Annotated in this window: 52 protein-coding genes and 2 pseudogenes (2 of these 54 cut by a window edge); 40 read left to right on the top strand and 14 right to left on the bottom strand. The window is 63.7% G+C overall.

The genetic code is table 11. The features are described from left to right. Window positions 1-152, bottom strand: the beginning of a protein-coding gene (locus LMTR21_RS02640) for a sigma-70 family RNA polymerase sigma factor (protein ID WP_246175029.1). The gene continues 274 nt to the left of window position 1, outside the view; 152 of the gene's 426 nt are visible here — the first part of the coding sequence; the start codon lies at window positions 150-152; its stop codon lies beyond the left edge, outside the window. Window positions 153-522: 370 nt separating this feature from the next. Between LMTR21_RS02640 and LMTR21_RS02635 the strand changes: the two genes are divergently transcribed. Beyond that, on the top strand, window positions 523-1,131 hold the full coding sequence (locus LMTR21_RS02635; protein WP_210250551.1) for an RNA polymerase sigma factor: 609 nt from the start codon (window positions 523-525) through the stop codon (window positions 1,129-1,131). A gap of 55 nt (window positions 1,132-1,186) precedes the next feature. Here LMTR21_RS02635 and LMTR21_RS02630 read toward each other — a convergent pair whose 3' ends face one another. From LMTR21_RS02630 to LMTR21_RS02620, 3 genes are all read right to left on the bottom strand, one after another. Next, on the bottom strand, window positions 1,187-2,803 hold the full coding sequence (locus tag LMTR21_RS02630; protein ID WP_065751763.1) for a phosphoenolpyruvate carboxykinase: 1,617 nt from the start codon (window positions 2,801-2,803) through the stop codon (window positions 1,187-1,189). A gap of 291 nt (window positions 2,804-3,094) precedes the next feature. Then, complete coding sequence (locus LMTR21_RS02625; protein WP_065751762.1) at window positions 3,095-5,689, bottom strand: CHAT domain-containing tetratricopeptide repeat protein; 2,595 nt, start codon at window positions 5,687-5,689, stop codon at window positions 3,095-3,097. Window positions 5,690-5,801: 112 nt separating this feature from the next. Continuing rightward, window positions 5,802-6,536: a HugZ family pyridoxamine 5'-phosphate oxidase gene (locus LMTR21_RS02620; protein WP_065751761.1), complete on the bottom strand. Its 735-nt coding sequence runs from the start codon at window positions 6,534-6,536 to the stop codon at window positions 5,802-5,804. Window positions 6,537-6,752: 216 nt separating this feature from the next. On the opposite strand from LMTR21_RS02620, the gene LMTR21_RS02615 reads away from it, so the two are divergent. From LMTR21_RS02615 to LMTR21_RS02595, 5 genes are all read left to right on the top strand, one after another. Next, a complete protein-coding gene (locus LMTR21_RS02615; RefSeq protein ID WP_027541437.1) occupies window positions 6,753-7,454 on the top strand; it encodes a response regulator transcription factor in 702 nt (233 codons plus the stop codon). Between the two features lie 99 nt (window positions 7,455-7,553). After that, window positions 7,554-9,374 (top strand): sensor histidine kinase, encoded by a 1,821-nt coding sequence (locus LMTR21_RS02610; protein ID WP_065751760.1) that lies wholly within the window; start codon window positions 7,554-7,556, stop codon window positions 9,372-9,374. After that, window positions 9,371-9,892 (top strand): HPr kinase/phosphorylase, encoded by a 522-nt coding sequence (locus LMTR21_RS02605; RefSeq protein ID WP_065751759.1) that lies wholly within the window; start codon window positions 9,371-9,373, stop codon window positions 9,890-9,892. The genes LMTR21_RS02610 and LMTR21_RS02605 overlap by 4 nt, the downstream gene beginning before the upstream one ends. 132 nt (window positions 9,893-10,024) lie before the next feature. After that, on the top strand, window positions 10,025-10,426 hold the full coding sequence (locus LMTR21_RS02600; RefSeq protein ID WP_024339151.1) for a PTS sugar transporter subunit IIA: 402 nt from the start codon (window positions 10,025-10,027) through the stop codon (window positions 10,424-10,426). Beyond that, window positions 10,423-10,749, top strand: a complete 327-nt coding sequence (locus LMTR21_RS02595; RefSeq protein WP_057839662.1) for an HPr family phosphocarrier protein — start codon at window positions 10,423-10,425, stop codon at window positions 10,747-10,749. The genes LMTR21_RS02600 and LMTR21_RS02595 overlap by 4 nt, the downstream gene beginning before the upstream one ends. Window positions 10,750-10,911: 162 nt before the next feature. Here the strand turns inward: LMTR21_RS02595 and LMTR21_RS02590 are convergent, their stop codons facing one another. Both LMTR21_RS02590 and LMTR21_RS02585 read right to left on the bottom strand, forming a co-directional pair. Further along, window positions 10,912-11,709, bottom strand: a complete 798-nt coding sequence (locus tag LMTR21_RS02590) for an SDR family NAD(P)-dependent oxidoreductase (protein ID WP_148635927.1) — start codon at window positions 11,707-11,709, stop codon at window positions 10,912-10,914. A gap of 28 nt (window positions 11,710-11,737) precedes the next feature. Continuing rightward, the gene (locus LMTR21_RS02585; RefSeq protein ID WP_065751757.1) at window positions 11,738-13,336 is read right to left on the bottom strand and encodes a glycosyltransferase family 39 protein; all 1,599 of its coding nucleotides are present in this window, start codon (window positions 13,334-13,336) and stop codon (window positions 11,738-11,740) included. A 115-nt stretch (window positions 13,337-13,451) separates the two neighbouring features. Here LMTR21_RS02585 and lepA point away from each other — a divergent pair, with 115 nt between their 5' ends. The 6 genes from lepA (at window position 13,452) to LMTR21_RS02555 (ending at window position 21,065) form a co-directional block, all read left to right on the top strand. Next, window positions 13,452-15,263: a translation elongation factor 4 gene (gene lepA / locus LMTR21_RS02580; protein ID WP_065751756.1), complete on the top strand. Its 1,812-nt coding sequence runs from the start codon at window positions 13,452-13,454 to the stop codon at window positions 15,261-15,263. Between the two features lie 225 nt (window positions 15,264-15,488). Next, window positions 15,489-16,724, top strand: coding sequence for an MFS transporter (locus LMTR21_RS02575; RefSeq protein ID WP_065751755.1), 1,236 nt, complete (start codon window positions 15,489-15,491; stop codon window positions 16,722-16,724). A gap of 43 nt (window positions 16,725-16,767) precedes the next feature. Next, window positions 16,768-17,940, top strand: coding sequence for an acyl-CoA dehydrogenase family protein (locus tag LMTR21_RS02570; RefSeq protein ID WP_065751754.1), 1,173 nt, complete (start codon window positions 16,768-16,770; stop codon window positions 17,938-17,940). A 104-nt stretch (window positions 17,941-18,044) separates the two neighbouring features. Beyond that, window positions 18,045-20,012: a methyl-accepting chemotaxis protein gene (locus tag LMTR21_RS02565; protein ID WP_065751753.1), complete on the top strand. Its 1,968-nt coding sequence runs from the start codon at window positions 18,045-18,047 to the stop codon at window positions 20,010-20,012. Window positions 20,013-20,104: 92 nt separating this feature from the next. Beyond that, a complete protein-coding gene (locus tag LMTR21_RS02560) occupies window positions 20,105-20,503 on the top strand; it encodes a hypothetical protein (protein ID WP_065751752.1) in 399 nt (132 codons plus the stop codon). A gap of 94 nt (window positions 20,504-20,597) precedes the next feature. After that, window positions 20,598-21,065, top strand: a complete 468-nt coding sequence (locus LMTR21_RS02555) for a DUF1801 domain-containing protein (protein WP_084030496.1) — start codon at window positions 20,598-20,600, stop codon at window positions 21,063-21,065. Window positions 21,066-21,169: 104 nt separating this feature from the next. Here LMTR21_RS02555 and LMTR21_RS02550 read toward each other — a convergent pair whose 3' ends face one another. Both LMTR21_RS02550 and LMTR21_RS02545 read right to left on the bottom strand, forming a co-directional pair. Beyond that, complete coding sequence (locus tag LMTR21_RS02550) at window positions 21,170-22,996, bottom strand: putative bifunctional diguanylate cyclase/phosphodiesterase (protein ID WP_084030495.1); 1,827 nt, start codon at window positions 22,994-22,996, stop codon at window positions 21,170-21,172. 314 nt (window positions 22,997-23,310) lie between these two features. Then, a complete protein-coding gene (locus tag LMTR21_RS02545) occupies window positions 23,311-24,489 on the bottom strand; it encodes an FAD-dependent monooxygenase (protein ID WP_065751751.1) in 1,179 nt (392 codons plus the stop codon). Window positions 24,490-24,610: 121 nt separating this feature from the next. Between LMTR21_RS02545 and LMTR21_RS02540 the strand changes: the two genes are divergently transcribed. The 7 genes from LMTR21_RS02540 to modC all read left to right on the top strand — a co-directional run bounded on the left by LMTR21_RS02540 (window position 24,611) and on the right by modC (window position 30,571). Continuing rightward, window positions 24,611-25,612 carry a Bug family tripartite tricarboxylate transporter substrate binding protein gene (locus LMTR21_RS02540; protein ID WP_187399298.1) on the top strand — a complete coding sequence of 334 codons (1,002 nt, stop codon included), beginning with the start codon at window positions 24,611-24,613 and terminating at the stop codon, window positions 25,610-25,612. A gap of 203 nt (window positions 25,613-25,815) precedes the next feature. Continuing rightward, window positions 25,816-26,619 carry a phytanoyl-CoA dioxygenase family protein gene (locus LMTR21_RS02535; RefSeq protein ID WP_065751750.1) on the top strand — a complete coding sequence of 268 codons (804 nt, stop codon included), beginning with the start codon at window positions 25,816-25,818 and terminating at the stop codon, window positions 26,617-26,619. A 95-nt stretch (window positions 26,620-26,714) separates the two neighbouring features. Next, complete coding sequence (mepA, locus tag LMTR21_RS02530) at window positions 26,715-27,662, top strand: penicillin-insensitive murein endopeptidase (RefSeq protein WP_065751749.1); 948 nt, start codon at window positions 26,715-26,717, stop codon at window positions 27,660-27,662. 28 nt (window positions 27,663-27,690) lie between these two features. Next, window positions 27,691-28,215 (top strand): Spy/CpxP family protein refolding chaperone, encoded by a 525-nt coding sequence (locus LMTR21_RS02525; RefSeq protein WP_065751748.1) that lies wholly within the window; start codon window positions 27,691-27,693, stop codon window positions 28,213-28,215. 213 nt (window positions 28,216-28,428) lie between these two features. Continuing rightward, window positions 28,429-29,214 (top strand): molybdate ABC transporter substrate-binding protein, encoded by a 786-nt coding sequence (modA, locus tag LMTR21_RS02520; protein WP_065751817.1) that lies wholly within the window; start codon window positions 28,429-28,431, stop codon window positions 29,212-29,214. After that, window positions 29,214-29,909 (top strand): molybdate ABC transporter permease subunit, encoded by a 696-nt coding sequence (gene modB / locus LMTR21_RS02515; protein ID WP_065751747.1) that lies wholly within the window; start codon window positions 29,214-29,216, stop codon window positions 29,907-29,909. Before modA ends, modB begins: the two co-directional genes overlap by 1 nt. 2 nt (window positions 29,910-29,911) lie before the next feature. Continuing rightward, window positions 29,912-30,571: a molybdenum ABC transporter ATP-binding protein gene (gene modC, locus LMTR21_RS02510; protein WP_065751746.1), complete on the top strand. Its 660-nt coding sequence runs from the start codon at window positions 29,912-29,914 to the stop codon at window positions 30,569-30,571. Window positions 30,572-30,652: 81 nt separating this feature from the next. Here the strand turns inward: modC and LMTR21_RS02505 are convergent, their stop codons facing one another. Further along, on the bottom strand, window positions 30,653-31,654 hold the full coding sequence (locus LMTR21_RS02505) for a helix-turn-helix domain-containing protein (protein WP_084030494.1): 1,002 nt from the start codon (window positions 31,652-31,654) through the stop codon (window positions 30,653-30,655). A gap of 261 nt (window positions 31,655-31,915) precedes the next feature. Here LMTR21_RS02505 and LMTR21_RS02500 point away from each other — a divergent pair, with 261 nt between their 5' ends. From LMTR21_RS02500 to LMTR21_RS02480, 5 genes are all read left to right on the top strand, one after another. Beyond that, window positions 31,916-32,422: a helix-turn-helix domain-containing protein gene (locus tag LMTR21_RS02500; protein WP_246175016.1), complete on the top strand. Its 507-nt coding sequence runs from the start codon at window positions 31,916-31,918 to the stop codon at window positions 32,420-32,422. A gap of 174 nt (window positions 32,423-32,596) precedes the next feature. Beyond that, entirely contained in the window at window positions 32,597-33,265 is a 669-nt protein-coding gene (locus tag LMTR21_RS02495) for a hypothetical protein (protein ID WP_246175011.1), read from the top strand. Window positions 33,266-33,412: 147 nt separating this feature from the next. Further along, window positions 33,413-34,843: a DUF1254 domain-containing protein gene (locus tag LMTR21_RS02490; protein WP_065751743.1), complete on the top strand. Its 1,431-nt coding sequence runs from the start codon at window positions 33,413-33,415 to the stop codon at window positions 34,841-34,843. A 168-nt stretch (window positions 34,844-35,011) separates the two neighbouring features. After that, entirely contained in the window at window positions 35,012-35,557 is a 546-nt protein-coding gene (locus LMTR21_RS02485) for a hypothetical protein (protein WP_065751742.1), read from the top strand. A gap of 455 nt (window positions 35,558-36,012) precedes the next feature. Then, window positions 36,013-36,618: a DUF2865 domain-containing protein gene (locus tag LMTR21_RS02480; RefSeq protein ID WP_347339164.1), complete on the top strand. Its 606-nt coding sequence runs from the start codon at window positions 36,013-36,015 to the stop codon at window positions 36,616-36,618. A gap of 31 nt (window positions 36,619-36,649) precedes the next feature. On the opposite strand, the gene ilvD is transcribed toward LMTR21_RS02480, so the two are convergent. The 3 genes from ilvD to LMTR21_RS02465 all read right to left on the bottom strand — a co-directional run bounded on the left by ilvD (window position 36,650) and on the right by LMTR21_RS02465 (window position 40,907). Further along, a complete protein-coding gene (ilvD, locus tag LMTR21_RS02475; protein ID WP_065751741.1) occupies window positions 36,650-38,494 on the bottom strand; it encodes a dihydroxy-acid dehydratase in 1,845 nt (614 codons plus the stop codon). Window positions 38,495-38,631: 137 nt separating this feature from the next. Next, window positions 38,632-39,825 (bottom strand): CaiB/BaiF CoA transferase family protein, encoded by a 1,194-nt coding sequence (locus LMTR21_RS02470; protein WP_065751740.1) that lies wholly within the window; start codon window positions 39,823-39,825, stop codon window positions 38,632-38,634. Window positions 39,826-39,977: 152 nt separating this feature from the next. Next, a complete protein-coding gene (locus LMTR21_RS02465; RefSeq protein WP_065751739.1) occupies window positions 39,978-40,907 on the bottom strand; it encodes a glycine reductase in 930 nt (309 codons plus the stop codon). Between the two features lie 279 nt (window positions 40,908-41,186). Between LMTR21_RS02465 and LMTR21_RS02460 the strand changes: the two genes are divergently transcribed. Next, a complete protein-coding gene (locus LMTR21_RS02460) occupies window positions 41,187-41,396 on the top strand; it encodes a dodecin (protein ID WP_141688195.1) in 210 nt (69 codons plus the stop codon). Window positions 41,397-41,412: 16 nt separating this feature from the next. Here LMTR21_RS02460 and LMTR21_RS02455 read toward each other — a convergent pair whose 3' ends face one another. After that, window positions 41,413-43,206 (bottom strand): potassium/proton antiporter, encoded by a 1,794-nt coding sequence (locus LMTR21_RS02455; protein WP_065751737.1) that lies wholly within the window; start codon window positions 43,204-43,206, stop codon window positions 41,413-41,415. A gap of 218 nt (window positions 43,207-43,424) precedes the next feature. Between LMTR21_RS02455 and LMTR21_RS02450 the strand changes: the two genes are divergently transcribed. The 11 genes and pseudogenes from LMTR21_RS02450 to LMTR21_RS02405 all read left to right on the top strand — a co-directional run bounded on the left by LMTR21_RS02450 (window position 43,425) and on the right by LMTR21_RS02405 (window position 52,822). Next, window positions 43,425-44,741: a mechanosensitive ion channel family protein gene (locus tag LMTR21_RS02450; protein ID WP_065751736.1), complete on the top strand. Its 1,317-nt coding sequence runs from the start codon at window positions 43,425-43,427 to the stop codon at window positions 44,739-44,741. 114 nt (window positions 44,742-44,855) lie between these two features. Beyond that, window positions 44,856-45,680: a type I methionyl aminopeptidase gene (gene map / locus LMTR21_RS02445; protein ID WP_065751735.1), complete on the top strand. Its 825-nt coding sequence runs from the start codon at window positions 44,856-44,858 to the stop codon at window positions 45,678-45,680. 80 nt (window positions 45,681-45,760) lie between these two features. Continuing rightward, window positions 45,761-46,718: pseudogene (locus LMTR21_RS41715) on the top strand (SMP-30/gluconolactonase/LRE family protein). Window positions 46,719-46,867: 149 nt separating this feature from the next. Continuing rightward, window positions 46,868-47,827, top strand: a complete 960-nt coding sequence (locus LMTR21_RS02435; RefSeq protein WP_065751734.1) for an MBL fold metallo-hydrolase — start codon at window positions 46,868-46,870, stop codon at window positions 47,825-47,827. A gap of 116 nt (window positions 47,828-47,943) precedes the next feature. Next, a complete protein-coding gene (radC, locus tag LMTR21_RS02430) occupies window positions 47,944-48,657 on the top strand; it encodes a RadC family protein (RefSeq protein WP_065751733.1) in 714 nt (237 codons plus the stop codon). 117 nt (window positions 48,658-48,774) lie between these two features. Next, window positions 48,775-48,942 (top strand): hypothetical protein, encoded by a 168-nt coding sequence (locus LMTR21_RS39875; protein ID WP_187399297.1) that lies wholly within the window; start codon window positions 48,775-48,777, stop codon window positions 48,940-48,942. A gap of 125 nt (window positions 48,943-49,067) precedes the next feature. Beyond that, a pseudogene (locus LMTR21_RS02425) lies at window positions 49,068-49,214 on the top strand (JAB domain-containing protein); the annotation flags it as partial. Window positions 49,215-49,428: 214 nt separating this feature from the next. Next, window positions 49,429-49,998 carry an HdeD family acid-resistance protein gene (locus LMTR21_RS02420; protein ID WP_065751732.1) on the top strand — a complete coding sequence of 190 codons (570 nt, stop codon included), beginning with the start codon at window positions 49,429-49,431 and terminating at the stop codon, window positions 49,996-49,998. A gap of 57 nt (window positions 49,999-50,055) precedes the next feature. Beyond that, a complete protein-coding gene (locus LMTR21_RS02415; protein WP_065751731.1) occupies window positions 50,056-50,286 on the top strand; it encodes a LapA family protein in 231 nt (76 codons plus the stop codon). 38 nt (window positions 50,287-50,324) lie between these two features. Then, the gene (locus LMTR21_RS02410; RefSeq protein WP_065751730.1) at window positions 50,325-51,353 is read left to right on the top strand and encodes a patatin-like phospholipase family protein; all 1,029 of its coding nucleotides are present in this window, start codon (window positions 50,325-50,327) and stop codon (window positions 51,351-51,353) included. Window positions 51,354-51,367: 14 nt separating this feature from the next. After that, complete coding sequence (locus LMTR21_RS02405) at window positions 51,368-52,822, top strand: GntP family permease (RefSeq protein ID WP_065751814.1); 1,455 nt, start codon at window positions 51,368-51,370, stop codon at window positions 52,820-52,822. 22 nt (window positions 52,823-52,844) lie between these two features. On the opposite strand, the gene LMTR21_RS02400 is transcribed toward LMTR21_RS02405, so the two are convergent. Continuing rightward, a complete protein-coding gene (locus tag LMTR21_RS02400) occupies window positions 52,845-53,525 on the bottom strand; it encodes a DUF1326 domain-containing protein (protein ID WP_246175010.1) in 681 nt (226 codons plus the stop codon). Between the two features lie 410 nt (window positions 53,526-53,935). Here LMTR21_RS02400 and LMTR21_RS02395 point away from each other — a divergent pair, with 410 nt between their 5' ends. The 4 genes from LMTR21_RS02395 to LMTR21_RS02380 all read left to right on the top strand — a co-directional run. Further along, on the top strand, window positions 53,936-55,105 hold the full coding sequence (locus tag LMTR21_RS02395; protein ID WP_065751729.1) for a saccharopine dehydrogenase family protein: 1,170 nt from the start codon (window positions 53,936-53,938) through the stop codon (window positions 55,103-55,105). Window positions 55,106-55,139: 34 nt separating this feature from the next. Then, entirely contained in the window at window positions 55,140-55,322 is a 183-nt protein-coding gene (locus tag LMTR21_RS02390; RefSeq protein WP_065751728.1) for a hypothetical protein, read from the top strand. 208 nt (window positions 55,323-55,530) lie between these two features. Beyond that, window positions 55,531-56,451, top strand: coding sequence for an aldo/keto reductase (locus LMTR21_RS02385; protein ID WP_141688185.1), 921 nt, complete (start codon window positions 55,531-55,533; stop codon window positions 56,449-56,451). Continuing rightward, window positions 56,451-56,901, top strand: the 5' portion of a protein-coding gene (locus tag LMTR21_RS02380) for a DUF6064 family protein (RefSeq protein ID WP_065751726.1). It continues 233 nt past the right edge of the window; the window shows 451 of its 684 coding nt (coding positions 1-451); the start codon lies at window positions 56,451-56,453; the stop codon falls past the right edge of the window. The genes LMTR21_RS02385 and LMTR21_RS02380 overlap by 1 nt, the downstream gene beginning before the upstream one ends.

Below are 56,901 nucleotides of genomic sequence, written 5' to 3'. Positions count from 1 at the left end.
GCCGGCAGCCGGTCGAGCGCCACCCGACGCACAACCGTCACCATCCAGCTCATGGCACCGCCTCTGGCGGGATCGAACAGATAGGATTTTTGCCAGATCCGCAGCATCGCCTCCTGAAAGGCGTCCTCGGCGGCGTTGCGGTCGCGCAGCATCCGACTGCAAATCCCGAATAGCGTCGGGCCTGTCTGCTCGTAGAGCCGACGAAACGCCGCCCGGTCGCCTTGGGCGACAGACCTGAGCACCTGCCCCAAATCGTCCTCGGAAATCTGTCGCATTCTGAGCGGGATAGGCCGGATGCACAATCAAGGGTGGCTGTTCCTCGCGAACTATAGGGCTCAGGAAGCTACGGTTCAACGGGCCGAGGTTTCAAAGCAGGCGTTGCCGCCGGCGGCCAAAAAATCATCGCCGGTGCCCCGGGGGCCGAAACTTTTTTTGCGGGCCATCCGTACTGGCGGGATAAGGCCTGCTCAACGCGGGATGTTTGCGAGCAGGTGGTCAGAAAATCGAGTTGGGGAAACCATGGTGAACGCGACGCCGCAGGGTACGACCGGACAACAGGACGGCAGAGCGCTTCTTCTGCAATTGCTCGCGGACGTCGCTGGCGGCAACAAATCCGCCTTCGCAAGGCTCTACGGCCTCACCCACGCCAAGCTGCTCGGCATCGCCCTTCGCGTCCTGAGGGACCGGGCGCTGGCCGAGGATGTGCTGCAGGAGAGCTATCTGAAGATCTGGCGTCACGCCGCAAGCTACGATCCTGCGATCGCCTCGCCGATGACCTGGATGGCGACCATCGTCAGGCATGGCGCCATCGACAGTTTACGGAAACGCCAGCTCGAGGCGCTCGAAGCGGAGGACAAGATCGCCGCGTTCGCGTCGAGCGATCCCGATCCGGTCGACGAAATCCATCTCGCGCGGCTGCGTCCGAAGGCGCTGGCGGCGTTCGCGCGACTACCCGAACACAAGCGCCAGCTGATCATGCAGGCGTATCTCAGGGACAAGAGCCGCCACGACCTGTCGAAGCGGCTCGGCATTCCCGCCAATACCGTCAAGACGCATTTGCGGCGGGCGCTGCTGGAACTGCGCGCCACGATGTTTGCCTCTATCGAGGCGAGAACGCAGAGTGCCGCCTGAAACGAAAAGGGCGGCCTCGCGGCCGCCCTCGTCGTTCTCGGATGATCCGATGCAGTTACTCCGCCGCGAGCTTGGTGTCCGGCGCGGCGGCGCGGACTTCGGCGTCGACTTGGGCTTCGAACTTGGCAAAGTTCTTCTGGAACATGCCGACCAGTGCGCGCGCGGTCTTGTCGAACTCGGCCTTGTCCTTCCAGGTGTTAACGGGATCGAGGATCTCGCTCGGCACGCCCGGCAGCGCGGTCGGTACCGCGAAACCGAAATACTTGTCGGTGCGGAATTCGACGTTGCGCAAGGAGCCGTCGAGCGCCGCGGTGAGCAGCGCACGCGTCACCTTGATCGGCATGCGGCTGCCGGTGCCGAATTTGCCGCCGGTCCAGCCGGTGTTGACCAGCCAGCAATCGACATTGTGCTTGGCGATCAGCTCGCGCAGCATGTTGCCGTAGACGGAAGGATCGAGCGGCAGGAACGGCGAACCAAAGCAGGTGGAGAATTCCGGCTGCGGCTCGTTGCCGAGACCGCGCTCGGTGCCCGCGACCTTCGCGGTATAGCCGGACAGGAAGTGATACATCGCCTGCGCCGGCGAAAGCTTGGCGATCGGCGGCAACACGCCGAAGGCATCGGCCGCCAGCATCACGACGTTCTTCGGCTGGCCGGCGCGGCCGGTACGCGAAGCGTTCGGGATGAAGTCGAGCGGATAGGCCGAGCGGGTATTTTCCGTCTTCGAACCATCGTCAAAATCGGGCACCCGGTTGTCTTCGCCGAGCACCACGTTTTCCAGCACGGCGCCGAAGCGGTTGCTCGCGGCAAAGATCTGCGGCTCGGCTTCCTTCGACAGCTTGATGCACTTGGCGTAGCAGCCGCCTTCGAAATTGAAGACGCCATCATTGCCCCAGCCGTGCTCGTCGTCGCCGATCAGCGTGCGGTTCGGATCGGCCGACAGCGTGGTCTTGCCGGTGCCGGATAGCCCGAAGAAGATCGCGGTGTCGCCCTTGGGCCCGACATTGGCCGAGCAGTGCATCGGCAGCACGCCCTTGGCGGGCAGATAATAGTTCAGCGTGGTGAAGACCGACTTCTTCATCTCACCGGCATAATAAGACCCGCCGATCAGGACGATCTTGCGGGCGAAATCGATCGCGACGACGTTCTCCGAGCGCACGCCGTGACGTTTCGGATCGGCGCGGAAGCTCGGCAAGTCGATGATGGTGAGTTCAGGCACGAAATCGCGCAGCGCCGAAACTTCGGGGCGGATCAGCAGCGTGCGGATGAACAGCGAGTGCCACGCAAGCTCGGTGAACACGCGGGTCTTGATCTGGAAGCTCGGATCGGCGCCGCCATAGAGATCCTGCGCGAACAGCGTCATGCCTTCGGCATGCTTGAGGAAGTCGGTATAGAGTGCCGAGAACTGCTCCGAGGTGATCGACTGGTTGCCGGCCCACCACATGTTCTTGTCGGTGGTCCCATCGCGAACCGTGAACTTGTCCTTGGGGCTGCGGCCGGTGAACTCGCCGGTGTCAGCGCACAACGCGCCGTCCGCCGACAGCACGGCCTCGCCTGCCGCGAGTGAGTATTGATAAAGCTGCGGCGCACCGAGATTCCAGTGCACCGTCTTGAGATTTTTTAAGCCGAATTTGTCAGCGCCGAAGGCACCGTTGCGTAGACCCGTCTCTTGCACGAAGACTCCTCCTCGAACCCGCGTTACACTCGTCGCGCGCTTGTCGCTTGACGCGCTCTGTCGCGGTGACCTCTGTGAATATAGCCTTTCGGCCTCGGTCCGGCGACCTAATACTGATGAACGCCGGGCTTGCCAAGCCGATCCACGCGAATTGGTTTATGCAGGCAAGGGCGGTTGATCTGCATCAATCGCTTGCTGCGGCGCTTCTTGTTCGTTTGCCGCCATGGTTGCGCGACCATCCGTCTCAACGCGGCAGAGGTCGGAATTGTTGCGTCGCACCATCGAAATTTTTCAGCGCGTGGCGCCCTCTCCGATCAACGCAAACGGCGCCCAGTACGCCGGATAGGCATTGCGCGGCGAGGACGGGTCGTTGAGATAGGCCAGCATGGCCTGCCGCAGCGCCTCGGCGCGCCCGAGCTTGGGATCGCCCTTCAGGCGGTCGAAGGTCGATATCGATAGCCGCGTGGCGGCCTCCGAACTGACCGCCCAGTGCGACACCAAGAGCGCCCGCGCGCCGGCATAGAAGAAAGATCGCGCCAGTCCCGAAAGCGCCTCGGCGCCGGGCTTGTCGCCGGCGATGGTGTTGCAGGCTGACAGCACCACCCAATCGGCGTTGAGCTTCAACTGCGCGACTTCGCTTGCCGTAAGCAGGCCGTCATCGAATTCGCTCGGCTGCCTCGGAATGCTCAGCACCAGCGACGGTTCGGCAAGCCCTTTCACGTCGCCGGCGACGAGGCCGTGGGTGGCGAAATAGACGATGCCGTAATCGGCGAGCGGCGTGCGCTTCAGCGTGGTTTCGCTGGCGTCTTCGCCGAGATGAATGTCGGCCGCCGCCACGCCGAGATTTTTGGCGATCGTGTTGAGCTCATCGGCGGTATCGGGCAGTTGCGCCAAGGCATCCGAAAGCCGCGCGCGATCGACGCCGGCGCCCTGCCAGAAATCGGTGTAGGCGCCGCTCGCGAGGCTGCGCGCGGCGGTCCTGGAACGATTGCCATCGGCAGGCTTTGCAGCGGGATTGAAAATGGGATCGCCAAAGCCCGTCATCGGCTTGGTGCTCTGCTCCTTGCGCGCGAACACCCGCAGCGCTTTCAGGCTCGCGGCCGACGGCAATATCGAGACCGCCTGACGCTTCAACAGCCAGGCCGCATCGCGATAGCCCTCGAATGTCTCGGGGATGGCGGCCTCCGGCTTTTCGGTCACCAGCAAATGGAACGGCAGCGCCGTCAGCGCGCCCGACGCCACCACCAGAAGCGACGGCTTGTCCTTGATCAACGCATCGACCGGCGCCAGCAACGTCCCGTGCAGCTCATTGGCGAGTGCGAGATCGAACAGCCCGGATTTGCCGGAGGCATCGTTCGCCTTGCCGAGATCCAGCCCGCGGCGGAACGCGGCCACCTGCTGCGACAAGGTTTCCGCGCCGCGCGGGATCGGCTTCCAGTCAAAGCTCTCGCGGGTGATGGCAATGACGTAGCTTTCCACCTCGGTGACGGCGAACTGCACCAGCGCTTCGTTTTCCGACAGCAGCGACTGGATCTCCTTCACCGTCATCGGCGATGGATTCGACAGCGCGGCGTAGTTGGGAAATTCCGCCGACAACGTCTTCTGCAGTGACGCCCGCTCGGTCGCGACAGCGGCAAGCCGGGTGCGGGCGCGCTGCTCGGAAGCGGCGTCGCGCTTCGAGCGCTCTTTCGAGACCGCTGCAACGATCGACTTGTCGAGGGCTTCCGATTCAGAAGCGAGATCCTGATCGCGGCGCACCAGTTCGGACAGGCGATCGCTTCCCGCGGCCAGCCGCACCGCCAGCTTGTTCACGGCCGAGGCAACCGAGGACTGGGTGCCGCGCTGGATCACGCTGAGCATATCGTTCACGGCCTTGTCGCGCGGCACCAGATGCTGGCGCTCCGCATCCGCCAGTACCGGAAGCGCGGCGCGGGGTTGCGCGCGTCCGCTTCCGATCAGCCGCTGCACCAATGGCAGCGCCTCGCCGGGACGACCCGAGGCCTGATAGAACGAGGCCAGATTGTTGGTCGACGTCGCGGTATCCGGATGATCGGACCCGACGGCGCGTTCGCGGATCGCCAAGGCGCGCTCGAACAGCGGCTGCGCCTCGGCGTAGCGGCCCTGCCGCTCATAGAGATCGGCAAGATTGTTGAGCGAGCGCGCGACATCGGGATGTTCGCGGCCCAGCACTTTTTCGCGGATCGCCAGCGATCGCTTGATCCGCGGCTCGGCCTCGGCATAGCGGCGCTGGACCTTGGCGACCTGGCCGAGATTGTTCAAAAGCGTCGCCACCGCGGGATGCTCCGGGCCTGCCGCCTTTTCGTAGATCGCCAGCGCCCGCTTGAACAACGGTTCGGAATCGCCATGGCGGCCGAGCTTCTCGTAATGCGTCGCCAGATTGTTGAGAGATTGTCCGATATCCGGGTGACCGGCAGGTAGCGACCTCTCACGTACGGACAGCGCGCGCCTGAACAAGGGCTCGGAGTCGGCATAGCGCTGCTGGCGCTGGTACAGCGCCGCCAGATTGGTCAGCGCAGCCGCGATCTCCGGCGATTCAAGACCGGTCGTCTTTTCCAGCACCGCGATGGATCGCTTGAGCAACGGCTCCGCCTCCCCATCCCTGCCCTGATTGCCGTAGGCCTGCGCCAGATTGTTCAGCGCCGCGCCAACCTCACGGTTCAAAGGACCGAATCTTTTTTCGAGGCTTTCCACCTGTTCCTTCGCCAGCGCCACGGCTTCCGCATATTTGCCGGCGCGGCCGAGTTCGTTGACCTTGGCGCTGACCGCGGCGAGGTCGCCCTTTTGCGCCAGCGATGGCGTGGAGAGGCACGTGCCCGACAACAGCGCCAGGCACACGGAAAATATCAATCGATTGCGGGATTTCATGCGGGCTTTCGCTGGTCAACTACGCGCAGGTCTGCATTAGGTCGCGGAAACTTCCGCACCCGTTCAAATCCGCGTTCGCTATTGGCTGGCGTTAACCCTTGTGCGCCCTTCGTCAGCCTTTGGCCCGCGCCTCGCCCGCCAGCCGCACCAGCATCTTGCGGAGCGCCATCGCGCTGGTGACGCGCTCCGGGAAATCCAGCCGCAACGTTGCGCTGTCGGCCTGCATGTCCATGCCGTCGGGGTCGCAGCCGGTGCAGCGCCAATCGGCGGATTCGGCGCCCAGCAGTCGGGTCGCGTAGAGGTTCATCGCCTCGCGGTGATCCTCATTCATGTGCTCCACCGCGCCCTGCTCGGCTTCCAGCAGATCGGCGGCATCGCCGATCTCGGTCAGAAACTGCGCCGGCTTGAGATCGATGATGCGGCCGAAGCCGGCGACCAGATGCAGACCCGACGGGGCGATCCGGAAGAACGAGAAATCTTTGAAATCCACGAAGGCTTCCGCGGAGGGATGGGCATTGAGATAGCGCCGGCGCAGGATTTTCGCGGGCTCCCCGGTGGCCTCCTCGGCCCGGCCCGCCAGCATGATCCGCGCACCTTCCAGCGGGTCGCCGGCAGCGCGCTCGTCCAGCATCAGCGATACTCGGCTATCGGCGAGGAGATTTTTCGTATGCAGCGCGAGCCGCGAAACCAGCAGAATTGGCGAGGCGTCGGCATGGCTCGCAACGTTAACGAGCGAGCAGTAGGGGTCGCCACTTTCAGGCATAAGCGTGGCGAGCGCGCCCTGCCGGCTGCGCCGCAGCAGCGAACGAGCGAGCTTGGAAGCGTCAAAATTTGCGGTCGGCTGCATGGTTTCTTTCCGGCCATCTTATTGCAAAAAGGGCCTTTTCTCGGCTAGACAGGGTGCTATATGGGGGACGGTGCGTCTCCCTGGGGGCGTTTTGCGGAACTCGGTCATAGTTCAGCCCAGCTTGCATTGCTCGTTGACCGTGTACGAAGCCCATTTATGCGGCGTCTGGCTGAAGTGCCCGCCGTTTAAGCCACTCTCTTATTCGAAAGCAGGCTCATGCCCACAATCGCCCTGGTCGATGATGACCGCAACATTCTCACTTCCGTGTCGATCGCGCTCGAAGCCGAAGGCTATCGCATCATGACCTACACGGATGGTGCCTCGGCGCTGGACGGCTTCCGCACTTCGCCGCCAGACCTCGCGATCCTCGATATCAAGATGCCGCGCATGGACGGCATGGAAACGCTACGCCGGCTGCGGCAGAAGTCCGACCTGCCGGTGATCTTTTTGACCTCCAAGGATGAAGAGATCGACGAATTGTTCGGTCTCAAGATGGGTGCCGACGATTTCATCCGCAAGCCATTCTCGCAGCGCCTCCTGGTCGAGCGCGTCAAGGCCGTGCTCCGCCGCGGCCAGCCCAAGGATCCGACCGCGGTGCCGAAGGAGCCGGATGCGCGCGCGCTGGACCGCGGCCTGTTGCGGATGGACCCGGAGCGTCACACCTGCACCTGGAAGAACGAGCCTGTGACGCTGACGGTGACGGAATTCTTGATCCTGCAGGCGCTGGCGACCCGGCCCGGCGTGGTCAAAAGCCGCAACGCGCTGATGGATGCCGCCTATGACGACCAGGTCTATGTCGACGACCGCACCATCGACAGCCACATCAAGCGGCTGCGCAAGAAGTTCAAGGTGGTCGACGACGATTTCGAGATGATCGAGACGTTGTACGGCGTCGGCTATCGATTCAAGGAAGCCTGATCTGCGTCCTCCGGGCGGAAGTGTTGACTGACACATCCGCCCGGACGACGTAGAAGCGTAGAACTAGAAGACGGCGCATCACAACCGGCAGCTCGGCCATTGCTAGATCGAACGCAGCCCGATCCCAGCCTGAACCACGAGGATGCTCTGGAGCTCCTCGAACGGGAACGCGTTGCCGCCGAGGTTAGTGTCGGCGAGACGGGCTGGCGGCGGCCGCTCGGCTGGCTGCGACGGGCCGGACAGTTCTTCTTCGCGCTCTCCTTCTCCAGCCTCACGCGCCGCATCGTCTCGCTCAATCTGGCGGGCCTCGTCGCGCTGGTGGCGAGCATTCTCTATCTCTCGCAATTCCGTGCCGGCCTGATCGATGCGCGGGCGCAGAGCCTCCTGGTGCAGGCTGAAATCATCGCCGGCGCGATCGCCGCCTCCGCCACCGTCGAAACCAACACCATCACCATCGATCCCGACCGCCTGCTCGATCTCAAGCCCGGCGAAAGCTACGGCGCGCCGGACGAATCTTCGGGGCTTGATTTTCCGATCAATCCGGAGCGCGTCGCGCCGGTGTTGCGGCGGCTGATCTCGCCGACCAAGACGCGCGCGCGCATCTATGGCGGCGACGGCGGCATGATCCTCGACAGCCGCAGTCTCTATGGCCGCGGCGACGTGATGCGGTTCGAACTGCCGCCGCCGTCGACGGAGAAGCCGGGTTTTGTCGAGCGCGCCACGATCTCGATCCGTACCTGGCTCAATCGCGGCGACCTGCCGCTCTATCGCGAGCTCGGCCCCGAAAACGGCAAGGGCTACCAGGAAATCGTACAGGCGCTCGACGGCGTCAAAAGCAGCATGGTGCGCGTCAACGACCGCGGCGAGGTGATCGTCTCGGTCGCCGTCCCGGTGCAGCGCTTCCGCGCCGTGCATGGCGCGCTGATGCTGTCGACGCAGGGCGACGACATCGACCAGATGGTGACCGCCGAACGGCTGGCGATCCTGAAAGTGGGCGGCGTTGCCTCCGCGGTCATGATCGTGCTGTCGCTATTGCTCGCGAGCACGATCGCAGGTCCGGTGCGGCGGCTGGCCGACGGCGCCGAGCGCGTCCGCCGGCGCATCCAGACCCGTGTCGAGATTCCCGACTTCACTCGCCGCCGCGACGAGATCGGCCATCTCTCGGGCGCGCTGCGCGACATGACCAATGCGCTCTATAGCCGCATCGAGGCGATCGAGATGTTCGCCGCCGACGTCGCTCACGAATTGAAGAATCCACTGACCTCGCTGCGGTCGGCGGTGGAGACGCTGCCGCTGGCGCGCAACGACACCAGCCGCGCGCGCCTGCTCGAGGTGATCGAGCACGACGTCAAGCGGCTCGACCGGCTGATCTCGGACATCTCCGACGCCAGCCGTCTCGATGCCGAATTGCAGCGCCAGGACATGGCGCCGGTCGATCTGCGCCGGTTGCTGACGACGCTGACCTCGGTGGCCAACGAAACCAGGCTGGGTCACGACGTCGCAGTCGAGGCGCGCTTCGAGGGCCGCGGAGCTACCGACCCATTCCTGGTGCCGGGCCATGATTCCCGGCTCGGACAGGTGATCTCCAACCTCTTGTCCAATGCGCAATCCTTCTCCACCCCCGGCGGGAAAGTGCGCGTCACCTGCCGCCGTGCGCGTTCGGAAATCGAAATCATCGTCGATGACGACGGGCCGGGCATCGGCGAGGATGCGCTGGAGCGCATCTTCGAGCGCTTCTACACCGACCGTCCGCATCAGGGCTTTGGCCAGAACTCAGGCCTGGGGCTCTCGATCTCCAAGCAGATCATCGAAGCGCATAACGGGCGGATCTGGGCGGAAAATCGCCACGGCCCGGCCGACGCTGACGGCAAGCCGAGCGTGGCTGGCGCGCGCTTCGTGGTCCGGCTGCCCGCGCTATGACGGGGGAAGCCAGCGTGCACGCCTCCGCCGTACTGGTGGGCGAGCGCGCCGTGCTGATCCGGGGACCGTCGGGGGCCGGCAAGTCGCGACTTGCCTTCGATCTGATTCTCGCCGGACGCGCCGGACAGCTTCCGCCGGCCGTTTTGGTCGGCGATGACCGTGTCCATCTCGACACAGTGGCCGAACAATTGTGGGTCCGGCCGGCGCGGGAACTGGCCGGCCTGATCGAGGTCCGGGGCCTCGGGATCCGCCGCTGCGACTTCGTGGGCGAGGCGATGGTCGGCCTCGTCGCCGATCTCGCAGCCGGCGACGCGGAGCGGCTACCGCCGCCGGAAGCGCTCAGAATCCGCCTTAATGGTGTTTTGCTACCGCGAATTCCCGTCCCGGTGGGCTTTGACCCCTTCCCACTGATTGCAGCTGCCCTGACTACAACCGATGGTTCCGGTTCCTTCAAACCTTTGGACGATTGCTCGAAGGGAATTGGTAACCATATAAGCCCCAATATCGCCACCGATTAATCCGGCGCAGGCCTCACTTCTTACCGGCAAATTCCGGAACAATAGCCAAGATGCCCTCTTGCGCGGGGCCTCTGGATGGTCAAAGTGGCGCGTTCGTGCGGTGCACCAAAAAGCACCCGCGAGGAGTTTCCGATGATTGGTCTAGTGCTTGTGACCCATGGGCGCCTTGCCGACGAGTTCAAGGCGGCGCTCGAACATGTCATGGGTCCGCAAAAACAAATCGAAGCCATCACGATTGGAGCCGAGGACGACTCCGATCTTTGTCGAAGCGATATCATTGAAGCGGTGAATCGCGTTGACAGCGGCGATGGTGTCGCCATCCTTACCGACATGTTTGGCGGCACCCCTTCCAACCTAGCGATTTCCTGCATGAGCCGCCCGAAGGTGGAGGTGCTCGCAGGCATCAATCTTCCCATGCTGGTCAAGCTTGCCAAGGTGCGCGAGGAGCGCTCGCTTCCCGATGCCATCGCCATGGCGCAGGAAGCCGGGCGCAAATACGTCACCATCGCGAGCCGCGTGCTCGCCGGCAAATGAGCGACGACGCCGCGCCCGGAAAGGAACTCGGGTCCGGCGTGCCGGCCGGCGCCATCTCGCGGGAACTTCTCATCATCAACAAGCGCGGCCTGCATGCGCGGGCCTCGGCCAAGTTCGTCCAGATGGTCGAGCGCTTCAACGCCGAGGTCTGGGTGACCCGCGGCAATGAAACCGTCGGCGGCACCTCGATCATGGGCTTGATGATGCTGGCGGCGGGGCCTGGAACCACCGTTACGGTCTCCGCGACCGGCCCCGAGGCGCAAGCCGCGGTCGATGCGATCGCCGCGCTCATTGCCGACAAGTTTAATGAAGAGGGTGTGTGAGAGGCTGAGCTGAATGGCTCTGCCTCACCTCTCCGCGCTTGCGAGGAATTTGTAGGGTGGGCAAAGGCGCGATAGCGCCGTGCCCACCATCTATCCGAGCAGCTGACACGGATGGTGGGCACGCTTTGCTTTGCCCACCCTACGGCACCACGGCCTGATAACTCAAAACGGATTCGTAACAATCCCGCCGTCGGCGCGGAGCGCGGCGCCGTTGGTGGCGCTGGAGGCTTTTGAGCAGACGTAGCAGATCAGATTCGCGACTTCTTCCGGCTTGGCATAGCGCTGCAGCAGCGACGCAGGGCGGCGTTCGCTGAAGGTGCGCGAGACGAGATCGTCGACGGTCGTTCCCGCGGCTTTCGCCCGCGCGGCCAGACGCACCGGCGCCATCTCGACCCAGGTCGGGCCGGGCATCACCGAATTCACGGTGACGTTGGTGCCCCTGGTCGTCTCGGCTGCGCCGCGCGCGATGACGAGCTGCGCCGATTTCGAAAAACCGTAATGCACCATCTCCTTCGGAATGAAGACGCCGGATTCGCTGGAGACGAACACGACGCGGCCCCAGTCCTTGTGATCCAGCATCCGCTTCAGATAATGCCGCGTCAGCCGCACCCCGCTCATCACGTTGACTTCGAACATTTTTGACCAATCGGCATCCTCGATCTCGAAGAAGCCCTTTGGTTCGTAGATGCCGAGATTGTTGACGAGGATGTCGACATCGGGGAATTGCGCCACCAGCGCAGCACAGCCCGCCGCATCGCCGAGGTCGAACGCCGCCGCATGCACCTTGGCCGACGGTGCCGCCGCTTGGACTTTTGCCACGGCCTTGTCGACCGCCGTCTGCTCACGCCCGTTGACGATCACCGCCGCGCCCATCTGCGCAAGGCCAATGGCCGTTGCAAGCCCGATGCCGCGCGTCGAGCCGGTAACCAGCGCCGTCTTGTCCGTCAGATCGAGATTCATGCGTTGCCCCTCACGTTTCTAGCCGCAGCTACTTGGCCGGCGGCACGATGTAGATGTTCCAGGCCGTCGCGGGGCCGGGGTGACCTAAGAAGAATCGCCGCGTGGTCATCACCATGCGTTCGGCATTGGCGGCATGGGTCTTCATCCACGCCTCGCATTTTTCCAGCTTCCAGTCGCCGGTTTCGCAGATGCCGATGAAGCCGGATCGCTTCGCTTCGTCGAGCGAGGTCAGGCCCGACGACCACGGTTCGTCCGGCGTCAGTGACGCCGGATGATCGGGGCTGTAGAAGGTGACGGGCTGGCCGGTATCGGTATAGGCGGCGACCACCGGCCAATGCGATCGGAAGCGGGTGTGCCAGGCTTCCGTCAGTTCGCGGGCAAGTTCGGAGCGCGCCCGGTAGGTCGCGCCTGCCGTGCGCTTTTCGCTGAGTTCATAGGCGACGATCCTGGGCGATATCGCCAGCACAATCAGCGAAATCACCAGCCAGGTCGCCGTCAGGTTCATCAGCGCGACTTTCCGGACCCGCACCGCTGATATCGCGACCAGCGCGAGCGGTGTCAGGAAGAACAGCGGGATACCCCAATCGGTCTTGAGGTAGAAATGCAGGATCAACGCACCGAGCGGCGGCCCGACCGCCACCACGGCCTGGATGATCCAGACATTGAGCGCCTGGGACGTGTTCACGCCTGAATTGGCGCCGCGCGCGAAAGCCGGAAACGGCGTCAAACGCCACGGCCGCCACATCAGCGCGATCGCACCGAGCACCACCGGCAAGGCCAGCAATGCGAGATTATGTCCGATATAGCCCACCACGAGCTCGTTGATCGTGGTGCGGTCGGTAAGCGTATAGGTGTCACCGGCATAGGTGAACGGAACGAAGTTCACCTGCTCCAGCCACATCAAATGCGGAAACATCGCGACGACGAGCGTGACGATAGCGACCCACGGCGCCGGCGAACGCAGGAACTGCAGGCGCGCGGGATGGATCAGCGCGGCAAGGCCGATGGCGCCGATCATGGTAACCGCCCAGTATTTGGTCATCAGCGCCAGCGCGCCGGCAAGCCCGAGCCACACACCGGATCTGATGCTGCGCTTTTCAAACGCATCGAGATAGGCCAGCACGACGAGCGGCAGCGTGACGAGCTGCAACAGGTCGGGATTGTACTTGAAGCCCTTGAAATTGAAGATCGGATAGAGCGCGAGCATCACCACGACGAAGAACGCGCGGCGATGATCCACCACGCGCAGCGCCAGCCACCAGCAGATCACGAGCCCACAGGCCAGCGTCGCCATCGCCAGCGCATAGCTTGACCAGTCGGTGACCGGAAACAGCATGAACCAGGCGCCGGCAACCCATCCGGAGAGCGGCGGATGCTTGCCATAGCCGAGCAGGAACTTCTGGCCCCAGGCGAAGGCCTCCGCGACGTCCATATGGACGTCCTGCCCGGTCTTCAGGTTGACCAGAATCAGCGTCCACAGCACGGCGTGGACCACGGCAAAGCCGGTCACCAGCCAGAGCCCAGCCTTGGGATCGCTGGCCTGCGAGGCCAGCCACGCTGTCAGCCTTTGGATCGATGGGAAACGCCTGCCGCGCGCGGCCGCGGGCGAAATGGATGCAGTGGACATGGCCCACTCCGTAGCGTGTTTTGGGGCCGAGTGGAATCAGCTTGCCGTGAAGAAACCCCCTTAAAATACAGCAAGATGGTTGCCGCACAGGAGCGTGAATGCTATCCCGCGCCCCATGACAACCTCGTCCATTTCCAACATCCGCAACTTCTCCATCGTCGCCCATATCGACCATGGCAAATCGACGCTGGCCGATCGCCTGATCCAGATGACGGGCGGGCTGACAGATCGCGAAATGGCGGGCAAGGAACAGGTGCTCGATTCCATGGATATCGAGCGCGAGCGCGGCATCACCATCAAGGCGCAGACGGTGCGGCTGAACTACCGCGCCAAGGACGGCAAGGATTACATCTTCAACCTGATGGACACGCCCGGCCATGTCGACTTCGCCTACGAAGTCTCGCGGTCGCTGGCGGCCTGCGAGGGATCGCTGCTCGTGGTCGACGCCAGCCAGGGCGTGGAAGCGCAGACGCTCGCCAACGTCTATCAGGCGCTCGACAACAATCACGAGATCGTGCCGGTCCTCAACAAGGTCGACCTGCCGGCGGCCGAGCCCGACAAGGTCAAGCAGCAGATCGAGGACGTGATCGGCATCGACGCCTCCGACGCCGTGATGATCTCGGCCAAGACCGGGCTCGGCGTGCCCGACGTATTGGAAGCCATCGTCACCCGCCTGCCGCCGCCAAAGGGCGACCGCGATGCGACGCTGAAGGCGCTGCTGGTCGATAGCTGGTACGACGTCTATCTCGGCGTCGTCGTGCTCATTCGGGTGGTCAACGGCACCATGAAGAAGGGCCAGCGCATCCGCATGATGGGCACCAACGCGGCCTACGACGTCGAGCGCGTCGGCTTCTTCACGCCGAAGATGCAGCAGGTCGACGAGCTCGGCCCCGGCGAGATCGGCTTCATCACCGCGGCGATCAAGGAAGTCGCCGACACCCGCGTCGGCGACACCATCACCGACGACAAGAAGCCGGTCACCGAAATGCTGCCGGGCTTCAAGCCGGCGATCCCCGTGGTGTTCTGCGGCCTGTTCCCGGTCGACGCCGACGATTTCGAAACGCTGCGCGCGGCGATGGGCAAGCTGCGGCTGAACGACGCGAGTTTCTCGTTCGAGATGGAAACTTCCGCGGCCCTCGGCTTCGGCTTCCGCTGCGGCTTCCTCGGTCTGTTGCATCTGGAAATCATCCAGGAGCGGCTGTCGCGCGAGTTCGACCTCAACCTGATCGCGACTGCGCCAAGCGTGATCTACAAGATGCACCTGACCGACGGCCAGGAAATCGAGATCCACAATCCCGTCGACATGCCCGACGTCGTCAAAATTGCCGACATCGAGGAGCCGTGGATCGAGGCGACGATCCTCACGCCGGACGAATATCTCGGCAGCGTGCTGAAGCTGTGTCAGGATCGACGCGGCTCGCAGAAGGAGCTCACCTACGTCGGCTCCCGCGCGATGGTGAAATACGATCTGCCGCTCAACGAAGTGGTGTTCGATTTCTACGACCGGCTGAAGTCGGTGTCGAAGGGCTACGCCTCGTTCGACTATCATCTGACCGACTACAAGGTGGCCGATCTCGTCAAGATGCAGATCCTCGTCAACGCCGAGCCGGTCGACGCGCTGTCGATGCTGGTGCACCGCACCCGCGCCGAAGGCCGCGGCCGCGCCATGGTCGAGAAGATGAAGGAACTGATTCCGCCGCACATGTTCCAGATCCCGATCCAGGCCGCGATCGGCGGCAAGGTGATCGCCCGCGAAACCGTCCGCGCGCTCCGCAAGGACGTCACCGCCAAGTGCTACGGCGGCGACATCACCCGCAAACGCAAGCTTCTGGAGAAGCAGAAGGAAGGCAAGAAGAAGATGCGGCAGTTCGGCAAGGTCGACATCCCGCAGGAAGCATTTATCGCGGCGCTGAAGGTGGATAGCTGAGGCGTCCGTCGCGAAGCACTGACGATCTCGTGAGCCGGGTGTGGCGCCTCTCCGATGTGGGCCTGGACACAAAATCGCGAAAACAACCCCATGCAAAGTAGAACGGGTGCCGACCGCCGTCGCGACGGATCGCTGTCAACAGCCGCGTTCGTCTTGCCCTCGCAGGCCGGATAGGCCACCATCGCCCCCGCTCAGATCATAATTACAAAAAGAGCGGGGAATCGCATGGGCAAGTCCGCCGGGTCTTCCTACGGCTGGGTCGTGGTCGGCGCCGGTGCGCTGATGACGTGCGTGGCGTTCGGCTCGATGCTGTCGCTTGCCGTGTTCCTGCAGCCAATTTCGCACGACATGGGCTGGTCGCGCAGCGGCATCTCGGCGGCCGCGACGATCGACTTTCTCGCGATGGGGCTGGCGGCGTTCTTCTGGGGCACGCTGTCCGACCGCTTCGGCACCCGCATCGTGGTGCTCTCGGGTACGCTGCTGCTCGGCGCCGGCCTGATCGGCGCGAGCCAGGCCACCAGCCTGTGGCAATTCCAGTTGGCGTTCGGCGTATTGATCGGCATTGCGGCCGGCAGTTTTTACGCGCCGATGGTGGCGGCCGCGAGCGCGTGGATCGAACAGCACCGGAGCCTCGCAGTGGCGCTGGTGTCGGCCGGCATGGGCGTATCGCCGCTCACCGTCGCTCCCTTCGCAAGCTGGCTGATCGCGTCCTATGACTGGCGCACGGCGATGCTGGTGATCGGCATCGTCGCTCTGGCGCTGTTGATTCCGGCCTCCTTGCTGGTGCGGCAGCCGCCGGAGCCTTCAACGCCCGAGGCAGCAAACGGAACCGACGCGCCCGACGGGCAGTGGACCGTCGCGCAGGCGCTGCGAACACCGCAATTCATCATTCTGGCAGGCGCGCACTTCGCCTGCTGCGCGGCGCATTCCGGGCCGATCTTCCACTTGGTCAGCTATGCCATGGTCTGCGGTATCGCGCCGCTAACGGCGGTCACGGTCTACAGCCTCGCGGGATTTTCCGGTCTCGGCGGCCGGCTGCTGCTCGGCGTGCTGGCCGATCGCTTCGGCGCCAAGCACATTCTGGTCGGCGGCTTGTTCGTGCAGGCGCTGTCGATCGCCACCTACCTCGCGGTCGGCCAGCTCGGCGAATTCTACGCGCTGTCGGTGGTCTTCGGCCTCGCCTATGGCGGCGTGATGCCACTCTATGCCGTGCTGGTGCGCGAATATTTCGGCGTGCGCATCATGGGCAGCATGTTCGGCGCCGTCTCCGCCTTTGCTAGCCTCGGCATGGCGCTGGGGCCGCTGGCCGGCGGATGGGTGTTCGACACCTTCCACGCCTACAACTGGCTTTACGTCGGCTCGTTCGCCATCGGCATGGCGGCCGTCGCGGTGGCGTTGAGCTTCCCGTCAGCGAAGCGGCCGCCGCAATCGTCGCTCGATCTGGGGCGGGCGACGGTGTGAGAACCGAGAGCAACCCAAGAAAAAGAAAAATGCGAGGAAACGCATGAACAGGCAGCCCGGGATCGACCTCGTGGAACGCGCGCGGGCGCTGGCGCCATTGATCGTGAACGAGGCGGACGAGATCGAGCGGACGCGACGGCTGACCCCGGCGGTAACGGCGGCGCTGATCGAGAACGGGCTTTACCGCGCACTGCTGCCGAAGAGTTTTGGCGGCGCCGAGGCTTCGCTTGAAGCGTTCATGCAGATGCAGGAGGAGGTAGCAAAAGCCGACGCCTCGACCGCGTGGTGCCTCGGCCAGTGCAGCGTCTGTGCGATGACCGCGGCCTATCTCGATCCTGACGCTGCCAACGAGATCTTCAACGTCGCGCCCGGCATTCTCGCATGGGGCGCGATCAATCATGAAGTGCAGGCGGTTCCGGGCGGCTACAAGGCCAGTGCGCGTTGGGACTTTGCTTCCGGCTCGCGGCAGGCGAGCTGGCTCGGCGCCCATGTCCGCGTCGTCGAGGCCGACGGCACGCCGCGGCGCAAGAAGGACGGCTCCGCCGAAATTCGCACCATCCTGTTTCCGGTGACCAGCGCCACGATGCACGACGTCTGGGACGTGATCGGGTTGCGGGGCACCGGCACCGATTCCTATTCGGTCGACAATCTCTTCATCCCGGAAAAATTCGCAGCGCTTCGCGACGAGCCGGCGGCGCGGCGCGAAAGCGGGCCGCTATACAAGCTCTCCACCAACATGGTGTTCGGCATGGGCTTTGCGGCAACCTCGCTCGGCGTCGCCCGCGCCACGCTCGATGCGGCGATTGACCTTGCCCGCGCCAAGACCCCGCAGGCGCTGAAGGCGATGCGCGACAACAATGCCGTGCAGGGATTGATCGGCCGCACCGAGGCGCAATGGCGCGGCGCCCGCGCCTATCTGTATTCGACCGCCGCCGAGGTCTGGCGCGACCTGTCGGGCGGCGAGGCCATCACGGAAGCGCACCGCATCGCCCTTCGCATCGCCACCACCTGGACCATCCATCAATCGGCCGCCGTGGTCGACACCGCCTATCGCATGGCCGGCGCCACCGCCGTGTTCAACGCCAACGGGTTCGAGCGCCGCTTTCGCGACATGCATGCGATCGCACAGCAGATCCAGGGCCGCGACGCGCATTACGAGGATGCGGGCAAGGCGATCCTATCAGGCAATCTCGACACCCCACCGACGATGCGGTGATGGATTTCAGTCCGTAGTTCTACGGACCTGCCAGCGCCCCCTGTTGTTAAACAATTCATGAAATCTCTTGGGAAGCCTCGCCCCTGGAGCATTGCGTATTTCTCATGTTCAAGATTCGTTCGATCGCCGTTCGACTGATCCTCGCCATTTCGCTGACGGTGGCCGTCGCCTGCGGCATCCTCGGAACCTTCTCGATCATCCAGCAACGCTCGCTGACACAGCTCGCACTCGATCAGCAGCTCAAACTGCAATATGACAGCGTGATCGCCGCGATCGACTATGAGGGGCGGGCCGCGCTCGCGGTCTCATCCGTGATCGCAGCCCTGCCGCCTGTCGCTGATGCCCTCGCAAAGACCGACCGCGATGCATTGGGCAAGCTGCTCGGCGAGGCCCTGGAGCCGATGAAAGCGCAGGGCATCCCGCTGATCTCGTTCTGGCGGGCGCCTGCGATTTCCGTCTACCGTGTCCATGCGCCAAAAGTGTTCGACGACGATGCTTCCGCACGGCGCTCCACCGTGGTGGAAGCGATCAAGACCGGCAAGTCCATCGTCGGCGTCGAGCCCGGCCGCGAGGCGCTCTCGATCTTCGGCATGACGCCGATCGTGCGTGACGGCAAGACGCTGGCCAATGTCGACGTCGGCGCCGCCTTCGGCAAGGAATTCGTCGATCGCGCCAAGAAGCGCTTCGGCATCGACCTTGCGGTCTATTCATACGACGGCAAGGCCTTCAAGAAGCTGTCCACGACCTTCGGCGACGAAGCGGTTACGACCGCCGACGAGCTCAAGGGCGTGTTCGACGGCCAGCCGTTGCGCCGGGACGCCACGATTGGCGGCCGGCCCGCCGCGCTCTATCTCGGGCAGATCAAGAACTACGCCGGCCAACCGGTCGGCATTCTCGAGATCATCAAGGATACGACCGAGTATGAAGCAGCGGCGGCGAGCTCGCAGCGCAACCTGATCCTCGGTACGGTCGCCATCCTGTTTGGCGCGATCGTGCTGGCGTTCCTGCTCGGTCGCGGCCTGTCGCGTCCGTTGGCCGCGATCACGGCGGTCATGAACCGCCTTTCCGGCGGCGAGATCGACGTCACGATTCCCGGCCGCGAGCGCCGCGACGAACTCGGCACCATGGCGAGCGCGGTCGATGTGTTCCGCCGCAGCATGATCGAGGCGCGCGGGATGCGCGAGGCGCAGGAAGCCACCAAGCAGCAGGCTGAACTCGAGAAGAAGGCCATGCAGCGCCAGATGGCCGATCGCTTCGAGACCGACGTCAAGAGCGTCGTCGCCGCGGTCGCGCAGGCAACAACCGACATGCAGCGCGTGGCCGGCGAGATCGCGACCAGCGTGAACGGCACCTCGCACCGGGCCGCCGCCGCGGCGGCCGCTTCCGACGAGGCATCCGCCAGCGTCAATGCGGTTGCCGCCGCGACCGAGGAGCTGGCGTCCTCGGTGGCCGAGATCGGCCGCCAGGTCACCCATTCCAGCCAGGTCGCCGATAACGCCGTGATCAAGGCCGGACAGACCACCGAGATGGTGAGCAGCCTCGCCTCCGCGGCGGAAAAGATCGGCGACGTGCTTCGCCTGATCGGGGCGATCGCCAGCCAGACCAACTTGCTGGCGCTGAACGCGACCATCGAGGCGGCACGCGCCGGCGAGGCCGGCCGCGGCTTTGCCGTCGTCGCATCCGAGGTCAAGCAGCTTGCCAGCCAGACCGCGAAGGCGACCGAGGAAATCGCCGGGCAGGTCGCGGCGATTCAATCCGCGACCGGCGACTGCGTGAAGGCGATCGGCGGCATCAGCGACACCATCCGCGAAATCAGCGCTATTGCCACCACCATCGCCGCAGCCGTGGAAGAGCAGGATTCGGCGACGCGGGAAATCGCCCGCAGCGTCCAGCAGGCGGCCACCGGCACCGGCGAAGTCTCGGTCAACGTGAGCGGCGCCAGCCAGTCTGCCGACCAGTCGCGCGCCCTCGCCGATAATGTGGCGAGCGCAACCGACCAGCTCGGCCAGCAAGCGAGCGCGCTGTACAAGAGCGTCGACACGTTCCTGGCAGGCCTGCGCGACGCCGCTTAGGGATCCGTAGCGACCGATCACCTCCGCCGCTTTCGGAACCCCCTCGCCGTGTATGCGTTGCGCTTCAATGGCAACAGCGAGGGAGATGACCCATGCCCCGCGGCGATAAATCGAGCTACACCAACAAGCAGAAACGCAAGGCCGAGCATATCGAGGAAGGTTACGAGAAGCGTGGCATCGGCAGGAAGGAAGCCGAGCGGCGCGCCTGGGCGACCGTCAACAAGGAAACCGGCGGCGGCAACAAGAGCGGCTCGGGACGCGGCGTAAAGGACACCAACGTCTCAGCGAAAAAGGGTGGCCGGATCGGCGGCCCGCGCGGCGGCAAGGCCGCGGCACGTCGGCCCGCGGCAGCGCGATCCCGCTCGGCGAAGAAGGCCGCTGCCACGCGCAAGCGAAAGGCAGCGGCAAGGTCTAGCGCCCGCAAGACAACGCGATCCAGCGCACGCAAGACGTCGCGATCCGGCGCGCGCAAGACTGCGCGACGGCGCTAGGCGTTTCGTTTCCGCTTCCGCCGGATTGCATCCTGCTCTAGGCTGCGCGCGACAGCTCTTGGCAGTCAGACCTTGGCAGGATGCGCGGACCTCCATGAAAGCTACGGCACGGAAGAAAGCGGCAAAGCGTAGCGCCGGCCGGCCGTCGATTGCGGCTGCGAATGCCGCGGTAGAAGCCGTCTTCAGCACCTATCCCGGTCCGGTCAAGGCGAAGCTATCGGCGCTGCGCCAGCTGATCTTCGATACCGCCAAGACGACCAACGGCGTCGGCGCGCTGGAAGAGACGCTGAAATGGGGTCAGCCGAGCTATCTCACGACCGAGAGCAAGAGCGGCAGCACGATCCGGATCGACCAGGTGAAGGCGGAAGCCGGCCGCTACGCGGTCTATTTCCACTGCCAGACCGATCTGGTCGAGACCTTTCGCGAGCTCTATCCGGAACTGCGCTACAGCGGCAACCGCGCCATTCTACTCGACGCCGGCGAGAAGCTTCCCGAGAAAGCGCTGCGCCACTGTGTGGCGCTGGCGCTGACGTATCATGCGAGGAAGCGGAAGGAGAGATGATCGTCATTCCGGGGCGATGCGAAGCATCGAACCCGGAAGCTCGAGATTCCGGGTCTGGTGCTAGCGCACCATCCCGGAATGACGCACGCCACCAATGACGAGCCTCACGCCACCAGCGCCGCACCCGCCGCGGCGCTCCAGTTACCCTGCGTCTGCAACAGGCTGACGATCTCTCCATTCGGGCGCGCGCGGCTGAACAGAAAACCCTGGCCCTCGTGGCACCCCTCGTTGCGCAGGCAGCTCACCTCGGCCTCGGTCTCGACGCCTTCGGCCGTGATCGTGACGCCGAGGCCCTTGCCGAGGCTGATGATCGAACGCACGATCGCCTGCGCGTCGGGATTGGCGGCGAGGTCGCGCACGAAGGACTGGTCGATCTTGATCTTGTCGAACGGAAAGCTGCGCAGGTAGCTCAGGCTGGAATAGCCGGTGCCGAAATCGTCCATCGAGATGCGGACGCCGAGCGCGCGTAGCGCATGCAGCGTCGCCAGCACCTCGCTGCTCTTTTCCAAGAGCAGCGTCTCGGTGATCTCGAGCTCCAGGCGCTTCGCCGGCAGGCCGGACTGCTTCAGCGTATCCACCACCAGCGACAACAGATTGCCGACGCGGAACTGCAGCGGCGACAGATTAACCGCGACGCGGACATCGTCGGGCCATTGCGCCGCATCGGTGCAGGCACGGCGCAGCATCAAGCCGCCGACGGCGTTGATCAGCCCGGTCTCCTCAGCGACGGGGATGAACTCGGCCGGCGAGATCATGCCGCGCTCGGGATGCGGCCAGCGCACCAGCGCTTCGAAGCCGGTGATGCGCCCGCTCGCAAGATCGACCAACGGCTGGTAATAGGGCCGCAGCGCATCGCCCTGGACGGCCTCGCGCAGCTCGGTTTCGATCTTGCGACGGGTCTGGGCGCGCGCGTCCATCCCGGCCTCGAAGAACGAGAACGTGCCGCGGGAATCGTTCTTGGCGCGTGACAGCGCGAGGTCGGCGTTCTTCAGAAGCTTCTCGGATTCATCACCATCGCCCGGCGACATCGCGATGCCGATGCTGGCGCTGATCACGACGGAATGCCCGTCGAGAAGATAGGGATCGCCGATCGCATCCAGCAGGCGTCGCGCCATGAACACCGCATCCTCGGGCCGCGTCACGCCGGTCAGCACGACGGCGAATTCGTCGGAGTCGAGCCGGGCCAACGCATCGTCCTTGCGCAACATCGATTGCAATCGTTTGCCGACGCCGCGCAGGAGCTTGTCGCCGACGCCATGGCCGAGCGTATCGTTGATCGCCTTGAAATGGTCGAGGCCGAGCACGAGCACCGCCACCTTCTCGGCGTTGCGGCGCGTGTGGAGCAGGATGTCGTCCATCTGCTGACGCAGCAGATTGCGGTTCGGCAGCCCGGTCAGGCCGTCATGCTGGGCCATGAATGTCAGCCGCGCCTCGGCGCGCTTGCGTTCGGTGCTGTCCATCAGCGCGAGCAGGACCGCGGGCTGGCCGCCGTAGACGAGTTGGCGCGAATAGATCGCCAGATCGATCAGCTCGCCGTCGGCCCTGACATGCTTCCAAGCGTGGGCGGCGCGCTCGTCGCCGGCATGCTCGCCGGCCCATGGCGGCTCGACGTCGAAGGCCTGCAGGTTGCGGATCGTCAACTTCTCGAATTCGCTGCGGCCATAACCGTAATGGGCAATGGCAGCGTCATTGACGGCGAGGATTCGTTCGTCACCCTGCGCGCACACGATCATCGGAACCGGGTTGCTATCGAACAGCAGCCGGAACGACGCCTCGCGCTGCTTCAACTCGGTGATGTTGGCGCGCAGGCCGATGATGTCGCGGTCTTCGCGGCTGGTTGAAAGCTTCGCAGCGGGCTTTGCCGGCCGGCCGGGAAAACGCACAATCGACTTCTTCGGTTTCCCGGTTGCTTTCGGCTTCTTCTTCGGCATTACAACGCTCTACTCGCACTTTGCGCGCAAAGTTTTCAGACAAGTCTCTGAAAAAAAGGTATCTCTTGTCGTAGAAACTTCTGTTGTGCATGGCGACGCGCCGCCTGATGAAGTGGTCGCACACACGCCTTGCGTGTGTCGGCTCAATACGGACCACAGATGCACGCGGCAAAATCGAAGCGTGGCTGCCGGGACACTGGCACTCGCGCCGTGGGTGCACAAGGAATGCGCGAAACGCCGCGCGTGCGCATAAAATGTCCGTCAATGGCCGGGAAGGTTATTGCACGGTTAATGCGATCGCGCGCAACGCCTGTTCAGCCCAGGGAAGCTGCCGCCGCTTGCGCCTCCGGCACCACGTCGTGGTCGTAAAGCCGCCTGCGGAACGCTGCATGGGCTGATATCTCGGCATCGCGAACGCCGAGATCGGCGTAGGTTGAGTCGTAGCGCATCCCGTTCTCGCGCGCGCCGCGCTGGACCGCCGCCACCCGCTCGCGCCGCAGCCGCTCATAAGCCGATAACGCAGCCGGTACATCGGCGCGCGTCACCCGCGCCAGAATGGTCGCCAGCGCCATGCCGTCCTCGATCGACTGGTTGGCGCCCTGACCGAGATGCGGCAGCATCGGATGCGCGGCATCGCCGAGCAGTGTCAAGCGACCGCGAGTCCAGGTTGGCAGCGGCTCGCGATCATACAGCGCCCAGCGGAACGTCTTGTCGACCTGGCTCAACAACGTGGCGATGCGCGGGTCCCAGCCCTCGAACTCGCGGCGCAGCACGTCCGCGTCGCCGGGCGCCGACCAGGATTCCTTCATTTCTGCATCGGCCGGCACGAAGCCGACATAGTTGATCAGTTCACCCGATCGCACCGGAAAGGAGAGGAAATGCTTTCCCTTGCCGAGCCACATCTGCCAGCGATCGGTCGGCCAGTGCGGAATGCGCCGATGCGGCAGCACGCCGCGATAGGCGACGGAGCCGTGAAAGACCGGCCGTGACGGCGGCGCCGCATATCGCCGGAGCTCCGAGTGAATACCATCAGCAGCAATGACGACATCAGCCTCAGCGACGGCGCCATTGTCGAATGTCACCCGCGCAACTTCATCGACCTGCTCGAAACCGGTACAGCGACGGCCCGTGTGCACCACGCCGGGCGGCAAGGCGCCGGCCAGAATCTCGACCATGTCTGCGCGATGCATGCCGAAGGTCGCATTCCAGCCGGCCGAGTCCGTCACCTGAACCGGCGCGATCGGCGCGCCGTCGTGGCGAAAATAATGGGAGCCGGTGCCGACCCTGGCCCCCCGTCTTTCCACCTGATCTCCGAGGCCGACCCGCTGCAATTGCCGCACGCTGTTGGGCGTCAGAAATACCCCTGCCCCGACCTCGCCAAGCGCGGGCGCCTGCTCATAGACGGAAGCCTTGAAGCCGTGCGCGATCAGCGCGTTTGCGGCGAACAATCCGCCGATTCCGCCTCCAATGATCACGACAGTGAGCTGCGTCATCGTCCCACGCGAAAAATGTTTCGGAAGCCTGCGCGTTCAAGCTATCCTCCCTTGCTGCAAACACCAAGTGCCGGCGCCGACAGCTCAGACCGGACGGAAAACGATAGCGGGAGGAGTTTCAATGCATGGCTCCATGCCAGCGCTGCTTGCCGTCTGCCGTAAACTGGCGCTGTTGCCGCTGGCTCTCGCCTTGGCCGCGCATTTTTCAACGCATGCGTCGGCCGCGGACTATCCGGACCGCCCCGTGAAGATCGTCGTTCCCTTCCCCGCCGGCGGAACGGCCGATGCCATTCCAAGGATTGTCGGGGACTGGCTGTCGCGCAAATGGAGCCAGCCGGTGGTGATCGAAAACCGCACCGGCGCCGCAGGAAACATCGGCGCCGAACAGGTCTTTCATTCGGCACCCGACGGCTACACCCTGCTCTCCTCGCCGCCGCCGCCGCTTGCGATCAATCACAATCTGTATCCCAGGCTCGGATTCGATCCGACGAAATTCGAGCCTGTTATCGTGATGGCCAAGGTACCGAACGCGCTGATCGTCAATCCGACCAACATCAAGGCATCGAGCGTGCCCGAGTTGATCGCGTACCTGAAAGGCAAATCCGACAGGACCATCTGCGCCACGCAGGGCAACGGCACGACCTCGCATCTGACGTCGGAACTGTTTCAACTGATGGCGAAGGTGAAGATGCGGCACATTCCCTATCGCGGCTCGGCGCCTGCGCTGCAGGGGCTCGTGGCCGGCGATGTCGACGTCATGTTCGACAATCTCGGCGTCTCGCTGGCGCTGGTCCAGGCCGGCAAGCTGAAATTGCTTGCCGTGGCCTCGTCCGAGCGGCTTCCAACGCTGCCGGACGTACCGACGATATCAGAGACGCTGCCGGGTTTCGAAGCGGTCGCGTGGTACGGCATCGTCGCGCCGCCCAAGACGCCGAAAAACATCGTCGACAAGATCAACGCCGACGTGAACGAGGCCTTGCGCCAGCCCCAGGTGCAGGAGCAACTCAAGAAACTATCCGCCGGGATTTTCGGCGGCCCGGTCGACAAGTCATCCGCTTATATGCGCGAGGAAATCGACCGCTGGGCCGCGGTGATCAAATCAGCCAATATCGAGTTGCAATGAGCGCGGCTGCGTTGAACGCCGGCCGCCGGTTTGCTACACTGCAAATGCCATGATGATCCGCACCTCCCATATCGCTTCGGTCTTCTTCCTCGCGCGCTGACGCGTTGCCCGCTAAGGCGGGCGGAAGTTTTCGATAGAAACAGTCCGGCCGCACCTGCTTCGCGCAGGGCCATGGACGCTTGCCCAGCGATAAGAGGATTTTCATGCCTGACAGCAAACCAGCGCGCGCGCTCAGCGATGCGCAGATCGAGCAATTCATTCACGACGGCTTTGTTCGGATCGATCACGCCTTTCCGCGCGAACTTGCGGAGCAGGGCCGCGCCATCCTGTGGCGCGATTTGCCCTGCGACCCCGACGATCCCGCGACGTGGACTGAGCCGGTGATCCGCCTTGGATACTACGGCGACGAACCGTTCAGGAAGGCCGTCAATACCCCGCAGCTTCACACAGCCTTCGACCAGCTCGTCGGGCGGAAACGCTGGTGGCCGCGGGGCGACCTCGGAACGTTCCCGGTGCGGTTTCCGAGCCCGCGCGATCCCGGCGATGCCGGCTGGCATGTCGATGTCAGTTTCGCCGCGGAGGACGCAGGCGATAATCATGATTACGCGGCCTGGCGCGTGAACGTGACGTCTCGCGGGCGCGCGCTGCTGATGCTGTTCCTGTTCTCCGATGTTGGAGAATCCGATGCGCCCACCCGAATAAGAGCGGGCTCGCATCTGGATATGGCGCGCTTGCTCGAACCGGCCGGCGAGGCCGGCATGTCGCATCTCGTGCTGGACGAAATAGGAAGCGGCCGGCCCGAGGTGCTGGCGACCGGCGAGGCCGGCACGGTCTATTTGTGCCACCCGTTCCTCGTTCACGCCGCACAGATGCACCGGGGCTCCTCGCCGCGTTTCATGGCGCAACCGCCGCTGCACCCGGCGGAGCCGTTCAGGCTTGCGCGACCCGACGGCGATTATTCGCCGGTTGAGCGAGCCATCCGGCAGGCCTTGCAGGCGCACGGATAACAAGAACCGGGAATGAGGCTGGAGCGGGGTCACCAACGAGGGTGGTCGTCCCCGCTCCAATTTCATGCTACGCTTGCGCGAATTTGAGTGATCCGATGCTCCCTCGCCTGATTCTGATCCCGCTCCTCACCTTGATCGCCGCCGCCCATGCCGCCAGCGCATGGGCGCAGGACAAGGGCTCGGTCAATCCTAAACCGCTGCCGCCGCTCTCCAATCCCAACGATCCCAATGTCGCCGCCAAGGAACTGTTCGGCCGCAAGCTGCTGCCGGCGGCGATGCCGACGCGGGTGCACGGATTCTACGCCCATGGTTGCATTTCGGGCGCGGAAGGGCTGCCGCTCAATGGAGACAATTGGCAGGTGATGCGGCTGTCGCGCAATCGTTACTGGGGCCATCCGGATCTGGTCGCGCTGGTGAAACGGCTGGCAGCAAGAGCACGCCGGGATGCGGGCTGGCCCGGCATATTGGTCGGCGACATGTCGCAGCCGCGCGGCGGGCCGATGTTTACCGGGCATGCCAGCCATCAGGTGGGGCTGGATGCCGACATCTGGCTGACACCGATGCCGAACCGGCAACTATCGCGTAACGAGCGCGAGGAAATGTCGGCGGTGATGATGGTGCGCAGCGATCGGCTCGATATCGATCCGCACGCCTGGACGCCGACGCATCTTGCCGTCATCCGCGCCGCCGCGCAGGAGCCCAGCGTGCAGCGCATCTTCGTCAATGCCGCGATCAAGAAGGCGCTGTGCCGCGAGGCCAAGGGCAACCGCAACTGGCTGCACAAGGTGCGCCCGATGTACGGCCACGACTATCACTTCCACATCCGCATCAGATGCCCGCCCGGCGCCGGCGAATGCGACAGCCAGCCAGAGCCCAACGACGGCGAAGGCTGCAGCACGGGCGATCTCGCCTACTGGTTCAGCGATGCGGTGCTGCATCCGAAGCCGCCCAAGGTGCCGCCAAAGCCGAAACCGCCGCTGACAATGGCGTCGCTGCCGCCCGCCTGCAAGGCAGTGCTGAACGCGCCCGATGTGAAGCACTGACGGCGAACAAACCTCAAGGAGGACATCGATGAAGATCTGGCCCGTGATCGCATCCATCGCTTTCGTCACCAGCGTGCATGCACAAACCCCCTACGCGGGGATGCAGACGCGCTCGATCAAGGCGCTGTCCGAGCAGCAGATTGCCGACCTCGGCGCCGGCCGCGGAATGGGCCTGGCGCTCGCGGCCGAACTCAACGGCTATCCGGGGCCGTTGCATGTGCTCGAACTCGCCGACAAGCTCGAACTCTCCGCCGAGCAACGCGCCGGCATGCAGCGCCTGTTCGATTCCATGAAGGCCGAGGCGATGCCGCTCGGCGCCAGGCTGATCGAGCAGGAAGCCGAACTGGACAAGCAGTTTGCGACCCGCACCGTCACGCCGGAAAGCCTGAAGGCGTCCACCGCGGCCGTCGCCGCCACGCAGGGCATGCTGCGCGAGACCCATCTGAAATATCATTTGTCCACGGCGCGCATTTTGACCCCGTCGCAGATGACGAAGTATGCGGAGCTGCGTGGCTACGGCAGCGGCGGCCACAAGCGACACCATCATCATTAACGGTACGGCAACTCGGCCTGGCTGCACCTTGCGAGGCGGTGCAGCTGCCTTTACCTCTTCCCCCATCCTGACTATTGTCAGGGCTGGCGACATCCCGATCGACCGCAAGTCCACCAGGGATACCGGAACTGCGCTTCCGACGGTCGCCTTACCCAACCAACGCCTGTCTTGTGCGCGGCAACCGGCCGTTCGCAATCATGCATGGAGCGCCCGATGAATCGTCTTGCCAGCCTTTTCCTGGCCTTCGCCATATCATTGGCAGTCACCGCCTCACCCGCCGCCGCGCAGGAAAAATCCCTGACAGTGTTCGCTGCGGCTTCGATGAAGAATGCGCTCGACGAGATCGACGCCGCCTATACTGCAAAGACGGGCGTCAAGATCACCGTCAGCTACGCCGCCAGTTCGGCGCTTGCCCGGCAGATCGAACAGGGTGCACCGGCCGACGTGTTCATCTCTGCCGACACCGACTGGATGGACTACGCGATCTCTAAGAAGACCATCAATGAGTCGAGCCGTGTCAATCTGCTCGGCAACAGCATCGTGCTGATCGCGCCGAAGGACTCCAAGGTCGACAATGTGAACATCGGCACCGGCTTCGACCTCGCCAAGCTTGCCGGCGACGGCAAGATCGCTACGGGCGATGTGAAATCCGTGCCCGTCGGCAAGTATGCCAAGGCCGCACTGGAGAAGCTGGGTTCATGGCAGCCGGCCGAACCAAAATTCGCCATGGCCGAGAGCGTGCGCGCCGCGCTGACGCTGGTGGCGCGCGGCGAAGCCGTTCTCGGCATCGTCTATGCCACCGACGCCAAGATCGAGCCCGGCGTCAAGATCGTCGGCACCTTCCCGGCCGATTCCCATCCCGCGATCATCTATCCGGTGGCGGCGACGACGACCGCGAAACCGCAAGCCTCTGACTATCTCGCCTTCCTGCGCTCAACGGCGGCGAAGACCATCCTTGAAAAATACGGCTTCAAATTCCTTGTCAGCCCGTCAACCTGATGTTCGAGATCTCGCCTGCCGAATGGACTGCCATCCTGCTGTCGCTGCGGGTCGCCATCATCGCGACGCTGGTGGCGACCCCGTTCGGCGTGGCGCTGGCGTGGCTATTGGCGCGGCGTGAGTTCTGGGGCAAATCGATCCTTGATGCGCTTGTCCATTTACCGCTGGTGCTGCCGCCGGTCGTCACCGGCTACCTGCTGCTGCTGACTTTCGGCCGCCGCGGCCTGGTTGGCGCGTGGCTTGCCGATAACCTCGGAATCGTGTTCGCGTTTCGCTGGACCGGAGCTGCGCTTGCCTGCGGCATCATGTCGTTTCCGTTGCTGGTGCGGCCGATCCGTCTTTCGATCGAGGCGATCGATCGCCGTCTGGAGCAGGCGTCGAGCACACTCGGTGCCGCGCCGTGGCAGGTGTTCGCCACCGTGACTCTGCCGCTGGCGTTGCCGGGCGTGCTCGCGGGTATGGTGCTCGGCTTTGCCAAGGCGATCGGCGAGTTCGGCGCCACCATTACCTTCGTCTCCAACATCCCCGGCGAGACCCAGACCATTTCGTCGGCGATCTATTCGCTGATCCAGACGCCGGATGGCGACGCCGCGGCAGGACGGCTGGTCGTCGTCTCTACCGTGATCGCAATGGGCGCTTTGATCGCATCCGAATGGTTCGCCCGGCGCGCCACCAAACGCCTGCACGGGAACTGACCATGCTGCGCGTCGACGTCACCAAGCAGCTCGGCGAATTCTCGCTCGAAGCCTCGTTCGAGAGCCAGGGCCGCGTCACCGGCCTGTTCGGCGCATCCGGCGCCGGCAAGACCTCGCTGATCAACATGATCGCGGGCCTGCTGCGTCCCGATCGCGGCGTCATCGCGCTCGATGGTGAAACACTGGACGATACGTCGAAAGGCATCCATGTGCCGCCGCACCGGCGCCGGATCGGCTACGTGTTTCAGGATGCGCGATTGTTTCCGCATCTTAACGTGCGGCAAAATCTCGACTACGGGCGGCGGATGAACAAGCTCGCCGACGATTCCGCTCAGCGCACGCGCATCACCGACCTGCTCGACATCGGCCATCTGCTCGACCGCCGGCCCGGCCAACTCTCCGGCGGCGAGCGCCAGCGCGTCGCGCTCGGCCGCGCGCTGTTGTCAAAGCCGCGTCTGCTATTGCTGGACGAACCGTTGGGCTCGCTCGACGAAGGCCGCAAGGAGGAGATCCTGCCCTATCTGGTGCGGCTGCGCGACGAAGGCATCCCCATGGTCTATGTCAGCCACGACGCGGCCGAGCTGCGCCAGCTCGCGACGCAGATCGTGATGCTCAAGCGCGGCCGGGTGACCGCGCTCGGCGGCGTCAAGGTGCTGGGGTAGGGCGTCACGATTGACACTGTCGCCCCCGGCGAAGGCGGAGGATCCAGTACACCGTGCACAGGAGCATCTGGAAGAATTGTCTTATTGAGGTCGCCATTGCTCGCGAAATTGCCGCGGCGTAACACCGGCAATCCTGCGGAAGGCGCGGGTAAAGTGCGCAGGATCCGCGTAGCCCGAGGCGAATGCGACTTCGATAATCTTGGAATCCTTCTCTCTCAACAGCTTGCTGGCGTTCTCAAACCGGACGGTATCGAGCAGGTCTGAATATGTAAGGCCGGCGACAGAGAGCTTGCGTTGAAAGCTTCGCGTACTGAGGCCTGCCATTTCTGCGATTTCGGCGAGAACCGGAGCTCGTTCGTCCAGGTACGACGGCAACATCAACTTTAGCGTTTCGATGATATCGAAGTCGGATTGGGCGACCTCGTCGTCCTCCAGACGAGGAATATCCTCGTTCGCGCGGTTGGGAAGGGCGAGCAACGATATCGGCACGTCGATCCATGACGCCTTCTGGCCCGACAGGAACCGTGAACGTGGCCAGAATGACTGACAGGCAGGGCTCGGCGTGTAGCGCGCTTCAAACGCGATAGTTGCCGGAGCCCAGTCGGGGCCGGCGAATTGCCGGACGATGTATATCGGGAAGATGTTCTGAAGCCACTGTGAATGCTCGAGATGCAGTAACCCTTTGCTTCCAGCTAGCCTGCTGCAAATTCTCACGTGATCGTCGTGTCGCTCGAGCCAGTTGCTCAAGTTCGAATCTTCGAGCGATGCCCACTTGCAGGTCTGCTGCAGTGCTACGAGCAGTGTCGGGGAAAGGCCGATTAGATTGCGGGTCTTTTCGCTCAGGTGACCGAAATGCAGCTGTCGAGAAGCGTGGAATCCGAAATCCTCGATGCCTTGCGATCGGCACGCAAATTCCGCGAATTCGATCGCGGAAAAGATCGGGACATAATGGTTTGCTTTTCCTTCCAACGACGTCGGAAGGCGAAACTTTCCCAGCAGCGACGCCGTTGGTGCTCCAAGGCCATTCAAGATGTCGACGAAGGGACTAAGGTGTTGGCAACGCGTTAGATGAATCTTTGCCATTGGGCCGCACCTCGAGGCCGAATTTGAAAAGCGATTGACGTAACTTGCTGTCCGGCTGTGGTTTAACCGCGGGCTATCGTTTGAGCCTAGCTTTTCCTGCGTAGCCGCGCAAATCAAACAGACGGTAGCGACGGAAGGTAGTTGCCGACCTTTTCGTCTGTCGAAGTAGGTAGCTGATACTTGGTCAACCTCGGGTCTTAGGGAGCCAAGTCTCTTGCTTCGCTTTACCCGCACAATCCTAACCGATGGATGGAAGGCGCCTTGCCGACCATCTGGCGAAATTATTTGGCGGCTGATGGCCAGATGGGCCGTCAAAATGCCTGTAGCCTTGAAGATCAGTTTTCTATTGAGGGAGCATGGGCTTCACGCTCACACCAACCGATGAGAGCTGTCCGTTTGCCTTCATTCCAGGCGGTCCGCGCGGCCATTGTCGCATCGCTGCGGCACGGTGACGCAACCCTCGATGGCACGGCCCGTGCGCTCAAAATCAGCGGGCGTACGCTGCAGCGTCATCTCGGGCGCCTGGGCACGAGTCACAGCGAAATGCTCGCAGGGATACGCCTGAAAATTGCGTGCCGGCTGCTCGTCGATTCGAGCAAGCCCTTGTCGGATATCGCCAAATTCCTCGGCTACAGCAACGCAAGCAGCTTCAGCCGTTCGTTCGCGCGCCTGATGAAAATTCAACCCGTTGTTTACCGGCGGCAACAACGTGACGGCAAGCGCGATCCCGCACGTCCCCGCGGACAGCCTCACGCGATTGGCCGCTGAACCATCCCCGACGATTGGCGCGAAATGGCAAGACGCGCGATTTGAATTGGCGCGAAATGCTTATCGAGATTGCCGGGCTCCGGAAGGAGCCGCGTGTTGCAAGGCAAGATCATGCCGGGGGCGATTTGCGCTGCGAGCCGACCAACTACCCCTCTTTCAAGGGAGAGAACAACCATGACGTTTCGAGTTGCTTTGATTGCGTTCTGCGCTGGCGGGTTGCTGGTCTGGCCCCAAAATCTTTCTGCTCAATCGGCCCCCGATTCCAAACCTCATGTGCCGCTTGAGAAATCGATCGGTCAGGCAAAGCCTGAAGTCGTTCCCTCCCTTTTCGTCCTCAATTCGCGCGGTGCAAGCCTGAAGGACGCCAAGCTGGTGCTGACGGGAATCTCGCCGAATGCGATCGTGTTCGCCGATCGGCCCGTCCGTGCCGCCGGCCACGATCTCACCGCGCGGATCGTCGAGGACTGGGGCAATGGCAGCGACAATTTTGCGAAAGATCCGCCAAACGCGACGGTATCCGGGTTCAAGAAAGACGGATCGTCGGTGGTTGACGCCGTCGTCGTACTGAAATCGCCAAAGCTTGAAGGCGACCGGTTGACCTTCGACGTCGATGTGCTCGAGGGCGATCTGGCGGGAGCCGATGGACCGGCATCGGTCTTCATCGACATCATCGGCCGGCCGTTCACGCCGCTGTCCTTTGCCGGCGTCGCCCGACGAACGGCTTGGCGCGGTGCTTTCTATCGTGGCGCGGCCTTTGCGGGAGCGGCCGCCGTCGCCGGAGCCGCGGCCTATCCGTACTATGCGCCCCGCTGCGGATACTATCCCTATCCGCCTTGCTATTGAGCCGCGCAGATGAACGGCATCGCCGCCGCAGCGCGACGCAATCTGTCCCGACAGCGAGGCATCGCGAAATCCGATGCCTCGTCCGTCCCGGAATGAAATCCAAAATCATTACGCCACACCTTTAATCTATTTTCGAAGGAGACAACGATGAACTTCACACGTCGATCCCTTGCTTTTGGTGGAATGGGACTGCTGGCAGGAGCGGCCGCAGCACGATCGGCTCTTGCTCAAGATTCCTTCCTCGGGGTCGGTCAGGGCCTGGAGGATTTCTGGCTCGCAAGCGACGCCTACGTCTTCGGCTATCCGCTGGTGACGATGGAGATGACCCGCCGGATCATCACCAACGTCGCCGAACCAGCTGGGACGCGCGGGCCAATGGGCCACATCATCAAGCTGCGCCAATATCCCGACGCCTCGTTCAGGGACGTCACGGCGCCAAACGCCGACACTCTCTACACTACCGCCTTTTTCGATGTTGGGAAGGAGCCATGGGTCCTCAGCATTCCCGACATGAAGGGGCGCTATTTCCTGATGCCGATGCTGGACGGCTGGACGACGGTGTTCCAGGTCCCCGGCAAGCGTACGACCGGCACCGGCGCACAGACCTACGCGATCACCGGCCCGCGGTGGAGCGGTACGCTGCCGGATGGCGTGAAGCAGTACAAGTCGCAGACCAACATCGTATGGCTGCTCGGCCGCATCTATTGTACCGGCACGCCGGAAGACTATGCCGCCGTGCACAAGCTGCAGGACGAGTGCAAGCTCGTGCCGTTGAGTGCCTACGGCCAGCCGTACACACCACCTGCGGGAAAGGTCGATCCGTCGATCGACATGAAGACCGCCGTCCGCGAGCAGGTCAATCGCATGGACGCGGTGTCGTATTTCAAGCTGCTGTGCGAACTCATGAAGGCCAATCCGCCTTACGCGGCGGACGCGCCGCAGCTCGCCAGATTTGCCCGTATCGGCATCGTCCCCGGACAGGATTTTGACGAGAGCAAGCTGAAGGCGGATTTCCTGAAGCGCGTACCTGAGCTTTCGTTCGATCGCATCATGCTTCAGTTCAAGATCAACAAGGCGATCACCGACGAGAACGGTTTTGCCTTCACCACCAAGACCGGCATCTATGGCACCGACTATCCGATGCGAGCTCTGATAACCGCGATCGGGCTCGGCGCCAACCGTCCGCAGGATGCGGTGTATCCGACCTCGCAAAAGGATGCGCACGGCGACAAGTACAACGGCGCGCACAAATACGTCATGCGGTTTCCCAAGGGGCAGTTGCCCCCGGTCGAGGGATTCTGGTCACTCACGATGTACGACAGCGGCTACTTCTTCGTGAACAATCCGCTCAACCGCTACTCGATCAGCGCGCGGCAGGACCTGAAGGAAAATCCGGACGGTTCAACCGATCTCTACATCCAGAAGGACTCGCCCGGCAAAGACAAGGAGGCGAATTGGCTTCCGGCGCCGGCGGGAGATTTCATACTGATGCTGCGCATGTACTGGCCTCAGGAAACGGACCCGTCGATCATCAACGGCACATGGAAAATTCCTGCCGCCGTGAAGGTCGCGGCCTGAAATCCTTGCTCATGCCGGCCCGCGAGGCCGGCATGAGCTCGAGGTTTGAGTTTCTCGCACGGCCGCGAAATGGCCGATGCATGGCGTTGGCGCTGATGGCGGTGGCGTCTGCAGCGTCCACGCCGACGAAGGCGGGAGCTTCGTAGTTGACGGAAATGGGAGGCCGCAATGACCAACGCGACCATTGCAATGAACAGCCAGGCCATCGTCACTCCGACGGCACTAAGCTGGAAGTTCATTCGCTGGGGCCTGGGGCTCTTCATCACGGGATTCCTGACGGGCTTCATTCCTATTGCGCATTATATGGTTGGGGCCATTGCCGGAGATGTCGGGCCGGACTTCCTGAGAAACATCACGCTTTGGTGGGGTTGTCCGGCGGTGCTTGCGGAGCTGGTCCTCAAGGCAGGTGGTCTTGGCATGGTTGCCATCGGCTTCTGCTATCAGGCAATCCAACGGCAGGGCGCGCCGCTGGATATTTCAAGTCACGAACGCATTGCCCCCACGCTCTGCACCTTCGGCTTGATCGCCACGCTCGTATCAGCTGCCGCAGGCTACGTGATTTGCAACTTTTTCTGGCCGAATTTCTACTACCATGCGATTCCCGCCGGCAAGAACCTGTGGCTCGCCGCGCAGGGGCTTAGCATAGCTGTCTATGTGGCTGGCGCCTGCTACGCGTTTGCTGGCATCCGTCGGGCGTCGGCAGACCTTCGATGACACTGCTGTCGGGACAATCGCTGACGTACAGCAAGTCGCATTGGCGCTTTCCGTGGTTCTCCCGGCAAGCAGGACGATGGGCGATCCTTGGCTGGTTCAGTGGGATCACAATCAGTGCACTGTGGATTTATTCCGGCATGCCGATGATTTGTCACTGAGCGACGGCGCCTCTCGCGCGGTAACGATGTCCTGTTGGGGGCGGGCGGAGCGGAATTCCCCGGCTTGCGGCAGAACCGACGCGATCGCCCCTATCGGTCTTCGGGGTCGCTTCAATGCGGACGAACCCACGGAGATCCACGGCCCCAACGGCGCTCCATAACGGCCGAAATGTGGCGCCTGCGGTGCCCGCTCGCCTATTTCTTTCCCTTTCTTCGCCCCGCTTAGCGCGCGTTTCAAATCCAAGATTGCCGCAAATGAGAACTCAGCGCGCCCCTAACTAGCGAGAGAGGCGTCCGATGGATCAAGCGTTGCGAACCGAATTGTCCTTTCAGCGCAAGCTGCGCCGCATGCTTGTTGCTACCGCTATCGCGGGCCCCGTGGCGCTGGCGCCGGAAACGAGCTCGGCCGAAAACTTGCTTGATTTCCTTTTCGGCGGCGGCCCGAAGCAGCAACAGCAGAACTCGTTCTTCGGCAACATTTTCAACAACAATCCGCAACTAACGCCGCCGCGACCGGTCGCTGCAAGCACGGGACCTGCCTTCTGCGTGCGCAGTTGCGACGGCAAGTATTTTCCGCTGATGCGCGGCGCGGCCCCGCCGGCGCAGTTGTGCCAGGCCTTCTGCCCGGCAAGCCCGACCAAAATTTTCTTCGGCTCCAACATCGACAGCGCCTATGCCGCAACCGGCGAACGCTACGCCGACAGCGAAAACGCCTTTGCCTATCGGAAGGCGCTGCGCGCCGATTGCACCTGCAACGGCCAAAATCCAGCCGGCCTTGCGCCAGTCGATCTCGCGCTGGACGGCTCGCTGCGCTCGGGCGACGTGCTCGCTACCGCCGGCGGAAACGTCGCCTATTCCAGCATGCCCGCCGGCAACGACCAGGCCCGGATTTCACGCCGGTAGCGGCGCTTCCGGTCCAGAGACGCCGCAGCACTTACTCCGGCACGATGCGGACAGCACCGCGGGCGGCGCTTGTCGTCAGCGCCGCGTAGGCCTTCAGCGCCATCGTCACGTTGCGCTTGCGTTTCTGGGCCGGCTTCCAGGCATCCGCTCCACGGGCCAGCATGGCGTCGCGGCGCTTCGCCAGCGTGGCATCATCCACGACCAAGCTGATCGAACGCGCGGGAATATCGATCTTGATGAGATCGCCATCCTCGACGAGGCCGATCAGACCGCCTTCGGCGGCTTCCGGCGAGAGATGCCCGATCGACAGGCCTGACGAGCCGCCCGAGAAGCGGCCATCGGTGACCAGCGCGCAGACCTTGCCGAGTCCCTTCGATTTCAGGTAGCTGGTCGGATAAAGCATCTCCTGCATACCGGGGCCGCCGCGCGGGCCTTCGTAACGCACCACGACGACATCGCCGGGCTTGATCTTGCCGCCCAGAATGCCTTCGACCGCGGCGTCCTGGCTTTCGAAAATCCGCGCCGGTCCCTCGAACTTCAAGATGCTCTCGTCGACGCCGGCGGTCTTCACGATGCAGCCGTCGAGCGCGAGATTGCCTGACAGCACCGCGAGGCCGCCGTCCTTGGAGAATGCATGCTCGGCGTCGCGGATGCACCCCTCGGCGCGGTCGGTGTCGAGCTCCTCGAACCGGCGCTCCTGGCTGAACGCGACTTGCGTCGGCACATTGCCCGGCGCCGCCGTGAAGAATTTCCGCACGCTTTCACTCTTGGTGCGCACGATATCCCAGCGGCCGAGTGCGTCCTCGAGCGTCTTGGCGTGAACCATCGGGAGGCCGCGGTTCAACAGCCCGGCGCGGTCGAGCTCGCCGAGAATGGCCATCACGCCGCCGGCGCGGTGCACGTCTTCCAGATGCACGTCCGCCACCGACGGCGCCACCTTGCAGAGCACAGGCACCCGCCGCGACAGCCGGTCGATGTCCTGCATCGTGAACGGCACCTTGCCTTCATAGGCGGCAGCCAGCAGATGCAGCACGGTATTGGTCGAGCCACCCATCGCGATATCGAGCGTCATCGCGTTCTCGAACGCCTTGAAGTTGGCAATCGTGCGCGGCAGCGCGGTGTCGTCGTCCTGCTCGTAATAGCGCCGCGCAAGGTCGACGATCAGGTGGCCGGCCTCGACGAACAAACCCTTGCGGTCGGCGTGCGTCGCCAGGATCGAGCCGTTGCCAGGCAGCGCCAGCCCCAGCGCTTCGGTCAAGCAATTCATGGAATTGGCGGTGAACATGCCCGAGCACGAACCGCAGGTCGGGCACGCCGAGCGTTCGATCACTTCCACATCGGCGTCGCTGACGTTGCTGTCGGCGGCGGCGACCATGGCGTCGATCAGATCGACCGCGCGGATTTTTCCCTTGAGATTGACCTTGCCCGACTCCATCGGGCCGCCCGAGACGAACACGGTCGGGATGTTGATGCGCAGCGCGGCCATCAGCATGCCGGGCGTGATCTTGTCGCAGTTGGAGATGCAGACCATGGCGTCGGCGCAATGGGCGTTGACCATGTACTCGACGCTGTCGGCGATGATCTCGCGCGACGGCAGGCTGTAGAGCATGCCGTCATGGCCCATGGCTATGCCGTCATCGACCGCGATGGTGTTGAACTCTTTCGCGACGCCGCCGGCCTTCTCGATCTCGCGCGCAACGAGCTGGCCGAGGTCCTTCAAGTGCACGTGGCCGGGCACGAACTGGGTGAAGGAATTGACCACGGCGATGATCGGCTTGCCAAAGTCCTCGTTCTTCATGCCGGTGGCGCGCCAGAGGCCGCGGGCGCCCGCCATGTTGCGGCCGTGGGTCGTGGTTCGGGAGCGGTAGGCGGGCATGATCTGTCCTTCTGGGAAGCGGGAAAGGCGTCTTTTAGACGGGAAGCGCGGCCGCTCAAAGCGGCTTGGCGCAAGGTCGTTATGCGCGACGGCGCCCAAAACGGGACAGGAACCGGCCGCCCGGGCCCCCGCTACCGCTAGACGACCTCACGGGCCCGCAACTCCGCGATCGCCTTGGTATCGTAGCCGAGCGAGGCCAGCACCTCCTCGGTATGGGCGCTGAGCGCGGGCGCCATCCGGTCGAGCCGGCCGCCGCCATGGGCGAGCTGAAAACCGCTGCCGGCAAAGCGCAGGCGGCCATAGGGCGTCTCGATCTCCTGAATGGCGCCGCGCGCGGCGATCTGCGGGTGATCGATCACTTCCTCGACCTTCCAGATGCTGGCGCAGGGCGCGCCTGCGGCCTCCAGGATCTTCTCCCACTCGCGCGGGTCCTTCTTCGAGAGCGCCTCCTCGATGATAGCCCGCAGCGCCGGCTCATTCTCCTGGCGGGCGAACCAGTCGGCGAAGCGCGGGTCCTCCAGCGCATCGGCGCGGCCAAGCGCGGTCATCAAGGCGATGTATTGCTTCTCGCTGTTGACCGCGAGCAGCAGGTAGCCGTCGCCGGCCTTGAAGAGATTTGCGGTCGGGCGGCGGCTGACCGCCTGGTTGCCGGAAAGCTGCTGGCGATGGCCGGCGACCGAGTAATCCGCCACCTGGCCCGACAGGAACGCCAGCGTCGCCTCCAGCATGGAGACGTCGACCATTTGCCCCTTGCCGGTATGGGTGCGCTGGAACAGCGCGCTCGACACGCCGAAGGCTGCGGTGGCGCCCGATAGCACGTCGCAGACCGCAAAGCCCGCGCGCGTCGGCCCGGTCTCGGCGTGGCCCGTGATCGACATGATGCCTGACAGCGCCTGGATCTTGCCGTCATAGCCGGCGCCCAGCCGCGCCGGTCCGGTCTGGCCGAAACCCGAAATAGCGCAGTAGATCAGTCGCGGATTGATCACCGAGAGCGCGGCGTAGCCGATGCCGAGCTTGTCCATCACGCCGGGGCGGAAATTCTCCATCACCACGTCGGCCTGCGCGGCGAGCTGCTTGACGATGGCGATTGCCTCCGGCTTCGAGAGATCGAGGGTGAGGCTGCGCTTGTTGCCGTTGATCGCCTGCCATCCCGGCGCGAGGCCTCGTTCGGCCCATTCGCGGCTCAGCGGCGTGCGGCGCATGTCCTCGCCCTCGCGGCGCTCCACCTTGATGACGTCGGCCCCGAGTAGCGCGAGCTGGTAGCTCGCGTAGGGGCCGGCCAGCACCTGCGTGAAGTCGAGGACCTTCACGCCTTCGAACGGTCGGGTCAATTCCGTTTCCTCCTGCGAGCGTCATTGCCTGCGACAAACGCGAAGCGTTTGTGCAAGGGAGCGCAGCGACGAAGCAATCCATTCTTTCTTTTGCCGCAGCGTGGATTGCTTCGCTTCGCTCGCAATGACGGTTCTGAGAGCCGTGCCCTGTGTCACGCAGCCCGGTTGCCGCGCGCGATCTCTTTCTGCTTGTCAAACTCGGCGCGGCGCCGCGCCAGTTCTTCCGGGCTCATCTGCGCGATGTTGTTGTAGTCGAGCTTCCAGGAGGCATCCTCGCTCCAGCGCAGCGGCGATTGCATCGTGGTGCGCGCGCCGGGCGCGGACTCCAGCAGCCGCAGCGCCAGCTCAAGCGTCAACGCCTGCGACTCCACATCATGCGGCTTGCCGGCAGAATTGCCGAGCGGGAAGTCCGAAAACAGGAAGCGCGGCGCGGCGGCGTGCTCGACGATGTCCTTGGCACAGCCCATCACGACGGTGGCGATGCCGTTGGCTTCGAGATGGCGCGCGACCAGCGCCGAGGTCTGATGGCAGACCGGACAGTTCGGCACGATCACGGCGACATCGACCTGATCGGCGAGACAGCGGGCGAGGATCTCGGGCGCGTCGACATCGATGGTGACGCGGTGGCTGCGGTTGGTCGGCGCGCCGAAGAAGCGCGGCGCGACCTCGCCGATCCGGCCCAAAGCCTTCGCCTTCAGAAGCTGCGGCAGCGGAAACCAGGTGCCACTGTCGGTGGCCGTGGTGTGCTTGCGGTCGTAGCCGATATGCGAGATCCGCAGATCGTGTTGTTTCGAGGTATCGCCGTCATAGACCTGGTAGAATTTCGCGCTGCCATTATAGGCGGCACCGGGTCCCTGATCGCCCTTGGTGGGATCATATTGGGCGGCGGTCGTGACGATGGTCACGCGTGACTGCGCCAGCGGCTTCTTCAGCGGCTGAAACGGCGCATCGACATAATGCGCCCAGCGGTAGGGCGTGGTGTAGCCGATCGCCGCGTAATAATCGCGGGTGCGCTGCATATAGGGGACAGGAGAATCGTAGTCGGGCGCAAAGCCGAGCTGATCGTCTGACGGGGCGGACATTGTTGTGTCTCTCCTGCGTTTCCACCATGAGGTCGCCGACTGACCTCCGGCCAAGCTAATGATAGTTCAGCTATTCCTCAACAGCCGAATGCGCCGGATGATGCATCCCGGCTGCGCATCGATGCATCGCACGCGGGGCCTTGATCGTGGCCTCAGTCGCGCGGCGGTCAACCGGATGCACAAGTCGGCAGAAAGTCATGGAACTGAGGAGGTCGATAACTCGTTCAGAATGAACACCGATGGCCGCAACGGAGGTTTGCCATGCCCGATACCGCCGGAATGAAGGATCACGTGTACAAGATCCTGGATCTCGTAGGCTCTTCCGAAAAAAGCATCGAGGACGCGATCCAGAACGCCGTCTCCCGCGCGTCAAAAACCATCCGCGAAATGAAATGGTTCGAAGTCGTGCAGACCAGAGGCCATATCGAAAACGGGTCTGTTCGCCATTATCAGGTCACGTTGCGGGTTGGATTTACCCTGGAGGAATAAGGTCAGGCTACGGCGGTCAAACTCCGGCGACCGACGACCAGATATCCGCCAGCTTGCGCCTGGCCTTCTGCCTGCGCGTCAGCGGCACCGCCTTCTCCTCCTCCTCGGGCAGGCGCAGGCCGACCACGTTGACCCGGCCGCCGCTGATGCTGCGTGCAACCAGCACGATCGGATCGAGCACGAGCTCGGCGCCCACCTTCGGCGCATGATCGAGATGAATGTCGAAATAATCCGCCAGCGTCAGCGTGGCCTGCTCTTCGCCGGCCGATACGCCGTAGATCTGGGCCAACTCACCGAGCGTATGCTCACCGGACACCATGAAATCGCCGAGCAGATGCGGGTCAGGCGCCGAGCTCGGCGCCATATCGACAAAGAATCGGTCCAACGCCTCGGCCTTTTCCGGCGGCGCCAGCAGATAGATGTAATCTCCTGCGGCGACCGGGTCGGCCTCGGCGGGCGATAGAATCCGCTCCTCGCGGATCACCAGCGTCGGCTTGGACCAGGATGGCAACAGGCCGCGCCTGAAATAGAGGCTTTTCGGGCGCACGGGATAGCCGACCAGTTGCTGCTCGAGCTGGCCGGGCAGATCGAGCTCGACGCGCCGTGGTCCGCGGTCCACGCGCGGCAGCGCCACATGCAGCCACCGCGCCGCCGGCGCCAGCGTCCAGCCCTGCAACAGCAGCGAGATGATGACCACGACAAAGGCGACGTCGAAATAGAGATAGGCCTTCGGCAATCCGACCAGCATCGGGATCGAGGCGAGGAAGATCGCGACCGCGCCGCGCAGGCCGGTCCAGGCGATGAATATCTTTTCGCGCCAGTTGAAGCGGAACGGCACGAGGCACAGGAACACTGCGACCGGCCGCGCCGCCAGCATCAACACCAGCGACACGATCACCGCCGGCCCGACGCTGTCCAGCAAACGCTGCGGCGACGAGAGCAGTCCGAGCAGGACAAACATCACGATCTGCGCCAGCCAGGTCGCGGCGTCAAGAAAGGTGATCACTGAATTATGCGCCCGCGTCGGCCGGTTGCCGACGATGATGCCGGCGAGATAGACCGCGAGAAAGCCCGAGGCATGCGCGATCTGCGCCACGCCGAAGATCACCAGCGCGGCCGTGGTGACGAAGGGCGCATGCAGGCCCTGCGGCAGCGCTACCCGATTGAGCGCCAGCACCACCAGTCGGCCGCCGATCACGCCAATCACGGCGCCGAGCAGACCCTCGCGGACGAGTTCGAATACGACATGTCCAGGTGAGCTTTCACCGATCGAAATGAATTCGACCAGCATCAACGTGAGGAAGATCGCAAAGGGATCGTTGGTGCCGGATTCCGCCTCCAGCGTCGCGCCGACACGCGGGCGCAGACGCAGCCCCTGGGTGTGGACGAGCAGAAACACCGCGGCGGCGTCGGTCGACGCCACCACCGCGCCGACCAGGAGCGACTCGGTCCAATTGAGGTCGAGCACATATCTGGCGACCGGGGCGGTGACCAGCGCGGTAAGCAATACGCCGATCGTCGCCAGCACCATCGAGGGCGCCAGCACGGTGCGGATGCTCTGAAATTTCGTCCGCAGGCCGCCATCGAACAGGATCAGCGCCAGCGCCACCGACCCCACCAGATAGGTGGTGCGGACGTCGTTGAAGCTGAGCTGGCCCGGCCCTGCATCGCCCGCCAGCATGCCGATCCCGAGGAACACCAGCAGCAGGGGCGCCCCGAAGCGCAGCGCGAGCAGGCTCGACAGGATGCCCGCCATCACCAGAATGGCGCCCAGAAAGATGGCGATGCTGACCGAATCGAGAGAAGCCATGAACCTCTTTAAATGATCGCAAATACTTGCAATTGCATCCTTATCGTTGCCACACTTGATCGCCAACCCATTTCTGCGATCGCGGCAATGTGCCCTGATTTAAGGGCTTAATTGGCTTGGCCGGCCCATGTATCGATGGTCCGCCCGGCCCGTTTGTGGAAATCTGCCCACCGTTTCGAATCAAATTTGCCTGCACTACACCTGACGAGATTTTACCGATGGATATGGCCCCAAAGGAAGTCATTGAGTTTCTGCAATCGACTGCGCGGTCGGTCGGTGCAGAGGTCGCCTCGCCATGGTTCTATCTGCAGTTCGGGCTGATCCTGACCGCCGCCGGCATCGCCTATGCGGCGGATGCGGCGATCCGCGCGCGGGTCGACATGACGTCGCTGGCGATGCGCTGGCCGTTGCCGCTCCGGCATTTCGCCCGCGTGCTGGTCGGCAGCGCGTCGACCGCGGTGTTCGCGGTCCTGGTGATCGCCGAGCGCGTCACGATGTACCACCTGACGTGGCCGAGCCGCAGCTACCTCCTGATGGTCGCCGCCAAGCTGGCCCTGGCGTGGCTCGTGATCCGGCTCATAACCTCGGTGATCCGCAACGCCTTCATCGTCAAGCTGGTGTCGATAACGGCATGGTTCGTCGCGGCGCTTAGCATCATCGGCCAGCTCGACCCCGCGGCGGACACACTGGATTCGTTTGCGATCGAGATCGGCGGCTTGCGCCTGACGCCGCTGCTGCTGATCAAGGCTGGCGCGCTGCTGATCGCGGCGCTTTGGCTGACCAACATCGCCAGCAACTTCATCGAAAGCAGGATTACCCGCGCCAGCGACCTGACGCCGTCGGTCCAGGTGCTGCTGGTCAAGATTATCCGCATCGGTCTGATGGTGGTGGCGATCGCCATCGCGCTCGGTACCGTCGGCATCAACCTTTCGGCGCTCGCGGTTTTTACCGGCGCGGCCGGCGTCGGCATCGGTCTCGGCCTGCAGAAGATCGTCGCCAATTTCATTTCAGGCATCATCCTGCTGGCGGACAAGTCGGTGAAGCCTGGCGACCTCGTCACCATCGGCGACAGTTCGGGCCGGATCAGCGCCATGAAGACGCGCTACATCTCGGTTGCCGCCGGCGACGGCCGCGAGTTCCTGATCCCGAACGAGGATCTGGTGACGCAGAAGGTCGTGAACTGGACCTATACCGACAAGAACACGCTGGTGAAGGTACTGTTCAGCACCAATTACGACGCCGATCCGCGGGCGGTATGCAAGCTCGCCATCGACATTGCCGGCGCCGTGCCGCGCGCCATCAAGAACAAGCCCCCGAACTGCATCCTGACCGAGTTCGCCGAGGCCGGAATGAAGTTCTCCCTGACCTTCTGGATGCCCGATCCTGATGGCCTCGACAACGTCAAGAGCGAGGTGATGCTGGCGCTGTGGGACGCCTTCAAGCGCGAGGGCATCCGCGTTCCCTATCCGGTCCGCGAAATCCGCGTCCGCGGCGGCGCGCTGCCGGTCGAGCAGGTGGTGGAGGTCTCCGGCTAGATGCAAGCTTTTTAAGGCGTCCCGGAGTCCCAACCTTGGCTTGCACTGAGCAGTCGGATCATTAAATTAGACGTTCAAATCAGCCCTTTTCCGTTCCCGAAGCATGACCCGCCCATGAGCTATATCGAAGCAACAGATACCTCCTTGCGAAAAACCGGCCAGATCAAGCTGCATGGCGCCAGCGGCTTCGCCGGCATGCGCAAGGCCGGCGCGCTGGTCGCCAAATGCCTCGACGAACTCACCGACATCGTCAAGGCGGGTGTCCCGACTTCCCGGATCGACGAATTCGTCCGCGACTTCGCCTTCAGCCATGGCGCCTATCCGGCGACGCTGATGTATCGCGGCTACCGCTACTCGACCTGCACCTCGATCAATCACGTGGTCTGCCACGGCATGCCCGGCGACCGCGCGATGAAAGAGGGCGACATCGTCAATATCGACGTCACCTTCATCGTCGACGGCTGGTATGGCGATTCCAGCCGCATGTATGTGATCGGCCCGATCGCCCGCAAGGCGGAGCGGCTGATCGAGGTCACCTATGAGGCGATGATGCGCGGCATCGCCGCGGTGAAGCCCGGCGCCACCACCGGCGACATCGGCCACGCCATCCAGAGCTTCGTCGAGCCGCAGGGCATGAGCGTGGTGCGCGATTTCTGCGGCCATGGCCTCGGGCGCTTGTTCCACGACGAGCCCAATATCATCCATATCGGCCGGCCCGGCGAAGGCGCGATGCTGAAGCCCGGCATGTTCTTCACCATCGAGCCGATGATCAATCTCGGCAAGCCGCATGTAAAGATCCTGTCCGACGGCTGGACCGCGGTGACGCGCGACCGCTCACTGTCGGCGCAGTTCGAGCATTCGGTCGGCGTGACCGCGACCGGCGTCGAGATCTTCACGCTGTCGGAGCGCCACGGCGAGAAGCCGTACGTCACCGTCTGAGGCGGCGCCTTTAGCCGGACCTGCTCGCATCCCCGGGAAGCGCGCTTGCGCCGATGGCATTGCAGCATGGACAGGCGGTGATGACCCGGGAACGAGGCCTTCGAGCGGGATTTGCCGCGACCTGCCTGATCGCATGGGTTGCTTTTTTCGCAGTCCCAATCGCTGCCGCCGAGGATGAGTTGTTTGCGAGCAAGCGGATTACGCCACAGGGCGAGTACACGTCCGGCATCGAAGGTCCCGCGGTCGACGCATCCGGCAACCTCTACGTCGTCAATTTTCGACAGCGCGGCACCATCGGCAAGGTCGCGCCCGGCGCCTCGCAATCCCAGCTCTTAACATCGCTTCCCGCGGGCAGCATCGGCAATGGCATTCGCTTCGACCGTGATGGGCGGATGTACATTGCCGATTTCAAGAAGCACAATGTGTGGGTCATCGCATCAGGCGAAACCACGCCGCGAATCTACTTTCATTCCGACCGGTTCAATCAGCCGAACGACCTCGCGATCGCGGCGGACGGCACGCTCTATGCCAGCGACCCCAGATTTGCATCGCCCGCGGGGCGGCCAGATCTGGCGCATTACCCGTGGGCCTGATGGCAAGGGCCAAGGTGAGGTGATGTCCTCCACCAGGCGCCTTGGCGTGACCAACGGCATCGACCTCAGCCCTGAAGGCGTCACCCTGTATGTGAGCGAATCCAATTCGCGGCAGGTATGGGCGTATCGGCTCGACGGCAGCAAACTGCTCGATCCACGGCTGATCCGGGGGTTTGCGGATTTCGAGGTCGACGGCCTGCGCACCGACGTCGACGGCCGGATCTATCTCGCCCGGCTTTCCGCCGGCACCATCGCCGTGATCGGCGCCGACGGATCGCTCGAGCGCGAGATACCGCTGCGCGGCAAGGAGCCGACCAACCTCACCTTTGGCGGTCCTGACGGCAAAACCGTCTTCGTGACTCAGAAGGACGGCGGCTTCATCGAAGCGTTCCGCGTTGGCCGCCCTGGCCGCGAGCCCTGTTTGCAAATGCCTCGCATTTGCTGAGGGCGTAGGGACGCTGCGATGCAGCAACATGCCTGCAATTGAAGCGGGAGCGCACCGGAATAGCTCGCCTTGTCCGGGGTAGTACTGCGCGAGTCTTCCGGAAGAGAAGGCTCTGGCGGGCTAGGGATCAAATAAAGGGAGCAAGGGCAATGTTCGAGATTTCACGTCGCGATCTGGTCCTCGGGAGCGCGGGGGCGGCGCTGGTTTTCGGCCTCAAGGGACCGGTTTCATTCATCGGCGCGGCGCATGCGCAGCGCGCCGCAGACAGCCTCAAATACAAGGTCGGCGACATCGAGGTGTTCAGCCTGCATGACGGCACCATCGAACGTACGGTCACCGAAGGCATGGTGAAGAACGCCTCGCTCGACGATGTCAAGAAGGCGCTGACCGCCGCAGGCATCGGGCCTGACAAGATCGCCAACCCCTTCACCGTCACCGCGATCCGCACCGGCGGCAAGGTTATCCTGTTCGATACCGGCTTCGGCGGCAACGGGCCGCCGACCGTGGGCAAGCTCGCCGACAACATGAAGGCGGCCGGCCTCGATCCGGCAACCGTCTCCACGGTGGTGATCTCGCATTTCCATCCCGATCACATCTCCGGCCTGTGGGTGAAGGAGACCAGCGCGCAGGTATTTCCGAACGCGGAAATCCTGATGCCCGAGGTGGAGTTCAAGTTCGCGACCGATCCGGCGCTGGTGGAGAAGGTGCCGGAAGCCAACCGTCCGTTCATCAAGCGGATTCAGGCAACCTTCCCGACCTGGAAGAACGTCAAGCAGTACAATGACGGCGCCGACATCGCGCCGGGCGTGAAGGCCATCGCGACCCCCGGCCATACCGTCGGCCACATGTCGTTCCTCGTTGCGTCCGGCGGGCAGCAATTGTTCATCCAGAGCGATGTCACCGGCATCCACCAGCTGTTCGTCAGAAATCCAGGCTGGTTCTCGGCATTCGATGCGGATGGGCCGAAGGCGGAAGCGACGCGGCGCGCCTTCTTCGACCGCGTCATCGCCGAAAAGGGCATGATCGCCGGCTATCATTTCGGCTTCCCGAATGTCGGCACGCTGACCAAGGACGGCAACGGCTATGCGTTCGCCGCCGTGAAGGCCTGATCGCAGGCAAGAATTGAAATGATCCGAAGGCGCCGTGCTCTGTGCGGCGCCTTTTCCTCAAATGCGCTCGCACTTTAGAGTTGCAAAAGCTCGCGGGCACGGCATGGTTACGGCCGATGCCCGCTAGGACCAGCAATCCTCCCGATCAACCCACCGAGACGCCGCATTATCACGGCCACCGCGAACGCCTGCGCGAGCGCTTCTATGGCGCGGGGCCGGAGGCCCTGAGCGATTACGAGCTCCTGGAGATGGCGCTCTTCCCGGCCCTGCCCCGGCGCGACACCAAACCGCTGGCGAAAGCGCTGTTGAAGAAATTCGGCTCCTTCGCCGAGGTCATTCACGCGCCTGTCGGGCGCCTGCGCGAGGTCGACGGCATCGGCGAGGCCTCGATCAACCAGATCAAGCTGCTCGCCGCTGCCGCGAGCCGGGTGGCCAAAGGCGAAATCAGGCGCAAGATCGCACTGTCGTCGTGGAACGACGTGATCGAATATTGCCGGAGTGGAATGGCGTTTGCCGACAAGGAGCAATTCCGCCTGCTGTTCCTCGACAAGCGCAATCAACTCATCGCCGACGAAATCCAGCAGACCGGCACCATCGACCACACGCCGGTCTATCCGCGCGAGGTGATCAAGCGCGCGCTCGAACTATCGGCGACCGCGCTGATCCTGGTGCACAATCATCCAAGCGGCGATCCGACGCCGTCGCAGGCCGACATCCACATGACCAAGGCGATCGTCGAGATCGCAAAGCCGCTTGGCATCGCCGTGCACGACCACATCATCGTCGGCAAGAACGGGCACGCGAGCCTGAAGGGAATGAAGCTGATCTAGCTGATCGCCTGCATTTACCATTTGTTAACTCTCCGCTTCGCGCTTTGCCGAATGCGTGAGAGAGTGGTTCAGCGGATGAGAGGGGGTAACTCATTTTCGAATGAGAGGGGATCGATGATGAATCAGCTAGCAGGGCGAATAGGCGGCGCGGCGCTTTCGATGAGCCCGGGGCACCTGGTCGACAAATTTCTCGATTGGCTCGAGGAACTGAGGAGCGCGATGGCGCTTGCTGAAATCGACAGATTAGCCGGCAACGAGGTGCGAACCAAGGTGCTGTTCGATTGATTCGGCGACCATAGCGCGATGGCACGGTCGAACCGCCATCCAGGCACAAAGGGCCGCCTCAAAATGGGCGGCCCTTTGCTCGTGAGGATCAGTCGCCGGAGGCGTTGTTTATGCGAAGTGTCTTGTCGCGCAATCCCTCGCCATGGCACGCGGATATCCAGATGATCAAGGCGACCGTCCAGATCGCCACCCAGGTCGGCATTGCCGTGCACGACGACATCATCGTCGGCAAGAACGGGCATTCGAGCCTGAAGGGGATGAAGCTGATCTAGCGGATCGCTACCGCTCAATAATCGTCCCCCAACGGGGCGACCAGCATCATGCCGCGGCAAGGCCGCGTGGACGAAATCGCGGCCGAAAACACCGAAATCGGGGTGATCGCAACGCGCAGTTGCGCTAATATCCACCTCTCGAGCATCCCGCGCGCTGTCGCGTCGAAGGACCGGCATACTGACGTCGGATAGGTTTTCGTATCGGAGGACCGTCATGACCAGCACTTCAGACACCGTGAATACAGCCGCTTCGGATACGGCGCCGCTGCGCGCCAAATGGGGGTGGATCGTCGCGCTCGGCGTCGTCTATCTGTTCGCCGGGTTCATCGCGCTTGGCAGCGTCGCGACGGCCACCGTCGTCAGCGTCTTTGTCGTCGGCATCATGATGATCATCGCCGGCGTCGCCGAGGTGATCAGCGCCTTCCAGATCAAGACCTGGGGTAAATTCCTGCTCTGGGCCCTGCTCGGCGTGCTCTACATCATCGGCGGCTTCGTCACGTTCCAGAATCCGCTGCTCGCCGCAGTGCTGCTGACACTGATCCTCGGCGCATCGCTGGTGGTCTCGGGCATCATGCGGATCGTGCTGGCCTTCAGCATGAAACGGGAAACGCCCTGGATCTGGGTGGCGCTGTCAGGCGTGATCACGCTTCTGCTCGGCCTGCTGATCCTGGCGCGCTGGCCGGTGTCGAGCCTCTATATCCTCGGCTTGTTCCTCGGCATCGACCTCATCATGGCCGGCGCCGGCTATATCGGGCTCGGTTTCGGCTTGCGCCGCGCTCGCTGAGCTGTGGTCCGCGGACTGCGCGCGGCGCAGTCTCCTGATCGACGAAGGGAGGCGCCCATGCGCTGGATCTACCTCGCCGTCATCATTCTGTTCGTCGCCGCGACCGTCATCTTCGCGCTGCAGAATTTCGAGATCGTCACCATGTCGTTTCTCGGCTTTAACGCCCGCGTGCCGCTCGCGCTGCTGGCCGCCGTCGCCTACCTGCTGGGCGCGGCGACGGGCGGCAGCCTGTTCGCGCTGCTGCGTCGATCCTACGAAGAGTCGAGAGAGGGTTTCGGAACGTCCTGAATTGAGTGTCGTTTCATCTCCGGCCAGCGAGGGTGACGATGGACGAAACAGCGCGCGAACCTGTCCTGGTGGACCTCGCCTTGCAGGGCGGCGGCTCCCATGGGGCGTTCACCTGGGGCGTGCTCGATCGGCTGACCGAGGAGCCGTGGCTGCGGATCGAGGCGATTTCCGGCACCTCGGCGGGCGCGATGAATGCAGCCCTAGTGGCCGACGGGTGGACGCAAGGCGGAGCCGAAGGCGCGCGGGCAGCGCTCGCGGCCTATTGGCGGCGCGTGTCGCAGGCTGCGGCGTTCAGCCCGCTGCAGCGCTCGCCGCTCGACCGGATGATGGGCCGCTGGACGCTCGACACCTCGCCCGCCTACGTCGCCATGGACCTGATGGCCCGCGTGGTTTCGCCCTATGATCTCAATCCGCTCGGCCTCAATCCGCTGCGCGCCATCCTCGCCGAGAGCATCGATTTCGACCGGCTCGCCCGCGCGCCGATCAGGCTTTTCGTCACCGCGACCAGTGTGCGCACCGGCCGCGGCCGCATCTTCCGCAACAAGGAGATCACCGCCGACGTCCTGCTGGCCTCGGCCTGCCTGCCGACCATGTTCCACGCGATCGAGATCGACGGTGAACCGTTCTGGGATGGCGGCTATGCCGGCAATCCGACGCTGACGCCGCTGGTGCGCGAAAGCGACGCGTGCGACACCATCCTGGTGCAGATCAATCCGCGCGAACGGCCGGAGCCGCCGCGCACGGCAAACGAGATCCTCAACCGCCTCAACGAAATCTCCTTCAACTCGCCGCTGATGAAGGAATTGCGCATGATGGCGCTGCTGCGCCAGGTGGCGGACCCCGGGCACGGCGAGGGCGCGCGCTGGGCCGGAATGCGCACGCACCGGATCATGACCGACGCGCTCACGCAATTCGGCGCATCATCCAAACTCAACGCGGAATGGGAGTTCGTTTCACTGCTCAGGGAAGAAGGACGCAAGAGCGCCGACGCCTTCCTCAGGGCGCATGCCGGCGACCTCGGCCGGCGCTCCACCGCCGATCTCGATGTGCTGCTGGCGGAGTGCTAGGGGCGATGACCCTGTTGGGCCTTCTCGGCATCCTGATCGGGCTCGGCCTGCTGATTCTGTTCGCGTATCGGGGCTGGAGCGTGTTGCTGCTTGCGCCGCTTGCCGCGCTGGTTGCCGCGCTGTTTTCCCGCGAGCCGCTGCTCGCCCACTGGACCCAGACCTTCATGGTCAGCGCTGCAGGTTTTCTGGCGCAGTTCTTTCCGCTGTTTCTGCTCGGCGCCCTGTTCGGCAAGCTGATGGAAGACAGCGGCTCGGTCGCCGCAATCGCGGCCTACATGACGCAGCGGCTGGGCACGCGGCGGGCTGTGCTCGCGGTGGTGCTTGCCGGAGCGCTGGTCACCTATGGCGGCGTCAGCCTGTTTGTCGCCTTCTTCGTGCTCGCGCCGATGGCGCATGAGCTGTTTCGCACCGCCGGCATCCCGCGGCGGCTGATGCCGGCGGCGATCGCCCTCGGCACCTCCACCTTCACCATGTCGGCGTTGCCCGGCACGCCATCGATCCAGAACGCGATCCCGATGCCGTTCTTCGGCACCACGCCGTTCGCCGCGCCCGGCCTCGGCATTCTGGCATCGTTGATCATGCTCGGCTTCGGCCTGTGGTGGCTCAACCGCCAAGAAGCCAACGCAAGAAGGAACGGCGAAGGCTTTGGCGACGGCGTGCCGATGCCTTCCACAAGTCTTGCCTCCGACGAAAAGCTGCGCGAACGCGCCACCACCGCACGCGAGTTCGATCCGGCAGAGATCGCGCACGGAGCGGTGACCGACGCGCCGCCGTCGGTTGTGCTCGCAGGGCTGCCGCTCATCGTGGTGATTGTCGTCAACCTCGCGATGTCATTGTTCATCCTGCCGGCGCTCGACACCCGCTTCCTTGCCGAGGCTCGCTGGGGCCACACCTCGCTCGCAGCCGTCGGTGGCGTATGGGCTGTCATCACCGCCCTCGCCTGTGCGATCGCGACGGTCCTCACCGTCAGCCATCGGCGATTGCCGGCCCTGCGTTCAACCATGGACGCCGGCGCCAACGCCGCCGTACTGCCGGCCGTCAGCGTTGCGAGCCTGGTCGGCTTCGGCGCGGTAGTGGCGGCGATGCCCGCTTTCGATGTGGTGCGCGACACCGTGCTCGGCATCGGCGGCGGACCGCTGGTTTCGCTCGCGGTGGCCACCAACGTGCTCTCCGCGCTCACCGGCTCGGCATCGGGCGGGATGACCATCGCACTCGACGCACTCGGGGCAACGTATATGACGCGCGCGGCGGAGATCGGGCTCGATCCGGCGCTGTTGCATCGCGTGGCGGTGATCAGTTCGGGTACGCTCGATACCCTGCCGCATAACGGCGCGATCGTCACGCTGCTCGCGGTCTGCGGATCGACGCACCGGGACAGCTATCGCGATATCGTCATAGCCGGCATCGTCGGCCCGCTCGTCGCCCTCGCCGCCGTCATCGCACTCGGCTCGGTGACAGGATCGTTCTGAGCCATCGGCACGGCCCGCGGAGTCATGTGCCAAGCCATGCCGTCAGCCGTGATCTTTGCCTGACCAGGCCATCCTGATTGAAGTGGTGAACACAAAAGTGCGCCCATGAATCTTCGAACGCCATGTCCATGTCACCCGTGACCACCGTGGTACCCAGCCCGATTTCCGCGTAGGTGAACTCGAAACTTCCGCTAGGACGCGCCAGCGCAATGTGGAACGGTTGACCGGTAAACTCGTTGATCTTCGGCCTGCCGATGCTGCGCATGACGCCGGGTATCTCTACCTTCGCGGTCCTAAATTCCAAGTTCGCATCGAGATCAATCGGCAGGAACAACGTCTGGCAAAATTCCGAGCAAGTGGACGCGAACACGGCGAAGAGATTGCTCAACGGTTCGCACGCCTTGCCTGAGACGATCGTTTCAAGCGCGATCCGTTGAGCTTCATCCGCGCGCTCGTCGACAACGATCTGGCGCCGGCCGCCTCCATCCTTGATTTCGCCGGGCCACTTGTACAGCGCTGCCCAGTTCAAGCCTGAGAGCGGCGTATCGTTGAAATGGCCTTCGACGACGGTGCCGACGAAGGCCGACTGACAATAGCCGTGCGTACTCGGCAGATTGAACTGGCAACCACAATTCATGGCGCAATTGCAGTTATCATACGTCTCGCTCTTGAATAGCCATTGATCAGCCATCTGCACCTCCATGATGCTCCACTCCCTCGCCGGAGCGATTTTCTGGCTAATGCGGAAGAAGTTGTCCGGGTCGCCTCCACGCTGCGAGCCGCGTAGCTGACGCCATAATTTCGCGCGCAGACGAGCGTCGGCTCTGAGCCACCGGGTTAGAACCGCGGGCTTGTATAGTCGCGTTCACACCCCGTTCGCCGCAGAAGTCTAGCGGAATTGACCTGCGACTGAAATTGGGATGCCTGGATTTCCGGATTTGGCCCCCACCCGAAGGAACTCGAGGGGGCCCCAGGGCGTTCGCAGTCAGGGATAGACTGGACTTGCCTCGCGCGGTCCCCCACCGCCGCTTGTGACCCCAACCGGGCATCGCGCCCTAAAAAGACGGGAACTGTGGTATCCTCCGTCAAACGCGATGGAGGAGGATCAACGTCGTGAAGCGGGACCTCGACCTCATCGTCTATGGTGCGACAGGTTACACTGGCCGTTTGATCGCCGAATATCTGGCGACGTCCTATCGCGGCGATGATGCTCCGTCCTGGGCGATCGCCGGACGCTCGACCGACAAGCTCGAGAAGGTGCGCGCCGACATCGGCGCACCGGACGATCTACCTTTGGTGAAGGCGGACGCCGCCGAGCCGGCCAGCCTGCGTTCGATGTGCGAGCGCGCGGCCGTCATCATCACGACGGTCGGACCTTATCAGCGCTATGGTCCCGAGCTTGTGGCGGCCTGCGCTGCCACCGGCACCGGCTATGTCGATCTGTGCGGCGAACCGGCCTGGATGCGGCGCATGATCGACGCCCATCACGACGAAGCGAAACGGACCGGCGCACGCATCGTGTTCTCTTGCGGATTCGATTCCATCCCGTTCGATCTCGGCGTGCTCACGTTGCAGGAGAAGGCACGCGAGAAATTCGGACGCCCGGCGCGGCGGGTGAAGGCCCGCCTGCGCAAGGTAAAAGGCGGGATGTCCGGTGGCACCGCGGCGAGCGCCCAAGCGACATTGGCCGCCGCCGCGCGCGACCCGGCCTTGGTCCGGTTGCTCGCCGATCCCTTCGCGTTGACGCCGGGATTCACCGGGCCGTCTCAACCGTCGGGCCTCATCCCTGAATACGACCCGAGCCTGAACGCGTTGCTCGTGCCGTTCCCAATGGCGCCGATCAACACCAAGAACGTGCACCGCACCAATTTCCTGCTGGGTCATCCCTACGGCACGGACTTCGTTTATGACGAGATGATGGTCGCGCCAGGACTCGGGGAAGTCGCCGGCGTCACGACGGAGGCGTTCGCCACGCTGGTTTCCATGTTCGGGACCGGCGGCCTCAAACCCGGCGCGGGTCCTACCCGGGAAGTGCGCGAGAAGGGTTTTTACGACATCCTCTTCCTGGGCGAACTGCCGGATGGCGGACGGGTTGAGGCGGTCGTCACCGGCGACCGCGATCCGGGCTATGGCTCGACCAGCAAGATGATCACCGAGAGCGCGCTCTGCCTCGTGCGCGACGTGCAGGGCGAGGGCGGCACCTGGACGCCGGGCGCGCTGATGGGTCCGGCGTTGCGCAAGCGTCTGAAGGAACGCGCCGGCCTCAGCTTCAGCGCGCATTGAGGTAACGCTCCGCGAATCCAGAAAGGAGCCGACCATGACCCAGCGCATCCCTGAGAACCATTCCGCGGCCGAGTGGAGACCCGTCACCATCATGGGCACGATGCCGCCGCGCGTTCCCAACGATGACGATGATGATGACGAGGACGAGGACGAAGACAACGACGACGAGCCGGACGATGAGCCGCCGGTCGTCAGAGAGCCCGACGAAGACGAATAAGCGCGAGGGCTCGTGCCACAGATCGCGCAGCTTTGAGAGGGCTGCCGTTCATCTCGCGACGTCCATCCTGGATTGAGCACGCGGTGCGACTACATATTTGATCCAGCGCGTTGATCTGCAATCTTGTATTGCAGGGCTGGCAGCGGCGTTCCGTTACTCCGCGCATTTCTTGCGCGGGAGTTTGCCAGCCGCGATGATGGAGCATCGGATGCGAACCACACGCCGAACGTTCATGCGGACCTCCCTGGCGACGGCCGCTGCTGCGCTCCTGCCAATCTCTCTGCATGCCCAGCAAGGCCTCCCCATTCGCCGTCCGATACCCTCGACCCGCGAGGAGATTCCGATCGTCGGGCTGGGGACCTGGATCACCTTCAACGTCGGCGACGATCCGGCGCTCAGGAACGAGTGCGCTGGTGTCATGGCCGCCTTCTTCGAGGCGGGCGGCCGCATGATCGATTCCTCCCCGATGTATGGCTCGTCCCAGCCGGTGGTCGGCTACGGCCTGCAAAAGCTTGGGCGGCGTCCTCAGGCGCTGTTCTCGGCCGAAAAGGTCTGGACCTCCTCGGCATCTGCAGGTCCGGCCCAGATCGAACAATCGCGACGCTACTGGGGTGTGCCGAAATTGGATCTCGTTCAGGTGCACAATCTGCTTACCTGGAAGCCGCACCTGCAGACGCTGTTCCAGATGAAGGCCACCGGCACGGTGCGTTACGTGGGGATCACCACATCGGAAGGCCGCCGCCATGATCTGCTCGAACAGATCATGCGGAGCGAACCGATCGATTTCGTGCAGTTCTCCTACAACGTAGTCGACCGCGAGGCGGAGGCGCGGCTGCTGCCGTTCGCCGCGGAGCGCGGCATCGCTGTCATCGTCAACCGCCCGTTCCGACAGGGCGCGCTGACCGACCGGCTCAAGAACAAGCCACTGCCTGAATGGGCCGCCGAACTCGGCGTATCGAGCTGGGCGCAGCTCATGCTGAAGTTCATCCTCTCTCACCCCGCCGTCACCGTCGCCATTCCGGCGACCACGCGCGTCGACCATGTGCGTGAAAACCTCTCGGCTGCGGCTGGACCGATGCCTGATACCGCCATGCGGCAGCGCATCGCCGCGCAAGTGAAGGCACTTTGATGTCGGAATGGTGGACCTATCGGGCGGAGGATTTCCTGCTGTTCTCGCCGCGCGTCTACTGGCGCATGTTCGAATTGCACAATGCGGCGCTCTGGCCTCTGCACTTCGTGACGTTCGACGCCGGCCTTATCATCCTCCTGCTCATCGCGTGGCGGCCGGGAAGCTCGGCGCGCTGGGTCGCATCTATCCTCGCGATGCTCTGGATTTTCGTCGGCTGGTCCTTCCTGTGGAACCGCTACGCCACCATCAACTGGGCTGCCGCCTATATCGCGCCGGCTTTTTTCGTTGAGGGCGTGTTGCTCCTCGTCGCATCCCTGCACGGCGCCCTCACCTTCGACCGGCGCGGGCCTGCCGACTGGATAGGATACCTGATCATCGGCTTCGCACTTCTCGGACAGCCGTTGCTTGCCCCGCTGCAGGGACGCGGCTGGGCCTCGTCGGAAGTCTTCG

The organism is Bradyrhizobium paxllaeri, from assembly GCF_001693515.2.
GTDB lineage: Bacteria > Pseudomonadota > Alphaproteobacteria > Rhizobiales > Xanthobacteraceae > Bradyrhizobium > Bradyrhizobium paxllaeri.
Note: the sequence above shows the minus strand (reverse complement) of the source record. Positions and strands in the feature narration are given on the sequence as shown.

Excerpts from the sequence above, each read along its gene's own strand:
- LMTR21_RS02625 (WP_065751762.1), bottom strand. The coding sequence starts at position 5,689 with ATGAAATCCCGCAATCGATTGATATTTTCCGTGTGCCTGGCGCTGTTG.
- LMTR21_RS02620 (WP_065751761.1), bottom strand. The coding sequence starts at position 6,536 with ATGCAGCCGACCGCAAATTTTGACGCTTCCAAGCTCGCTCGTTCGCTG.
- LMTR21_RS02615 (WP_027541437.1), top strand. The coding sequence starts at position 6,753 with ATGCCCACAATCGCCCTGGTCGATGATGACCGCAACATTCTCACTTCC.
- LMTR21_RS02605 (WP_065751759.1), top strand. The coding sequence starts at position 9,371 with ATGACGGGGGAAGCCAGCGTGCACGCCTCCGCCGTACTGGTGGGCGAG.
- LMTR21_RS02600 (WP_024339151.1), top strand. The coding sequence starts at position 10,025 with ATGATTGGTCTAGTGCTTGTGACCCATGGGCGCCTTGCCGACGAGTTC.
- LMTR21_RS02595 (WP_057839662.1), top strand. The coding sequence starts at position 10,423 with ATGAGCGACGACGCCGCGCCCGGAAAGGAACTCGGGTCCGGCGTGCCG.
- LMTR21_RS02590 (WP_148635927.1), bottom strand. The coding sequence starts at position 11,709 with ATGAATCTCGATCTGACGGACAAGACGGCGCTGGTTACCGGCTCGACG.
- LMTR21_RS02585 (WP_065751757.1), bottom strand. The coding sequence starts at position 13,336 with ATGTCCACTGCATCCATTTCGCCCGCGGCCGCGCGCGGCAGGCGTTTC.
- lepA (WP_065751756.1), top strand. The coding sequence starts at position 13,452 with ATGACAACCTCGTCCATTTCCAACATCCGCAACTTCTCCATCGTCGCC.
- LMTR21_RS02575 (WP_065751755.1), top strand. The coding sequence starts at position 15,489 with ATGGGCAAGTCCGCCGGGTCTTCCTACGGCTGGGTCGTGGTCGGCGCC.
- LMTR21_RS02570 (WP_065751754.1), top strand. The coding sequence starts at position 16,768 with ATGAACAGGCAGCCCGGGATCGACCTCGTGGAACGCGCGCGGGCGCTG.
- LMTR21_RS02565 (WP_065751753.1), top strand. The coding sequence starts at position 18,045 with ATGTTCAAGATTCGTTCGATCGCCGTTCGACTGATCCTCGCCATTTCG.
- LMTR21_RS02560 (WP_065751752.1), top strand. The coding sequence starts at position 20,105 with ATGCCCCGCGGCGATAAATCGAGCTACACCAACAAGCAGAAACGCAAG.
- LMTR21_RS02555 (WP_084030496.1), top strand. The coding sequence starts at position 20,598 with ATGAAAGCTACGGCACGGAAGAAAGCGGCAAAGCGTAGCGCCGGCCGG.
- LMTR21_RS02550 (WP_084030495.1), bottom strand. The coding sequence starts at position 22,996 with ATGCCGAAGAAGAAGCCGAAAGCAACCGGGAAACCGAAGAAGTCGATT.
- LMTR21_RS02545 (WP_065751751.1), bottom strand. The coding sequence starts at position 24,489 with ATGACGCAGCTCACTGTCGTGATCATTGGAGGCGGAATCGGCGGATTG.
- LMTR21_RS02540 (WP_187399298.1), top strand. The coding sequence starts at position 24,611 with ATGCATGGCTCCATGCCAGCGCTGCTTGCCGTCTGCCGTAAACTGGCG.
- LMTR21_RS02535 (WP_065751750.1), top strand. The coding sequence starts at position 25,816 with ATGCCTGACAGCAAACCAGCGCGCGCGCTCAGCGATGCGCAGATCGAG.
- mepA (WP_065751749.1), top strand. The coding sequence starts at position 26,715 with ATGCTCCCTCGCCTGATTCTGATCCCGCTCCTCACCTTGATCGCCGCC.
- LMTR21_RS02525 (WP_065751748.1), top strand. The coding sequence starts at position 27,691 with ATGAAGATCTGGCCCGTGATCGCATCCATCGCTTTCGTCACCAGCGTG.
- modA (WP_065751817.1), top strand. The coding sequence starts at position 28,429 with ATGAATCGTCTTGCCAGCCTTTTCCTGGCCTTCGCCATATCATTGGCA.
- modB (WP_065751747.1), top strand. The coding sequence starts at position 29,214 with ATGTTCGAGATCTCGCCTGCCGAATGGACTGCCATCCTGCTGTCGCTG.
- modC (WP_065751746.1), top strand. The coding sequence starts at position 29,912 with ATGCTGCGCGTCGACGTCACCAAGCAGCTCGGCGAATTCTCGCTCGAA.
- LMTR21_RS02505 (WP_084030494.1), bottom strand. The coding sequence starts at position 31,654 with ATGGCAAAGATTCATCTAACGCGTTGCCAACACCTTAGTCCCTTCGTC.
- LMTR21_RS02495 (WP_246175011.1), top strand. The coding sequence starts at position 32,597 with ATGACGTTTCGAGTTGCTTTGATTGCGTTCTGCGCTGGCGGGTTGCTG.
- LMTR21_RS02490 (WP_065751743.1), top strand. The coding sequence starts at position 33,413 with ATGAACTTCACACGTCGATCCCTTGCTTTTGGTGGAATGGGACTGCTG.
- LMTR21_RS02485 (WP_065751742.1), top strand. The coding sequence starts at position 35,012 with ATGACCAACGCGACCATTGCAATGAACAGCCAGGCCATCGTCACTCCG.
- LMTR21_RS02480 (WP_347339164.1), top strand. The coding sequence starts at position 36,013 with ATGGATCAAGCGTTGCGAACCGAATTGTCCTTTCAGCGCAAGCTGCGC.
- ilvD (WP_065751741.1), bottom strand. The coding sequence starts at position 38,494 with ATGCCCGCCTACCGCTCCCGAACCACGACCCACGGCCGCAACATGGCG.
- LMTR21_RS02465 (WP_065751739.1), bottom strand. The coding sequence starts at position 40,907 with ATGTCCGCCCCGTCAGACGATCAGCTCGGCTTTGCGCCCGACTACGAT.
- LMTR21_RS02460 (WP_141688195.1), top strand. The coding sequence starts at position 41,187 with ATGAAGGATCACGTGTACAAGATCCTGGATCTCGTAGGCTCTTCCGAA.
- LMTR21_RS02455 (WP_065751737.1), bottom strand. The coding sequence starts at position 43,206 with ATGGCTTCTCTCGATTCGGTCAGCATCGCCATCTTTCTGGGCGCCATT.
- LMTR21_RS02450 (WP_065751736.1), top strand. The coding sequence starts at position 43,425 with ATGGATATGGCCCCAAAGGAAGTCATTGAGTTTCTGCAATCGACTGCG.
- map (WP_065751735.1), top strand. The coding sequence starts at position 44,856 with ATGAGCTATATCGAAGCAACAGATACCTCCTTGCGAAAAACCGGCCAG.
- LMTR21_RS02435 (WP_065751734.1), top strand. The coding sequence starts at position 46,868 with ATGTTCGAGATTTCACGTCGCGATCTGGTCCTCGGGAGCGCGGGGGCG.
- radC (WP_065751733.1), top strand. The coding sequence starts at position 47,944 with ATGCCCGCTAGGACCAGCAATCCTCCCGATCAACCCACCGAGACGCCG.
- LMTR21_RS39875 (WP_187399297.1), top strand. The coding sequence starts at position 48,775 with ATGAATCAGCTAGCAGGGCGAATAGGCGGCGCGGCGCTTTCGATGAGC.
- LMTR21_RS02420 (WP_065751732.1), top strand. The coding sequence starts at position 49,429 with ATGACCAGCACTTCAGACACCGTGAATACAGCCGCTTCGGATACGGCG.
- LMTR21_RS02415 (WP_065751731.1), top strand. The coding sequence starts at position 50,056 with ATGCGCTGGATCTACCTCGCCGTCATCATTCTGTTCGTCGCCGCGACC.
- LMTR21_RS02410 (WP_065751730.1), top strand. The coding sequence starts at position 50,325 with ATGGACGAAACAGCGCGCGAACCTGTCCTGGTGGACCTCGCCTTGCAG.
- LMTR21_RS02400 (WP_246175010.1), bottom strand. The coding sequence starts at position 53,525 with ATGGAGGTGCAGATGGCTGATCAATGGCTATTCAAGAGCGAGACGTAT.
- LMTR21_RS02390 (WP_065751728.1), top strand. The coding sequence starts at position 55,140 with ATGACCCAGCGCATCCCTGAGAACCATTCCGCGGCCGAGTGGAGACCC.
- LMTR21_RS02385 (WP_141688185.1), top strand. The coding sequence starts at position 55,531 with ATGCGAACCACACGCCGAACGTTCATGCGGACCTCCCTGGCGACGGCC.